Here is a 56,625-nt window from a genome sequence, read left to right as displayed (position 1 = left end):
TGCGACCAAACAGGGTTTAATTTTAAATAATTAAAGCTTTAAAAATATTATTAAGCTTTTAGAAAAAGTACTGTAAATATAATTTCTCCATTACTTTCATTAAAGGAAATACGCCCCCTAACTTTTCAATAAAGGACTTAGCAATTGCTAGACCTAATCCGTAACCACCTTGACTATGCTCTCTTGAACTATCCGCTCTACAGAAACTATTAAATATTTTATTTTCATCAATCATTTGACTTGGCACCGAACTATTGATAATTGTAAATTTAAGATATTTGCCAGTATCTATTAAAGCAATTTTCATTCGGTTTCCTTTTGGAGCATACTTTATTCCATTATCTAAAAGAATCATCAAGATTTGCTTAATTATTACTGAATCTCCAATTGTCGTAAGATTTTTTTCAATTCTATTTTCAAAAACAATTTGCTTTTCATAAGCAATTGCCTCCAATGAAATAAGTAACCCTTCTAAAGCCTCTGTAATATTGACTAAAGTTTTCTGAAAAATAATGTTTTCATCTTCTGATTGAGCTAAATGTAGTAAATCTTCCACTAGGAGATTCATTCTTTTAGCCTCATACTGAATATGATTAATCCATTTTTTTGATTTGCAATTGAATCCCCTTGGTTTGCTAACAAAACATCTGCATTAGCTTGAATAATTGCAATTGGTGTTTTAAACTCATGAGAAGCATCCGCAATAAATTGATTTTGTTTATTCTATGAATTAATAATAGGACTAAGATCCTTTTTTGCAAAGAAAAACTGATTCCAAAAATCGCAATTAACATACTAGCACCTACTAATAATAATGAACTTAATAAAGTTGATAATGTTAATTGTGATTCAGTAATGTCTAAAAATATGATTTGTTTGAAGGTTTTAGAATTATCTGTAGCTAAATCAGTGTAAACTATACCATAGTTACTATTATTAAAGTGTCCAGAATATTCAAAAACTTGAAGACTTTTCATAGAAAAAAGAAAAGTAGAATCTGCAATTTTAATAGTTCCATTTTCTGAGTTTAAAGTAAAGGATATCGACAAAGTCTTCTTTAAAAACAACTCATCAATCTGCTTATTTGTTAAATCTGTCTCGTTAATAATATTATTATTCTCATCTAATAATATTGAAAAAACTGTATTAGAAATGTTGGTCCCCTCAAAACCTGTATTAATAGCAACCAGGCTCGTAATTTGGCTTTTGTCAACAACTGGCAATTCCATTGAACTATAACTTAGCCATTATAGGTGAAAAATAGCTGTTAAGCTGAGCATTATTTTTGTAGCAATACTGTTGGCAGTCATAAAATAAATAACACCAAAAGTAACAACCATAAAAATCGTTATGATTGTCATATTCAAAGCTATAAATTTAAACTTTATTTTTTTGAACATAATTTACTCCACCATAGTATCCAAAATATAGCCCAAACCTCTTTTTGTTTTAATCAAAACCTTAGAATTTAAATACTGCAATTTTTTCTTAAAAATGAAATATACACTTCAACATGATTGTCCTCTGTATTGCTCTCATAACCCCAAATCCTCTCAATTAATATATTTTTTGAAACAATTTGATTTTTATTGCTAAAAAGTATTTCAAGAACTTGACTTTCTTTTAAAGTTATTGCTATTTCTTTATTATTGCAAGTAATTTTCAAAAGAAAGGGATATAATACTAAATCCTCATATACTAAATAATTTAAATTCCTAATCTGAGGTTGCCTTCGAATCAAGGCCCGAATACGGGCCATTAATTCTTCATTCCTTCTCATAGTCTGAACAACTCTAAAGCCATCTATTTTAGGAAGCATAATATCTAAAATAACCACATCATATATTTCACTTAAAGCACAGTCTAAACCGTATTCTCCATCAAATGCAAGATCCACACTATAATTATTCTTTTTTAATACTGCCTCTATTGCTTCTGCCATAAAAGGTTCATCTTCTACAATTAATACACGCATTTTTTCTCCTTAACCCATTATAACGGATAAATAATCTTCATGTATAGCCTTCTTTTTAATTACCGTTGCTTACATCAATATTAATTGTTGTACCAGTATTAATAAAGGTACTATTAACAGATGTAAAAACTACATTTCCCTCATGGGCTCCATTGCCATTTACATAATTTATAAAATAATTGATATTAGCACCTTTTTGATTCATTTCATTAATTAAATCTAATAATGTGCTAACGGGCTGACCTTTAAAATTGCCAGTAAAGGGTTTGCCAAGAGAATATGTTAAAATTAATGAATCTTGAACTTTTCCTCCTACAGCAATAGACTGGCTAATTAATTGATTTGCCAAAACTTCATTATGATAATAATGCAAAACAGTAGCATTAACTCCTTTGCTACTTGTTAAACTTTGAGCTGTAGTCTCATCTAAACCATAAAAAGAAGGGGCATATATTATCTTACCTAAAGAAATTGTGACTTTAATAGTATCTTTCTTAGCAATTTTCTCTTTGGCTGCAATATTTTGTGATATAACAACCGCCTTTATCTATATCGTCATTTGCCTGTTCTAAAAACTCGACAATAACCCCTTCTTTTTCAGCCCAATCTTTAACATCAGCCTTTGTTTTATCTTCAAAATCAGGAACTTCAATATTCTTTTCAAATACTTCTTTTCCTTTAGAAACAGATACAGTAATCTTATTTTTCCTTCTATAATCTTCTGGCACAATATCCTTATCTTTCAATTCCATTTTAATAAATTTATTTTTCTCAATATCATCATTAAATTCTTTAGAAATTGTAACATTATTGGCTTTTTTCTTTCCATTCCTCAATTTGCGTACCATTCATACTAGCAAAATCAGGCAAAGGAATTTTTTCTTCTGGATCTGCACCTTTTGATATTTTAACATCTACAGTACTGCCTTTCTGAATTTTCTTATCAGCTGGAACCGATTGCTCAAGCATATAATTTTCATCCACTTCTTTAGTATACTCAAATGTTTCATTTAAAGTAATCTTATTTTGCAACGCCCATACCCGCATATCTTCAATGGTTTTCTTTTTTTCAAATTGAGCCATCGTAATTGTATTCATTGCTACAAAAATTAAGATTATTGAGATTAGGACAACTAACGTTGCTCCAATCCCAATTCCTATTTTTAACTTCTTTTTTTACCATAAGATACATCTTTTTTCAAAATTCTCTATATTTCTTCGAGGAGGCGAAATGGATTCAGTTTTTTGATGTTCCTTTAAAGGCAAATCTTTTTTATCTTCTAACCCTTTATTCTGATTTTTATCTGAGTATTGAGTTTTAGAAAATTTATTTAAGAAGTCACTCATTGAGAGAACCATCCTTATCTGATAAATTAATAATAACATCTGCATGATTAGCTACTTCCTTAGAATGGGTAACTACAATAACACATTTTTCATGTTATTCTGCTAGATTTTTAAATATATCAATAATTGAGATTTCTGTGTCTACATCAAGATTTCCAGTAGGCTCATCGGCTAAAATCAAATTGACATTGGTTGCTAAGGCTCTAGCTATTGCAACTCTCTGTTGCTCACCCCCTGATAATTTAGTTACTAAACGATTAGCTTTTGTGCTAACAATGCCCATAAAGTCCAACAGATTATAGGCCACATTTTTTCATCATTAACCTTATCATCTGTAATAGACATGGCTGTCAATAAGTTTTCTTGAGCAGTCATATAAGGTATTAAATTAAAGCTTTGAAAAACCATTCCAGTATAATTGCGACGATACTTATTTATGCCAATTGGTTCAATGGCTTGACCCTCGTAATAGACTTCACCTTTTGTCTGGGTATCCATACCACTAAGAATAGAAAGTAATGTTGTCTTGCCAGATCCTGACTGACCTAAAATAGCATAAAATTTTCCTTTTTCAAATGTGTAATTAAAATTCTTAAAAATATGACGTCTGGTTTCACCATCTTGGTAATAATATTCTAAATCTTTTACTTTTAATAATGCTTCCATAATAACTCCTTTCTACATTAATCTTTTTGGATTAAGTCTCAATAAATATACATAATACTAAGCTTAAAATTATTACACTAGCAACAACGGTAATACCAAAAACTATATCCAATAAGCTTTACATAGATTATAATGGCTTAGCTACTTGAGCATAAGAATCCGATGCACTTTTTGCTTGTATATTATCACTAGGAATAATAGTCCTCACCATTTCAGTGAATTTTTCTAAATCCTTATAATCTTTTAATGTATAAACAGGAACTACACTATATTTCCCTTTTTCAATATCAGCATTTTTTTGAGCCCCTATTTTTTCCGATTCTACACTTTCTTTATCCAGTAAACTTTTTAAAATCGTATTGGGCAAAACGATACCATCGGCTTTTTGCTGAGCGCTAATATAATCGTTTGGATCAACATTTTTTACGTCTTTATTATCCTTAATATATTTATCAATTAAACTATAATTTAAAATTCCTGCAACTTCTATATCTTCTTCAACTTTACCAAGAACTTTTGGCATGCCACCACCTGATGACATACTTGATGCATCATAAATAGGCATATTAATTTTGATTGTGGAACCAACATCTAAATTATTTTTTCAGCTAATTCTTTTGATATCAATCCTTTTCTTGCGCTATTCTTAATATCATCATCAGTAAAACCATTTCCTTTAATTAGTTTCGCATCACCAGAATCGACTTCTAAAGGCTTATGCATTTTAGTTCCAGTTAACGGCAACATTACATTATCGCCAATACTGAAACTAAAATTACCAGATTCTGGTAAATCTGAGCCCTTTAATTCAGAAGATCCTTCTCCCATTGCTGACATGGAATAATCATAATTCTTTAACAAGTCTTTAGTTTTCTCGTAGACTTGGTTTGCCTGATCACTGCTTATAGTTTCCATAGCACCTTCTGGATTTTTCATCATCTTTTGATAATCTACATTAAACTAATAGTATAAAAATAAGGAGGCAAGAAACGAATTTTTCAAAAAGAGCATTTATTAGTGTAGTCAGAAGAAAGGCAAATAGCTTAATTTTATTGTTAATCGTATTTATTTTAGCCAATGTTTTATTAACGACACTTTCTGTTACGACTGCACTAAAGAACACACGTCAAGCAGTTTTATCACAAATAAATCCAGTTGTTTCTCTTAATGGATGGACCTTAAATGAATCTTAAAAAAAGAGTACCAAAGATGATTGATACTCTTATTTACCACGTCTATATTATAAATTAAAAAATTGAGTTATTGCACATTTAAATAGCCTCTATTTTGATTGCGCAACATTTAATTTAAGTGAATATTACCTGTTAGGAAAATGTTTTTTTACTGGCCTTGATGATTGTAGACAGATTTACAATATAACTACTGTACACATACTCAAAGCCTTACATTTTTAGCTTATTGTATATTTCTTTTAATGATTATTGGCATCTCCACTCCTTAATGCCTTCAGTAGCTCTGAATTGTATAAATATTTTAGATCCTCTCTTAGCAATCTAAATATAGAGAATAAAGTCAGATATTTTAATTTCAAGTAATCCCTTAGCTTTGATAAAATTTAAGATATTCCTGATTCTAATTTCTTATCAAAAGCGTCTTTAACAATATAGTTATGTGTATGTAGTTAAAATAAATCAAGAATTGCTTTTTCATTACGCAAGCTGAATTTCTTTACTACCTCAACACCATCATTTGTCCCTAGTATAGTATCAATAAAAAGTAAATCAAAACTTTACCAAATACTATTTAAAAAGTCATCTCCTGATTCAAATTCATAGAAAATGTAGTCATTATTATTAGCATAATTATTTTTCTCCTTATCATTATCTATAAAATAAATATGCATAGCAAAAAACATTATGGAGAAATTGGCAAATTTTCATCAAAAGTAATAGTATTAACTAAATAAAAAAAGGAGTATCAAATTTTAGTTTGATACTCCTTTTACTTGAAAATTTAATGACTACAGGTATGACCTTCTTCATGATTGTGATGATTACACAAAGTATTAGGATCATGATTTAAACATTCTCCTAAATAATCAGCTATTTGCACATCAACATCACCTTCCACACCGCAATATAATGTAATACCAGCTTCATCTAAAGCAGTTTTAGCACCACCACCAATGCCACCACAAATCAACACTGCAATATCTTGGCCAGCTAAAAAGTCTGCTAATGCACCATGTCCACTTCCATTTGAAGAAATTATTTCTTCGGAAATAATTTTATTATCTTCAATAGAATATACTTTAAATTCCTTGGTGTAACCAAAATGCTGGTAAACTTGACCATTATCATGTGTAATTGCAACTTTCATATTATATCTCTTCCTTCCAAAATAATATATTCTAGCTATATTTACATTATACGCTTTTATAGTCATATGTCAATAACCGTTTTCTATTCTATTAAGAAAATGAGCATCGGACTAAAGTCCAACGCCCATTAATTCACTAATTATCGTTTTTCAACTGCCAATAAAACAGTCTCACCATTAATATTCCATTCTTTTTCATATCCTTTTACTTCATTCAAAATAATATCTAAAGCCAGCACTTCCGATTTAATATCTTCTTTAAACTTATTAAAAATAGCTACTGCTTTTTCATTATTTGAAGCATACACATTGATTCTGTCCATAACTTCAAAACCAGCTTCTTTTCTCATAGTTTGGATTTTACTTATTAGCTCTCTTACAAAGCCTTCTTCAAGTAAATCATCTGATAAATTAATGTCTAAAACAACAGTTACGCCATTATCACTTTCAGATACATAGCCTTCTTTATTGTTAGTATCAATTATTAAACCTTCTGTTAATAAAGTAACTGTTTCCCCATCTAAATCCAATCCTAAAGAACCTTTATCTTTTATTTCAATCATTGCTTTTTCAACATCAATAGTGTCTAAAGCTTTACGAATGCTACCTAATTGTTTACCAAACTTAGGACCTAATGTCTTAAGTTGAGGTTTAATACTATAGGAAATAAATCCTTCAACATCACTTGTAAAAATAACATTTTTAACATTGAGTTCATCTTTGATAATATCAATGAAAAATAATGATAACTCAAAATCAGCCTTTATAAGCATACTGCAAATAGGTTGTCTGTTTTTAACATTAGCAGCATTTCTACAAGCGCGTCCCAAGACAACAACTTGAAGTACACTATCCATATTAACTTCCAGTGTTTCATCAATCATTGATTCTTCAGCATCTGGAAAATCACAAAGATGAATACTTTCAGGAGCAAATTCATCAATACTTCTCACAAGATTTTGATAAATATCTTCTGTCATAAATGGTACCATAGGCGCCGCTGCTTTAGCAACTGTTACAAGTGCAGTATAAAGAGTCATATAAGCATTAATTTTATCCTGAGGCATATCCTTTACCCAGAATCTTTCACGACTTCTACGGACATACCAATTACTCATTTCATCAACAAATTGTTGCAAAGCTTTAGCAGTTTTTGGAATTTTATACTCACTAAAATTCTGATCAACTGTCTTAACCATTGTATTTAATTTTGACAGTAGCCATTTATCCATTACTGACAATTTATCATATTCTAATTTGTACTCTGTTGCATTAAAGCTATCAATGTTAGCATAGAGAACAAAGAAAGCATAAGTATTCCAAAGAGTACCCATAAACTTTCGCTGACCTTCCATTACTGTTTTGCCATGAAATCTATTGGGTAACCATGGAGCACTATTAATATAGAAATACCAACGAATAGCATCTGCACCATAAGTTTCTAATGCATTAAAAGGATCCACAGCATTGCCTTTTGATTTAGACATTTTTTGCCCTTTTTCATCTTGTACATGGCCCATAACAATAACGTTCTTATAAGGTGCTTTATTAAAAATCAAGGTAGAAATTGCTAATAAAGAGTAAAACCAACCTCTAGTTTGGTCAACAGCTTCAGAAATAAAATCCGCTGGAAACTGTTCCTCGAAGATATCTTTTTTTTCAAATGGATAGTGATGTTGTGCAAAAGGCATAGCCCCTGAATCAAACCAGCAGTCAATAACTTCTGGCACTCGGCGCATTTCGTGTCCACACTTTTCACAAGTAAATGTGACAGCATCAATATAAGGTATATGTAGCTCAATATCTTCTGGGCAATTGTTCGATAATGATTTTAACTCCTCAATACTACCAATGGAATGCTGATGACCACATGGACATTCCCAAATATTTAAAGGGGTTCCCCAGTAACGGTCTCTACTGATACTCCAATCTTGGACATTTTCTAGCCAGTCTCCAAAACGACCTTTACCAATACTTTCTGGAATCCAATTGATTGTGTTATTATTTTTTATTAAATCGTCTTTGACATCAGTCATTTTAATGAACCATGATTCTCTTGCATAATAGATTAATGGTGTATCACAACGCCAACAGTGAGGATAGCTATGCTCAAAATTAGGAGCAGCAAATAAAAGGCCTCTCATTTCAAGATCCTGTAAAACCAATTTATCAGCATCCTTACAAAAAACACCAGCCCATGGGGTTTCTGCTGTCATCTCACCTTTACTGTCTACCAATTGTAAAAATGGCAAGTCGTAGATTCTGCCGACTTGGGCATCATCCTCACCAAAAGCAGGTGCAATATGTACAACACCTGTCCCATCAGATAATGTTACATAGTCTGCACAAGTTACATAATAGCCTTTTTCCCCATTGAGATCACCAAAATCAAACAATGGTTCGTATTCTTTATATTCTAAATCTTTGCCAGTATAAGAATCAATAATTCTATACATACCATCAAAAACAGTATCACAAAGAGCTTCTGCTAAATAATAAATAGTATCTTCAGCTTCTACTTTTACATAGTTCTCATTTGGATTTACACAAAGTGCTACGTTAGATGGCAATGTCCAAGGAGTTGTTGTCCATGCTAAAAGAAAAGCTTCTTCATCTTTAACTTTAAATCTTACAATAGCTGACTTTTCCTTAATATCTTTGTATCCTTGAGAAACCTCATGACTGGATAAAGGTGTTCCACAACGAGGACAGTAAGGTACAATTTTATGGCCTTTATACAATAATCCCTTTTCCCAGATTATTTTTAAAACCCACCATTCTGACTCGATAAAATCATTATCATAAGTCACATAAGGATTATCCATATCAGCCCAAAATCCAACTGTTTTTGAGAAATCTTCCCACATTTCCTTATATTTCCAAACACTTTCCTTACAATGTTTAATAAATGGTTCTAAACCATAAGCTTCAATTTGTTCTTTTCCATCTAAACCTAGTAATTTTTCAACTTCTAATTCTATAGGTAAACCATGGGTATCCCAGCCAGCCTTACGGGGCACCATTTTTCCTTTCATGGTTTGATATCTTGGTATCATATCTTTAATCACACGAGTTAAAACATGACCAATATGTGGCTTGCCGTTAGCTGTTGGTGGTCCATCATAAAAAGTATATATCTCCCCATCTTTTTTTAAATCTATACTTTTTTCAAAAATATGGTTTTCTTCCCAAAATTTTTCAATATTTTTTTCTCTTTCAACAAAATTTAAATCCGTTGACACTTTTTTATACATTATTTACCTCCCTTAAAACTATATCAATCAAGCACTAATTTTAATTCAAAAAAGACTTTCGCCCTTGTAAAAGGACAAAAGTCTACCAATACTTCCATACCACCTGTTACACATACTATCATACGCGTTCCATATAACGTTGGAAAACCGCCAAAACCTACTTATTGCTGTTCAGCCTGGAACTCAGAAGTGATTTTCATTTACTCCTACTAACTACTGACCTTTCACCATCGTCAACTCGCTTTTAGCTTTTAAAATAAACTACTGCCTTCAATCACAGTTTCTACACTATTAAAGACTATCTAAAATACAGTCTATTCACATACGATTGTAATGCTTTTGAAGCATAATGTCAATAATAGCTAAACAAATTATTACACGTGACTATAAAAAAATTTAGTTACTGCCTTGTAATCTTTTAAAAATTACTAAGAAACCACTTATTAGAATCATTATACTAATTACTATAGTGCCATAGCCTCCTGTTTGAGTTAACTTACCTTGGAAATAAGAGTATCATCATTGTCTTGCGTTGTGGTGATGCCGGCTCTTCATTTACTACCGTATCTTCCTAACATAGGTGTCGTTCCTAGTAGCCAGTTAACGCCACTACAATCCTCTAAAGTATTCCACAACCACTAAAAATAAAACCTTCTTTTGTAGGTTTATTTACAGCTACTCCTGTTTCCCCTTCTAAAACAGGTACTATCTCCCTGTCCCCCCCATTTAAATCAAAGCTTAAAGCTTATTCTACTATATTTAAGTTCAATTCAATAAATTCAATCGGCTTACTATTTTCATCTCTATAGTTTTCCAAAATATAATTTTGATCGAGGGACACACTGCTACTATCACCAAGCTCTACCATATTAAATAAATCCAAATTAAGCAAATCACTTTCCTTTTTAATTGTGAAAGCATTTAATCTGTGAAAGCATTTAATCCTGGCTTTAGCACCAACTGCCTTTGAGATAGATCGGGAATCATAATATTAAAACTTAAAGTATTTAAGGTATCGCTAAAACTACTAATATTACCTATACTTGCTGGAAGATCAGTTAGTAAATTCCCTTCAATTTGTAAAACCCAAAGATGTGTAAAAAAATCAATCCCTTTCATATCACGTATATTGCTATAATATAAATTTAAGTTAAATGTTTTTCTACCATTGATGGTGTCAATACAGCATTAACTTCTCCTCTAGAAATCTGCATTGCTACAGTTTGAGCCATATTAGAGTCAGTAAAGGTATCAGAGATTGTATCTCCAACAGCAACATTTATTGGCTAGCTTAATAGAACGACCGCCCACTACTATAGTGACTAATGTTATACTTAATATTATGATAATATTTTATCAAACATGTATAATTCTTACTAAACAGTAGATGCTTTTTCAAAGTGTTTTTTTAGCATGCGCTTTCCAAGAAGCATACTTCTTATAGTGGAAGTAATCACTACAAAAACACAACATAATAAAAATGTTTGCCAGGTAACAAGAAATAGCACACTCTCAATATGATCCATTTTCATTCCTAAACTTTCTACATAATTTAAATAATAGGATCTTGCTAAAAGCATTACACCAAAGCTACCAAAACTAAAAATCAAACCAAAAACAGTGTATCCAAAAGTATTTAACTTGAAATTTTTATAACTTCCAATTCCAGATATTATTTCAGCAGCTATACCTCCCACAAAAAGTCCCAGATCAATAAACCAAGGAGAACCACCAATAAATGTTAGTATTGCAAGTAATGTACATTGTATCAAAATCCCATATCTTTTGGGTACCTTTACACGCAAATAAGCCCAGATTACACCACATGGAATGAGTGTAATTGCTGGCACATAGGGATATAGAAAGGGAACCAGTGCCGTAAGGGATACTATTCGAAAAAGTACATAAATTAAAACAGTAAAAATCGCAATTGTAATTATATTCTTAACTTTCATTTTTTCTTATGTCATAAGACTCTCCTTTGTATTCTTATATTTTTTAGCAATATGAAAAAGGTCATAATCCTCACATATTTTTCCATTTTCCATGCGTAAAACACGGGCCAACGTGGTCTTTCCTTCCCCATTACCACCAGTCAATGCAATAACTTCCCCACTCTTTGCAGAAAAATTCAGCTCTTTTAAAGCAAGTCTATCTTTTTTATAGCCTGCAGATAAATCCGTTATTTTAAGCACTTCAGGTTTATCTATAACTGTTGCCAATTGACTAGCTCTAAATTCTATATTTTTTGGACATATACTAAAAAAGTAGACAGGAAAAAGTGAAACATGTTTTAAATAAGTAGACACATAAGAAAGGATAAAATTATGAATAATTACAAGAAATACGATGAAGAATTTAAAAAAAGTATTGTTAATTTACACCAAAACGGTAAAACTCAATCCCAACTTTCTAAAGAATATGGTGTCTCCATGTCTGCTTTACACAAGTGGATTAAACTTTATTCTCAGGTTAGAATTGATGATGATACTATTCTAACCGCTAAGCAGATTAAGGATCTTCAAAAGCGTAATGCTCGACTCTAGGAGGAAAATATCATTTTAAAAAAAGCAATTGCCATATTCACGCCTCACTCAGACAAAGATTAATGGCTGTTCATACCCTTCGTTTTCAGCACGCTATCTCTTTTCTTTGTCATGTCCTTAAAGTGAACCGCAGCTCCTATTACAAATACTTTTCGGAAAAACTTTCTCCTAGAACTATTGAGAATTAAAAACTCCGTCAGCTTATTCTCGGAGATTTGTCATCTTACTAAGAGACGTATTGGCCCATCTAAGATTAAGGCTCTTCTTTCCTATGACTATGGCATCAACATCAGTATTGGTAGAGCGAGCCGCCTGATGACTGACATGAATCTTCCTAAAATGCCTACTATCAAACTTCGGTTTATTCATCCGAGGTCTATTCCCAATTTTGATTGCCCTAACTACCTAAATCAAAATTTTAATGTTCCTCAGCCCAATCAAGTCTGGGCTAGTGACATTACCTATATTAATTTAAATGCCTCTTTTGCTTATCTCTGTGTTATTATGGATTTATTTTCTCGTAAAATTATTGCTTGGAAGCTCTCTCTTAAAATTGATACTTCTCTTGTTAAGGATACTTTTATCAAAGCCTTTTATTCTCAAAAACCTTCTACTTCTCTTATTTTTCATTCTGACAGAGGTTCCTAATATACTTCTTTTATCTTTAGAAAGCTCCTTGATTCTTTTGGTATCATTCAATCTTTTTCTAAGCTTTCTCATCCTTGGGACAATGCTGTCGTTGAGTCCTTTTTAAATATATGAAAAAAGAAGAAATTCTTCGTAGGTCTTTTTCTTCCTTTGCTCAAATTAAGCTTTCCTGCTTTGAACACATTGAGGGCTTCTACAACCCCCTATACGTCCCCACTCTGCTAATAACATTCTTTCTCCTAATTCCAAAGAAGACTATTTTTTCACTTCTATTAAAACTTAATTTCACTTTTTCTATCTACTCTATTGACATTCTTCCAAGCCTACAGCCTCAAGACGTTCTTTAGTTATTTCGCCAAGGCAACGAATCCCTAGACCAGGCCCAGGAAACGGCTGACGATAAACCATATCATGAGGAAGCCCCAAATTCTATACCACAAGCTCTTACCTCATCCTTAAATAGTTAAGATAATGGCTCTACAAGCGAAAATTCTAAATCTTCTGGTAAGCCGCCAACATTGTGATGGGATTTAATTACCTTCATTGTTTTAGTGCCACTTTCAATAATGTCTGGATAGATAGTGCCTTGAGCTAAAAAATCAATTCCTTTTAGTTTTATAGCTTCTTCTTCAAAAACACAAAAAATTCTTCACCAATAATTTTTCTTTTTTCTTCTGGATCTTCTACACCTTTTAGTTTACTTAAAAAGCGCTCACTAACATTTGCATATATAAGATTTGTATCTAACGCTTTACCAAATACTTCTACAACACTTTCCGATTCACCTTTACGCATAAGACCATGATTAACATGAACACAGACTAATTGTTTACCAATAGCTTTTATTAATAATGCTGCAACTACTTGAGCTATCAACACCTCCAGACAAAGCTAAAAGCACTTTACGGTCTCCTACCTGACGAAGGATAAGCTCTACTTGATCTGCTACAAAATTTTTCATATTCCAATTTGCAATTACTTGGCAGTCATCAAAGATAAATGATTTTAGTACATCTTTCATAACTTCAACGTCTTCTGGCCATTGACTAAAGGTTTTAAGACCAGTAGCTGATTCATAGTCTACTGCAAGTATAGGATAATTTGTTTCAAGTAACTCTGAGTTAACACTAATAGGTTGGTCATCTACAATATTATTAGGACCACCATTAATGATAACGCCTTTTACATTTCCTATTGCATTTAAAGCCTCTATGGTAGTATCGTGAGGATAAATCTCACTATAAACCCCTAGTTCTCTAATGGCTCTTGCTAAAATAGTATTTTCACAATTTCCTAAGTCTAATATTACAATAGTATCTTGTTTCATTATTTTTCTCCTCATCTTATATCTACTCATATAAGAATACCAATTTCTAACCTAGATATCAATAATAGTCGATATAGAAAATTTATTCATCATAGAAATTAAAAAATTCTGATGACTAGTAATTCACCATGATAATGAATGAGAAAAATTATTCAGCTTTACATTTTTTTTGCTCAATTTTGCTTTTTCCTCTAGTAGGCTTATAATATAATTATTTCAGAAGCATTATTTTATAGTTGAATAATAACCTTGTCATATACTATATATAATATGCATTATTAATAAAAGGAATGACAATAATGAAGAAACATGGTTGGTATAAAAAATTGCCCTGTACAACCCTATATTTCTCATGATAGAGATTTACTCGCCTAGGATAAACGCCTGAATTGTTCCCCTATTAAAATTTGATAAAAAAACAAATGATAAGACTGCCAGAAGATTTTCTACCTGACCACATAATAATACTTAGGCAAATAAGGTTTCCTAACTATACTAACGCTGTTATTATTCCTCAATACTTTGAATATAAATATGGTGTAGATGGTAAGAAAGTAATTGGCATTCTGATAGAACTTAGGTATGCAATAGAATGTAATGCAAAAGATTCACTACCTATATTAAATGTAGATCAAATAAAGAGAATCTTAAAAACTAACAAGCAAAAATAAATGTCAGTAAAAATCATTTACATTAAGGCAATATGATATTACGGCAAAAGTAATATTATTACTTGCTTAATTAAATTTATAGGTATATAATGTAGGCAGAAGTATATTAAATTATGGTGAAAGCAGGTGTTTATTGTGTATAGAAGTAATGGAAACTATGAAGCTTTTGCACGTCCTAAAAAACCGGATAATGTTGATAATAAAAAAGCTTATTTAGTTGGTTCGGGTTTAGCCTCTTTATCAGCAGCAGCCTTTCTAGTACGTGATGGGCAAATGGAAGGAAAAAATATTCATATTTTTGAAGAACTTTCAATAGCTGGAGGAAGTTTAGACGGTATTTTAAATCCTACAAGAGGATTTATTATTCGCGGTGGAAGAGAAATGGAAAATCATTTTGAATGTCTCTGGGATTTATTCCGTTCAGTACCTTCTCTAGAATTAGAAAATGCATCTGTTTTAGATGAATTTTATTGGCTTAATAAAAAAGACCCTAACTACTCAAAATGCCGCGTAATAGAACATCGGGGACAACGAATCCCAACTGATGGACAATTTACACTATCTGATGACTCAGCCCAGGAAATGGTTAAACTCTTTTTAACAGCAGAATCAGAATTACAGGACAATAAAATTACCGATGTATTTTCAAGTGAATTTTTCAAATCAAATTTTTGGACTTATTGGTCAACTATGTTTGCTTTTGAGAAGTGGCATTCTGCTATCGAAATGCGTCGCTATATTATGCGCTTTATTCATCATGTTAATGGATTGCCAGATTTATCTGCTTTAAAGTTTACAAAGTACAATCAATATGAATCTTTAGTATTGCCTCTTGTAAAATACCTTGAATCATTTGGTGTTACAATCCAATATGATACTGCAGTTAAAAATGTTATAGTTGAAAGAAATGGAAATAATTTACTGGCAAAACAAATGCTCTTAGAAGTAAAGGGGAAAGAAAAAGTATTAGATTTAAGTGAAAATGACCTTGTTTTTGTAACCAATGGTAGCATTACTGAAAGTACAACCTTTGGAGATAATAACCACTCAGCCCCTGTATCTAAGGACTTAGGCGGTAGCTGGCAATTATGGAAGAACCTAGCTAAACAAGATGATGCTCTAGGTCATCCAGAGAAATTCTGTGATAATCTGCCAGAAGAAAGTTGGTTTGTATCAGCAACATTAACAACACTTGATGATAAAGTAGCCCCATATATTGAAAAAATAAGTAAACGTGATCCATATGCTGGCAATGTTGTTACCGGTGGTATTGTAACAGTAAGAGATTCCAATTGGATGTTAAGCTATACCTTAAATCGCCAACCACACTTTAAAGCACAACCAAAAAATGAACTTACTGTTTGGATATATGGTTTGTTATCTAACAAGCCAGGTAACTATATTAAGAAAAGCATTACTGCTTGTACCGGTATTGAAATAGCTCAAGAATGGCTCTATCATATGGGAGTGCCTGAAGCTCTAATTGATGATTTAGCGACAAACTCCTGTAACACAGTGCCTTGCTATATGCCTTATGTAACATCCTATTTTATGGCGAGAAAAGATGGCGATCGTCCACTAGTTATTCCTGAAGGCTCTAAAAACCTAGCCTTTATTGGTAACTTTAGTGAAACTGAAAGAGATACTGTATTTACAATTGAATACTCTGTTCGTACCGCTATGGAAGCAGTTTACACACTCCTTAATGTAGACCGTGGCGTACCTGAAGTATTTGCTTCTGCTTTCGATATAAGAGTCCTCCTGAAATCATCTGCACGCTTATTGGATGGTAAAAAATTAAAGGATATTAAAGTACCTTGGATAGTCAAAAAAATGGAAAAACGCGGATTAGAAAAAATCAAGGGAACTCTGATTTTAGAAATGTTAAAAGATGCTGATTTAATTTAAAAACTACAGTAAAAAGCTATGATAAAATAATATTCATCATAGCTTTTTATTTTCTATAGTTTTTATTTTAAGTTTTCTACGTATACATCAATTTATTTTAGATATTTTTGCTTTTGCTCTTCGGATATCCAAGCAATTTCAAAAGAATTTTTAGCCAATTGAATAATGTCTTCTTCAGTTAGAGTATACTGTGATGCTAACGCATACATGTCATCGGATACATAGCTTTGAAAATATGCTGGATCATCTGAATTAATAGTAACTTTAGCTCCCTTATGCAGTAAATATACTATTTCATCGCCCTTCATTTTTTCTGTAACAAAACTATTAGAAACTGGGCAACATGTAAATCCTATTTTATTTTTAATCACATAATCAACTAAGCTTTCATCTTCAACAATATTGGTGCCATGATCTAATCGCTCAACCCCTATTGCCATAAGTGCATCACGAATATTCTCAATTGATCCTACCTGATCAATATCACAATGCATTTTAATATGAAATCCATCTTCTTTTGCTCTCTTAAACACTGCTTCAAACTTCAATGGAGGATTTTCCCTTTCATCAAAATCTAAGCCAATTCCAATGATTTTATCTCTGTAAGGGTAAACATTGCTTCATAGGTTTCTCCATTGCCGATTCAGCACTCATATCCCTTAAGAAACACATAATTAAGCCCTCTACACCAAAAGGCTTAATGCTTCTTTGGCAAGCCTTGTAATAGCCATTAATAACCGTTTCAAAAGCAACGCCTCTGGAAGTATGAGCTTGAGGATCAAAAAACATTTCAGTATATCTTACATTATTTTCTTTTGCTTTTTTTAGATAAGCTAATCCTAACTCATAAAAATCACTTTCATCCTGTAAAACATTCATAGCTGGATAATAAACTTGCAAAAAAGAGGTTAATGAATCAAATTGATAGCTCTTTTTTACTTCCTCAATAGTGGTTTGACCAATATTAATTTTATTCTTATTTGCCAAAGCTAATTTTAACTCTGGCTCCAAAGTTCCTTCTAAATGCAAATGCAATTCAGCTTTTGGTATTCCATAAATAAATTTTTACTTACTTGTGCCATTTTATTTCTCCCTTAATACTAATTTACACTCATTATAATATAAAAGTATCCAGATTAATATGTAGCTTACCTTTTATTCTTCTGTAAAAGAAAAAACTATAAAAGGCGTAGTAAATAAATACTACACCTTTTATATACAACAAATATCTTTACTATTAAATTAATCTTTAGTTAATTTAAACAATATAATTATACACTCCATTGACGTGCCTTTTCCTGTTCTTCAATCATTTTAGCATATCAGCCCACTTTCTTAATTAATTCATTATGGTTGCCCTCTTCCTTAATCCCTCCCTTTATCAAGTACAAGTATGTTATCAGCGCCTTTAATTGTGTTAAGTCTATGGGGCAATTACAATTACAGTTTTATCTTTCATTGAAATATCTAAGGCTTTATTTATTTCCAATTCATTATCAGCATCTAAACTAGAGGTGGTCTCATCTAACAAAACAATTGGTGCATTTTTTATTAATGCTCTTGCAATTGAAATACGCTGCTTTTCTCCACCGGATAATGTACTGCCACTTTCACCAACTAAGGCATCATACCCATCTGGGAGCGCCATTATAAAATCATGACATTGAGCAGATTTAGCAGCTGAAATAACTTCTTCCATTGTAGCATTCGGTTTTCCTACTTTGATATTTTCTCCAATACTGTTATTTAATAAATATACATCTTGAAAAACAACTGACATTTGAATGGTTAGTCCATCTGGAGAAATATCTTTTATATTCTGACCATCAATTGTAATGGAGCCTTTTGTAACACATCCCAAAAACGGGAAATCAAACTAATTATAGTTGTTTTTCCACTACCAGATGGATCCAATCAATGCAGTTGTAGTTTTTGGCTTCGCTTCAAAATTTATATTATGAAGCACTTCTACCTCATCATTATAGCTAAAATGAACGTTATCAAAATGGATATCTCCATTAGTAAGATTAGGAATTTCTGTTTTAAATTTCAAAGGGGTTTCATCTTGGACTTCAATTATGTTATCTGCTGCTTTATTTAGATAATTTATTTCAGGGTAAAAACTCCCTAAAGTAGTCATCATATTTGAAATTGCAACACCAATCATAATAATAGCTAAAAAGCTTGAGGACTTAAGTCACTATTTTGAATCATTACAGTTCCCACAGTTAAAGCAATTGGAATTATCAGGGATGTAGCTATAGAAAACAATATAGAAAATGGAGCTATGGAAAGTTCTAAACGAATTGACTCCTTTTTTAAATTAATGAAACTATCGCTTAGTATTTTAAATTTCACACCTGTTAAATTATATAATTTAAATGTTTTAATCCCATTAATATACTCCACTATTCTTGATATTACACCATGAATACTTACCTATATTATGCCTCCTCTTTTCTTAGCCATTCTGCCTCCAATGCCCATTAAAGGTAGTGGACAACAAAATTACCACTACAATTACTAGAGCATAGGTTGCATTAATTGAAAAGGCAAAACAAATAGCTAATAAACTAAAAAATATAACTTTAAAAAAGTTGGATAATGAATGAGTAAGTACATTTTCAAAATCAGCAATATCTGTTGTCAATGTTGAATTTAACCTACCAATACTATTTTTATTAAAATAACCTAAATTTAAGCTTCGAATATGATTCCCCAGGGAAATTCTTAAATCTGCAGTAATATCTGCCCCTCTATATTGAGTCTGAGTATAGTTAATAGAAGACACTATGGCTCTTATTATAAATAAACCTAATAGTATTAAAGAATACATTATCAATAAATCTTTTGAAAAAGTACCCTCAACAAGATTAATAATAGAGGCAATCATAATTCCAAACATAGACATGTTAAAGATTGCATCTACACAGGATAATAGTATAGGTAAAATTAATCTGCGAGAACCTATCCCTGCTATTTTTCTAATATTTTTTATTAATCCAGTCATGCTCTCGCCTCCTCTTGTTCCTCGCACTGAATATAAGTTTGCCACATTTTAGTATATAATCCATTCCTATCTACTAATTCAGTGTGACTTCCTCTTTCAACTATTTCGCCCTTATCAAAAACACAGATTTGATTAGCGTTTACAATCGTATGTAATCTATGTGCAATCATAATAGTGGTTTTGTCTTTCAGAAGATTCTGTAATGCAAGCTGAATCTTATGTTCATTTTCAATATCCGTATAGCTTGTAGCTTCATCAAATACGATAATTGGTGCATTTTTTATTAATGCTCTTGCAATTGAAATACGCTGCATTCCACCACCACTCATTTTCGCACCATCTTCACCTAATTTTGTATTGTAACCATTAGGTAATGATGCTATAAAATCATGAATCTGAGCTGCTTGGGCAGCAGCTTCTACCTGAGAGCTAGTTGCTTGACAGTTTCCAATAGCTATATTTTCATAAATACTATCATTAAGCACAAATGTTTCCTGAAAAACAAATGAAACTAAATCCATTAGATTTTCTGTCTTTAATGCATTAATATTACCTTCTTTTGTTTCAGGCAATGCCATGATTTTTTGAATTCTTTTAGTACCGCTAATAATCTGATTAAACATTTGAGCAAAATTCATAAGATTCAGAAGACTGGATAAAAATACCATACCCATAATCATAAAGAATAAATAGTCACCTACTGCTAAAGTACCTTCTAAAAATAAATAATACTAAAATAACTTGCAGTATAATTAAAGGTAATGTAATTACCAATCTATTTGATAATAATCCTATAAATTTCTTCATTTTTTCTCCTTTATTTAAATTATTAGTCTATAAACCTAGAAGTTGTTTCTTCTTAAGATTGGTTAGCTGTTTAAAAACAAAATTACTAAACAATTTAAAGCTCCTAATCTTTATCAGTGTCAAGAATATAGATTTTCATCATTCCTTGAAATTATTATAGCATGAGCACTATGTCGATTAAATGCGTTATTGTAAAATAAATTATTATCATCTAAAAAATTATTATAATACAATTTTATTTTAATTACTTTAGTGGTTTTCTATACTATCAATTACCCTAGTTCATGACCTGTCCTTGCGCAGTTGTTAGAAACAGTAAATAGAGCTAATAGTCTTATCCCTAACTTTTTAACATTCTCACAGGTCTAACATACTTCCAAAACCGTTCTGGGTCATGATAAAAATAGATTATTCCGCCCAGGGTAGTGTCATAACAATATCCAGAATCCGTAAAATCAAAAAATGCCATAACCTTTTCAATTTTATCCTCTATACTATGATTCTCCTGTTCATAATTAAAGGAGCCATGTTCAAAAACTAAATACTCTCCTTCAGGAACATAAATCATATCCATTTATGTTGGCACTTTCCCTTCATAATCAAAAGAAAGGCGTACACCATAACATTCTATTCTTGGAATACCTCAATCACAAAATCTAACATTTGGATCATTCATATAGGCCATAATTTGACCACTACTACTATTAGTTTCATTTCTATTATAATCATCTAATTTACCCTTAATACTATCTAGTAAACCACAAATTGTTTCACAATCCTGACCTGGTATTAGACTTTGCTTTTGCTAAAAATCCCAATATCCATTGCTTTCATAATTTTTAATATGTAAAAATTTATGAGCTTGAATAGTCACAAAATAAATTTTAATCTCATCTGCTGATTTAACTATACCAATTTCTCTTAACCCTAGAAAGTAGGGATCGAAAGAGGTTATTTTTGTACGCAGCAACACTGGTCTCGGATTTTTCCTATATTCCCTTGATACCATAAGCTTTCTTGAAAGACCTAGTAAAAGCTTCGCGGGATGAAAAACCATAATTTAATGCAATTTCTAGAAAACTCTTATTACTGTCTCTCACCTCTTTTAAAGCAAACGCTAATTTTCGATTACAAAGATAATCCCTAAATTGCATTCCTGATATTTCTTTAAATTTTCTTGTTGTATAAAGTTCAGAATACCCTAATCTACTAGAAAGAAAACTTAATGTTAATGCCTCATCATTATAGTTTTTAATAGATTTATCAATTTCGTCAATAATCATCTGTATTTGCTTTTGCCACTCATACATTCACTACTCACCTCATTTCAACCACTCTACATTTATTATAAAGGAAATATGTATACCTTCGCTTGATTTCACTTGTTCTTATTCTTTATTATAACCTATAACTGGTAATTATATTTAATTATTAACACAGTTACTCGACTATTTAGCTAAATAAAACTCTAATAATCTCTCTTTTTTCAAATGTTCTAACTCATTAAATTATTTTTTTAAGGTCAAGCCTAGCTAATCTATGAATAAAATGGCTTGTTCTAGGCGTTTGATGATTTTGTAAAAAATTAATCACCCTAATTTCATCTCTCCTTTTTCTCCCAATAGAGTTTCAGTGCTTCAAAATCTCTATATGTGCCTCTATATTATATCGTCTGGAGGATTTTGCCCTTGCCCGTTTAATAATTGTTCTAATGCCTCGTCTATTAATTCTGTGTATATTTTAATTATTATACTTATAACTCAATATATTAATCATATTATTAATTAAATATGTGATATAATCCCCCCTAAAAAAGAGGTGATTATATATGGATATAAAAATATGGCTTATATTTATGCTTCTATTGCTGTTACAGTGTACTTAATCACAACCAAATCAGAAAATCTAGGTAAAAAGGTAGTTATATGCTTACTTTTAGTACTGGCGAAAAGCTAAGTAAAGGTACTTACTATTGTTTAAACTTTGGTCAGGCGGTTAAACTAGACGATAACTCTGATACATTGCCACCATGTCCTGACTGTAATGGCTCTAAATATAGAAGCTGATTTCCTAGGGGTGCATTAATTGCACCATTCTTTTAAATTAATGCCATTTTCCTATTGTTAAAACAAAAGCACTTCTTTAAATCTAGAGCTCTTTGCTTTCATTTAAATTAAAGCAAATAATAAATCCTAAATTTAACTGCATCCAGCTCTTAGGATATTGATTTTCTTCTGTTCTTAACTTTGTAATCTAATGTCTAATCATTGTTTTATACTGCTTTCTTTATTGACTTTTATTTATTCCAATCTGCTTTCAGCCCATTCTTTTAGTATTTCTAATGCCGGAATAAGTCTCTTTCCATGTTTAGTTAGTTGATATTCAACTTTTGGCGGAACTTCATTATATTGCTTTCTGATTACTAAACCATTACATTCTAAATCGTGTAACGTCCTTGTTAACATGATATTAGTAATTCCTTTTACTTGTCTTTTCAACTCATTATATCTAGCTATTCGAAAAGATAATCTCCGTAACACTGGTAATTTCCATTTGCCACTAATACTATTAAGCATATTAACAACACCGCATGTACCATCATATAAATTATTCATTTACTTTCTCCTTTTAGGGCACAAAATGGTAGCCCTCAAAAAAAGGGTAATACTAATCAATTATTATATAACGCTTTAGAGGGAGTGAAATCAGAAGGCGCTGTAACAGAATTTATTAATTTATGTGGTTTAAACTATAAAGGATGTAGCAGTTGTTTTGCATGTAAACATAAAAATAATAGATATATTGGAAAGTGTTCGATGGTAGACAACTTAACCATTACTTTAGAAAAAATTATAAATAGCGATGCTCTTATTATTGGTTCGCCAATATATATTGGTGATATAACAAGTTTAACAAGAGCTTTTTAGAGAGACTTATTTTCAGTAACTTATCTTATGAAAAAGATAAAACTACAACCTTCCAAAAGAAAATATCAATTGGTTTTATTTACACTATGGGTATAGATAAAGAAAGATTTGACTTAGTAAAATATGATTACAATTTCAAAATGCATATGTATTATTTGAAGCTATTTAATGGATATACTAATTATATGGTGTCCCTTGATAATTAACAATTTGATAATTATCAAAAATATAATGCTTCAAAATTTAACCAGAAACATAAAGAAACAGTAAAAGCAATACAATTTCCTAAAGATTGTGAAAACGCTTTTCATCTTGGAAAAAGCCTTATTTTAAATGTGTAGTTCATTAAAGGCTTAATTCTAAACGGAAAATATGAATTAGGTCCCAATTTAAGTGCAATTAAGAAATAAAAAATCCTAGAGTCCCTCTATAAAAGGATTCTAGGATTTTTATATTTATTCCCATTCAATAGTCCCAGGTGGCTTACTTGTAATATCATAAGCAACCCTGTTAACATGAGGAACTTCATTAACGATTCTTAAGGATATTTTTTCTAATGTCCCATAAGGTAATCGAGACCAATCTGCTGTCATACCATCAGCACTGCCTACAGCTCTAACAACAACAGTATAAGCATAGGTTCTCATATCGCCCATTACACCAACACTGCGAATATTAGGAAGTACTGCAAAATACTGCCATACTTCACGATTCGTATTAATTGCATCAACTTCTTCCCTCACAATAGCATCTGCTTCACGAAGAATAGATAATTTTTCTGGAGTTACCTCTTCTAAGACACGGATACCAAGGCCTGGGCCAGGAAAAGGTTGTCTCTGGACAATTTCATCTGGCATGCCAAGGGTTGTTCCAACCTTGCGAACTTCATCTTTAAATAGCCATTTTAAAGGTTCTATTAATGAAAACTTCATGTGCTCTGGTAAGCCGCCAACATTGTGATGGCTTTTTATGGTTTCAGCTGTGTCTGTACCACTTTCAATAACATCAGAATAAAGAGTCCCTTGTACTAAATAATCAAAGTCACCATTTTTTTGTGATTCCTCTTCAAATACTCTAATGAACTCTCCACCAATAATTTTTCTTTTTTCCTCTGGGTCCCCTACACCTATTAGTTTAGAAATAAATCTCTCAGCTGCATCAATCGTTATTAATTTCAAACCATATTGATTTTTAAATGTTTTTTCAACAGACTCTCGTTCCCCTTTACGAAGAAGCCCATGGTCTACAAACATACAGGTTAATTGATCCCCAATTGCGGCATGAATTAAAATAGCTGCAACAGCAGAGTCTACCCCTCCACTTAAGGCACAAAGGACTTTCTTATTGCCAACTTCTTTTCTAACTCTCACAATTTCTTCTTTAATAAAAGAATCCATTGTCCAATTTTTAGAGCAATGACAAACATTAAAAAGAAAATTCTCTAAAAAAACTTGTCCAAACTCCGTATGTTTCACTTCAGGGTGAAATTGGATACCATAAAATCCTTTATCTAAATTACCAATAATAGCATAGGGAGTAGTCTCAGTTTTACCAAGTTCAGTAAAGTTTTCAGGCAAAGCATGAATTTGATCAGTATGACTCATCCAACAATTACTTTCTTTTTTAACAGAATCCGTTAATGGCGATTCATTACTTAGAATAACCTTGCGCTTGCCATATTCCTTTAAGGTTGATGTTTTTACTTCTCCACCTAACATATGAGCCATTAATTGCATCCCATAACAAATTCCCAAAACCGGAATTCCTAATTCAAATAATTTTTCATTAATTCTTGGGGCATCCTCAGTATAAACACTATTAGGACCTCCAGATAAAATAATGCCTTTAATATTTTTTTCTTTTAAAACTTCTAATGGAGTAGAATAGGAGAGCATTTCACAATAGACTCCTGCCTCTCTCACTCGTCTTGCAATCAATTGATTATATTGACCACCAAAATCTAAAACAATTACTACTTCTTTTGACATTTCCTAACCCCTTAATATTTTCTTCTTTTAAACGACCTAAATGAGGATAATTTCTGTATTTTTGATTATAGTCTAAACCATACCCTACTACAAAATAATCTTCAATATCAAAACCTATATAATCAATGTCTACTGCTGTTTTCCTTCTGCTTGGCTTACTTAAAAAACTGCATATTTTTATAGACTTTGCCCCTCTAACTTTAAGCATTTCCAAAAGAAACTTCAGTGTAATTCCTGTATCTACAATATCTTCAACAATCAGTACATTTTTCCCAGTAATACTGCTTTCTAAATCTTTATTGATTTTTACTTTACCACTCGTCTCGGTGCCATCATAATAACTTGAAACTGCCATGGTATCCATAATAACAGGTAAATCCATTTTTCTTACTAAGTCAGCTACAAAAAGCATTGAGCCTCTTAAAATTGAAACAACAAATACTTCTTCACCATTATAGTCAGCAGTAATCTGAACACCCAATTCATTTATTCTTTCTTTGATTTCATCTCTGTTAAAAAGAATTTCTGCAATGTCATTATCATATACTTTCATCAATTGATTTCTCCTTCCAGCAGACATATTAAATCTACACTTAAGTATAGCATATTCTTAATGATGGCGGAACTATTTAAAAGCCTAAAATTTTTCAAAAAAATACCCTGAGGTATTCTAAAAATACTGCAGGGTATTTAAATCCATATCTTAGCTAATTTCTTTATTTTCTGAATTATCTTTTTCTAAGCATTTTTCACAAATACCTATATAAAAAACAACTTTATCCAAAATTTTATGTTTAGATAACTTTTCTTCTTCACTTTCCAAAGTTTCTATTGCAAAATCATAAACCTCATTGCATTTAATACATTTAAAATGACTATGTCTATCTGTCCAAGCGTCATAGCGAATATCATTACTACCGATGTGTATTCTTCTAATAAGTCCACTTGCTTCAAATAAGTCTAAGGAATTATAAACGGTTGCTTTTGATAAGGTTGGTATCTTTTTATATAATCCTTGATAAATGGTATCCACAGTAGGATGTTTATGATTTATTTTTACTAAATACTGAAAAATCTTAACCCTTTGAAGTGTTGGTTTTATATCTTTTTCTTCTAAAGCTTTAACAAAATCGATTTTCCCCGAGCAGTTTTTTCCCATTTTTTCACCTTTTTCTTTAAATAAAAATTAGCCTACACAAAGTTTTTCAGCCATACGTGTATTAAACTTTGGATAATGTAATTTTTTTAGTGTCATCACTATTATACCATTTGTACTAGAATACTTCCACTGTATTGTGCATAATATTTATGGCATTACATTTAAAATATCATTGTCAATTAGTACTGAATATAAATGTGGCTTCAATTCTCATATGATACTAGCCAATATATAATATAATCTTAAACTGTTCTCTTCCAGTATATTAACGTAGTTATTCAATTTTTAAAAGACTATTTATAAAGTTTTCATATTTAGCGCTGTAAATAACTATACTACTATAATTCATTATGAATTATATACTTGCAATAATCAATAGATATTTTAAAATTTCTGAAATATTTTTTCATAAAAAAGGGATACTGTAAAAAACAGTATCCCTTTATTCTAAATTAATTAGAATATTCTTACATCATTGGCATGCCACCCATGCCACCCATGCCGCCCATAGCAGCCATAGGATCAGCTTTGTCATCTGGACTATCAGCAATTAATGTTTCAGTTGTAAGTAATAATGCTGCAATACTTCCAGCATTCTGTAATGCAGAACGCGTTACTTTAGCAGGGTCAACAATACCACTGTCAAACATATCAACATACTTACCAGTTAATACATCATAACCTGTTCCTTTTTTAGCTTCCATTACTTTTTCAATAATTACAGAACCTTCTGCTCCAGAATTCTCAGCAATTAATCTTACAGGTGCTTCTAATGCTTTTCTCACAATAGCTAAGCCAGTAGCTTCATCGCCAGTTAAGGTATCATCTTCAATAGATTTAATAATGTCTGCTAAGCAAACACCACCACCAGGTACAATACCTTCTTCAACAGCTGCTTTAGTTGCTGCTAATGCATCTTCAATTCTTAGCTTTTTCTCTTTCATTTCAGTTTCAGTTGCTGCACCAACTTTAATAACAGCAACACCGCCAGCTAATTTTGCAAGACGCTCTTCAAGTTTTTCTCTATCGAAATCAGACGTAACTTCATCTAACTCTCTTCTAATAGTGTCAACACGATGGGTGATTGCTTTCGGTTCACCTTTACCATCAACAATAGTTGTTGTTTCTTTATTGATAATAACTTGCTTTGCACTACCTAACTGATCTAACTCTGTTTGGTCTAGTTTTAAGCCTAACTCTTCGGAAATAACTTGTGCCCCTGTTAAGAAAGCAATATCCTCTAATATGGCTTTTCTTCTGTCTCCAAAGCCAGGCGCTTTAACAGCCACACAGTTAAATGTTCCTCTAATTTTATTGACAATCAATGTAGATAAAGCTTCAGCCTCTACATCTTCAGCTATTAATACTAACGGCTTACCTGTTTTCACAATCTCTTCAAGAATTGGAAGTAAATCTTGAATGACTGTAATCTTCTTATCTGTAATTAAAATATACGGGTCTTCTAACTCAGCTACCATCTTCTCCGCATCAGTAATCATATAAGGTGAAAGGTAGCCTCTATCAAATTGCATGCCTTCTACAACAGCTAAATCAGTAATAAACCCTTGGTTTTCTTCAACAGTAATAACTCCATCTTTACCAACTTTATTCATAGCTTCAGCAATAAGGCTACCAATTTGAATATCGTTAGCTGAAATTGAAGCAACTTGGGCAATAGCATCTTGGCTATCAACAACTTTACTAATTCTGCTAATTTCTCTAACGCCGATTTCAACAGCTCTTTCAATACCTTTTTTAACAATCATCGGATTTGCACCAGCAGCTACATTTTTCAAGCCTTCTTTAATAATTGCTTGAGCCAATACAGTAGCTGTAGTTGTGCCATCACCAGCAATATCGTTAGTTTTAGTAGCGACTTCTTTTACTAATTTTGCTCCCATATTTTCAAATGGATCTGGTAGATCAATTTCTTTTGCAATTGTTACACCATCATTTGTAATCAATGGTGAACCATATTTTTTTTCTAAAACAACATTTTTGCCTTTAGGTCCTAATGTTACTTTAACAGCATCAGCTAGTGCATCAACACCTGCTTCTAAAGCAGCTCTAGCATCTGCGCCAAATTTTAATTCTTTAGCCATTTATTGTTCCTCCTACTTCTCTAATATAATTAAGATATCATCTTGACGAAGCACTAAATAATTTTCGCCATCTACTTTTACTTCAATACCACCGAATTTAGAGAAAATTACTCTATCTCCAGCCTTTACTTGTAAGTCTTCTCTATCTCCATTTTCTAAAACTCTTCCTGGACCTACAGCAATAACCTCACCTTCGAATGGTTTCTCTTTTGCAGAATCCGGTAATACTATACCGCTTGCAGTTTTTTCTTCTGCGTCTAATTGTTTGATTACAACACGATTTCCAATTACTTTAAAGTTCACGTGAATCCCTCCTTATATTTTAGCAGTCTCTAGTCTCATTTGCTAACTATTAAAATCATAACAAAATCTATTTTTAAAATCAATACCTAGAGATGAATTAAGTTCTTTTTTTTGTATTTTTTGGACATATACTAAAAAAGTAGACAGGAAAAAGTGAAACATGTTTTAAATAAGTAGACACATAAGAAAGGATAAAATTATGAATAATTACAAGAAATACGATGAAGAATTTAAAAAAAGTATTGTTAATTTACACCAAAACGGTAAAACTCAATCCCAACTTTCTAAAGAATATGGTGTCTCCATGTCTGCTTTACACAAGTGGATTAAACTTTATTCTCAGGTTAGAATTGATGATGATACTATTCTAACCGCTAAGCAGATTAAGGATCTTCAAAAGCGTAATGCTCGACTCTAGGAGGAAAATATCATTTTAAAAAAAGCAATTGCCATATTCACGCCTCACTCAGACAAAGATTAATGGCTGTTCATACCCTTCGTTTTCAGCACGCTATCTCTTTTCTTTGTCATGTCCTTAAAGTGAACCGCAGCTCCTATTACAAATACTTTTCGGAAAAACTTTCTCCTAGAACTATTGAGAATTAAAAACTCCGTCAGCTTATTCTCGGAGATTTGTCATCTTACTAAGAGACGTATTGGCCCATCTAAGATTAAGGCTCTTCTTTCCTATGACTATGGCATCAACATCAGTATTGGTAGAGCGAGCCGCCTGATGACTGACATGAATCTTCCTAAAATGCCTACTATCAAACTTCGGTTTATTCATCCGAGGTCTATTCCCAATTTTGATTGCCCTAACTACCTAAATCAAAATTTTAATGTTCCTCAGCCCAATCAAGTCTGGGCTAGTGACATTACCTATATTAATTTAAATGCCTCTTTTGCTTATCTCTGTGTTATTATGGATTTATTTTCTCGTAAAATTATTGCTTGGAAGCTCTCTCTTAAAATTGATACTTCTCTTGTTAAGGATACTTTTATCAAAGCCTTTTATTCTCAAAAACCTTCTACTTCTCTTATTTTTCATTCTGACAGAGGTTCCTAATATACTTCTTTTATCTTTAGAAAGCTCCTTGATTCTTTTGGTATCATTCAATCTTTTTCTAAGCTTTCTCATCCTTGGGACAATGCTGTCGTTGAGTCCTTTTTAAATATATGAAAAAAGAAGAAATTCTTCGTAGGTCTTTTTCTTCCTTTGCTCAAATTAAGCTTTCCTGCTTTGAACACATTGAGGGCTTCTACAACCCCCTATACGTCCCCACTCTGCTAATAACATTCTTTCTCCTAATTCCAAAGAAGACTATTTTTTCACTTCTATTAAAACTTAATTTCACTTTTTCTATCTACTCTATTGACATTCTTCCAGTTTGTAAAAAGGTCCAATTTACTTTAACTTATTTAGAAAAGCAAAATAAAAAAGAAGAGTAAAGACAATTTCCTTACTCTTCTCCGACAAATTACCCTAAAACAAATTGCCATTTAATGACCTAATCAAACTTCCCTATTAATTTAAAAACCCAAATAGCATGCCGTTCAAATTTAGTTGAAAATCGACTAGTTAAATATGCTATTTATGATTTTTAAGAAAACCCGTAATTATTGGCGCATCCAGTCAAGGAATTCAAAAATTGTAACACTTTTATCATTCTCAGGCACTAATTCATACTTTAATTTGTATTTCCATCTATGAGATAAGTCGTCATGCTCATCACCATACCACATAACACCAATTCTAACTTTTACCCAATCCTTCTTTATTTCAAATAACTGTCCTTTTGCATATTCCTCTGCTATCACACCTCTAAAGTTAAACTCATAGCGACTTAACAATTCTGTAAATTCTGCTGATGGGTTAGCAATCTTATCTTGACTTAACCCTTCAATGAGTTGTGCATCTTCTTTTGAGAAAATACATTCTAAACACATGTTAGGATAGACACACCCATGTGAGTTTTCATCTGTTCTTGGAAGAAAAATAGAATCATTTGGCTCTTGGAGGACCATTGGATTATCAATATTTTTAGTCGATATTAACTCATTACCCTCATCAATTGTGAACAACTGGTTGGTAGCTGGAGAATCCACTACCGCAGAAACTTGCACTTCCTCAAAAGCTTCTTTATTTTCTTCAATCTAGTTTAGGTTCCTTCATAGATGTCGTCGCTGTAGCTACTGGCGTAGATATAGATATTTCAGATAATTTATTTTCCGGACTTGCTGTTAAACCATTAAAAATCAAGATAGAAATCGTAATTACTGTCGCTCCCACTGCTACAATACCAGATGCATGTAATATACTCTGTTTCATACCTTTTTCTATTATACTAGCGCTTGTTGCTGATAGAGATAGTGCGCCACCAATTAACATATCATCTTGGTCATTTTGAAAAAGCAGAATAAATGGAACCATCACTCCTAAATTCACTCTTTCTCCAAAAGCATTCTCGATATATTTCTTTAAATTCCTTTTTCCTTGATAGATAGTAGCATAAATAGTGCCTTCTTGCACAGCCTGAATCTCTGCAATTTCCTTTGTAGATTTATCTGCAAAATAGTAAAAATATAAAACAACCTTCTGTTTTTCAGGTAATTGATCAATCATTTCTACTACAGCTCTTCGTTTTTCAGCATCTTCCACAATAACTTCTGGAATTTCTTTTTGCTCAACCCAATCTTTATCCGAGTCATTTAAAATCATATCCAGGTTTTCAACGTTAACTTTTCTTTGTGTTTTCTTTAATAAACGCCAACTTTTTCTTGCAACAATAGTGCTAAGCCAACTATAAATTGCTTCCGAGCTTTTAAGTCGTCCTATTTTCTTATAAGCTTCAAGAAAAGTTTCTTGAGTTATGTCCTCTGCATCTTCCTTAGTCTTAGATATTTTTAAAGCCAAGTAAAACACATAGTTTTTAAAATGATTATAAAATGCAGAGAAAGCTTCTGGTTCTTTCGCCTTAACACTTTCTATAAGTCAGTTTACAACATCTCTTTCAGCTGGTTTTTCTTGATACGCCATTCTTTGCCTCCATATAATAAGTGTCTACTCTCTAGTATATCCTTTAGTCATATTATAAAAATTTCTATATTTTATCCTTATTATAACAAAATACCAGCTTTTTCGACACTAAAATAATTATATATTATGCAAAAGCATCAAAAAAGCTACTCATATGAGTAGCTTTTTAAAATAATTTCCCTATCTAGCACAATTACTTGAATTGCCCATTAGAATATCTAAACCATGTTTAAGGGGCTTTAAAATAACCTCTAAACACTCTCTACAGGCTTTTGGGCTGCCTGGTAAATTAATAATTAATGTTTCACCTCTAATACCTGCCGTAGCTCGAGACAACATGGCCGTTTGCGTTACATTCAGACTTTCCTGACGCATAGCTTCTGGAATACCTGGCACTAAACGCTGGACTACATCTAAAGTTGCCTCTGGTGTAATATCTCTTTTAGAAAAACCAGTACCTCCAGTAGTTAATATTAAATTCAAATGTTTTTCATCGCTCCATTGAATTAAAGTTTCACTTATAATTCTCCTATTATCAGGTACAATTTTATAAGCTGAAACAATTCCAATATCTGCTACCATTTCCTTAATAGCTGGACCGCTACCATCCTCACGCTCACCTTTTGATCCTGTGTCACTAGAAGTTAAAATACCAATAGTATACATTACATCACCTCAATATTATCTCCCTTTTTTACAAGACCAGGTTCAACAACAATTGCAAAAATACCTTCTGTTGGCATTACGCACTTTCCAGCTTTTTGTTGAATAACACAGCCTGAATGACATTCTTTACCAATCTGAGTAACTTCAAGAATAAGATTTCCACCAATTTTCAACCTAGTTCCAATAGGTAAATCTTTTAAAACAATACCTTCAGTAATAATATTTTCAGCAAAATCACCATTGATTAATTCAATACCAGTGGCTCTCATTGTATCAACACTTTCTTTAGCTAAAAGGCTAATTTGCCTATGCCAATTTCCGCCATGGGCATCATTTTTAATTCCAAAATCTACAATACATTCTCCAAAAGGAATCTCTTTTTTTTGCTCTCCCTTTTTCTCACTAATACATACTCCAATTACTTTAGGCATTTTTATTCCTCTCTTTCATAAACCCCTGATTTTCCGCCAGTTTTTTTAATCAGTCTTACATCGCCAATAAGCATATTCTTATCAACTGCTTTACACATATCATAAATAACTAACAAGGCAACTGTAACCCCTGTTAAAGCTTCCATTTCCACACCCGTTTTTCCTGATACCTTCACTTCACAAGTTGCTTCAACATAGCCTTTGTCTTTGATAATTTCAAATGTTACTGAACTACCTTCAATTAATAATGGATGACACATAGGAATTAAATGACTAGTCTCTTTAGCGGCCATAATTCCTGCAATTCTGCCAACACTTAAAACATCACCTTTAGGCACTTTATGATTAGTAATTAAATTTAGAAGCTCAGGACTTAAATAAATTTTACCTTTGGCAAGTGCTACTCGCTTAGTAGCTTTCTTTTCATCAATTGAAACCATTCGAGCATCCCCTTGTTCATTTAAATGGGATAATTTCATTACTAACCTCCTATTTGAGACATTTTTCTTTTTTGATTGCCCCAACCTTCTTCTGTCATAGAATGTCCCTTAGGCTTTAAGGGAATAATAGATTCAAAAAAAGCCCTGATTTCTGCCTCACTTTTTCCTTCTCTCAATAAAGCTAAAACATCAAATTCTACATCTTTATGTAAACACAACCTAACTTTACCATCAGCTGTTACTCTCAATCGATTACAACGACCACAAAAATGATTTGAAAGAGAACCAATAAAACCAACACTACTGCCAGGATGTCCCTCAATAAAATAATTAGAAGCCGGACCATCTGTAACAATATCATCTGTAGAAATCAGCTTATATTTTTCTTCAATAATTGCCTTAATTGCATCAATTGAAATATGCTCAATTCGAGCTTTTTCATCGCTTTCGCCAATGGGCATTAACTCAATAAATCTAACCTGTACCCTTTTTTTAATTGCCAACTCAACAAAATCTATAATCTCATCATCATTAAAGCCCTTCATCGCAACTACATTTATTTTAACCGGCGTTAAGCCAAACTTTAAAGAGGCATCAATACCAGCTAGAACATCATTTAAGTCTCCCCAACGAGTAATTGCTTTAAATTTATCAGCCTTTAAAGTATCTAGACTAATGTTAACTCTATTAAGACCCGATACCTTAAGGGCTTTAGCCATGGATCCAAGAAGAATGCCATTTGTAGTCATTGTAATATGTTCAACACCTTCCACTGAAGCAATTTTTTTCACTAAAATTTCAATATTTTTTCTAACTAAAGGCTCCCCTCCAGTCAGTCTAATTTTCTTAATCCCCATAGGCGCAACTGATTTTACTAGTTTCTCAACTTCCTCAATTGATAGCATTTCATCATGGGATTTTAAATCAACACCTTCTTCTGGCATACAATAGACACAACGGAGGTTACAGCGGTCTGTTACCGCAATTCGCAAGTAATCAATGGTGTTCATATTATCACCTTAAAACCTTTCCACTTTCTCTTAAATCATATCCTCCATATTGTTCAATTTTCTCTCTAAAAGAAGATTCTTTAAGACATTTAATAAATAATTCATAAAGATAGCTTTCCATGAAACTATCTAGACAACAAAGATCATAGGATTCTTCTGTAATAGGAATAAAATCCAAATCATATAAGGCTGCTGCACTATAGATACCCATACCCACATCAGCCTGTCCACTAGCTATTCTTGCGCCTACTTCTAAGTGAGTGTAAACAATCTGATTATAGCCTTCAATACGCTTTTTATCCAAAGCTTCTTTTTTAAGCAAGTAATCTAACAGAACACGTGTACCTGCTCCTAATTGTCGATTTACATAAACCCCTTCTTTATCAATAACATCTTTTAAGGAATGTATGTTTTGAGGATTGCCCTTAGGTAAAATAAGGCCTTGTTGTCTTTTTGCGATATGAATGAGGTGCCCCTCTTTCCCTAAGTATTTATCAATGTATGAAAAATTATAGGTATGGGTTTCTTCATTTAATAAATGAATACCTGCACCATGAGCCTCTTTATTTTTAACAGCTAATATTCCTGTTAGGCTACCTACATTAGTAGTAATTAATTCATATTGAGGATTCATTATTTTCACTGTATTTTTTAATACGTCTAATGTAAAATCATGACTGCCTTGAAAAACCAAGCGCTTTGCTAATTGACTTCTCTTCGATAAAAGCTCTACCTTAACGGATTCTCCTTTTTCATAGCCTTGAGATAAAGGAGGAATCTTAATTAATCCATCTGCTTTTGAAAGAGATGAAAGACTACTTGAACCTCTAGGTAAAGGCAGCACTTTATATTGCTCTTCAATTTTTCCAACTAAAACCCGAACTAATTCTAAAGCACCAAATTGAGACGGCACTTGTGTAGCCAATGTACCTTCGAGAATTTCCACATCTGGCAATTGTCTTTTTAAGAGACGAGCTATAAGGGGTTTTACAAAAGTTTCAAGAGAAAAAGCAGCAGATACTGGGAAACCTGGAATACCTAATACAGGCGTTTTAGCAATACCCCCCAGTACAGTAGGTTTTCCTGGACACATAGCAATGCCGTGACAGAATACTTCTCCTAATTCCCGAATTATATGTACTGTGTAATCATCTCTACCAGCTGATGAACCAGCATTTATCACTACAATATCCCCTATATTCACAGCATCCATAATAGCTTTTTTTAACAAGAATTTATCATCTGCAACTATAGGAAATGTTGTTACTTTGCCACCTATTTCCTCTAGAATACCTTTAAATACAGTAGAGTTGCAATCAATTAGTTTTCCTTCTTTATAGAGTTTATAAGGGCTAATCATTTCATCGCCTGTTGGAATCAAAACAATATGAGGCTTCTTTAAAACTTCAATTTCAGTCCAACCTCCATTTAAAACAACGCCTGTATCATAGGGGGTTAAAGTATGGTAAATAGGTACAATTAACTCATTATCACCTATGTCTTCACCAACAGGCCTTACATGACTCCAAGGCGTAACACTCTTAATTAATTCAACCTTCCCATTCTCTAAATAAGTAACCTCTTCAGCAGGCACTACGCAATTAAAAGGGGGCCTGACTTTATCACCTGTATCAATTTCTTCAAATTGATTGGTTTCCAATATAATGGGATTAGTTTCTTTAGCCTCTTTTAAATAAGTATGAATGGTGGCAATGCCATCCATTGCTGAGGAGAGAAAAAGCGGATTAGATTTCTTAGCATAGATTGGAATACCAGTTACTCTTCCTACTGCATCAGCTACAGGTACTGTTTCTATCCCCAACTCTATTTTTTCTTTTTCTAAATAAGCCACCATATAACCAAGAGCTTCTGCTACTGGTATATTACTTAAATATAAATTTCTTTTTCCCATATTATCTCCTAAAATAAATAAACGTCAACATCGCTATCAGCAAGTAAACCTTCTTTTAAAAATGGAATCTCAATATATCCATTGCCTTTTCCCAAAGGACTTAAAAGACCTGATTTGCCAAAAATAGGTGTGACTTTTCCATTATCATAATTAACTGGCGCAAAATCCAAACGACCGCTTACAGAGGCAATATTTCTTTGTAATGTACCTTTAACAGAAGCCTTAACAATATATTCTCCACATATAAAAAGAGGTGCTAACATTTTTTCATAAACAAAATAACAGGATAAAGGCTGTCCAGGTAATCCCATGACTAATTTACCATCAATAATGCCACCAATAGTTGGTTTGCCAGGTCTCATAGGCAAACCATGAAAAAGTGAATGGCCTAAGGATTCAATAATACCTAAAGCATAATCTTTAGCGCCAATAGAACTGCCACCGCTCATAAGAAGTACATCCGTCTTCCTTAAACTCTCTATTACCCCTTGCTCTAAAGCATTTTTGTTATCCTTTATGATGCCCAAATCAACTGCTTCAACACCTCTAATTGCTCTTAATCTATTCAGTATTAAAGGTCCATTAATATCTCTAATTTCACCAATTTTAAGCTTTTTTTTAGAAACAGGAACAATTTCATCTCCTGTAGAAATAATGCCCACTCTCAATGAACTTTCCACTTGAATAAAATCCATCCCTAAAGCTCCTAATAAAGCAATATCTTGAAAACGTAGCCTATGACCTTTTTTAAAAAGAAGCTCATTTACTCTTACATCTTCTCCTTTTAAAATTAAGTTTTCATATTCGTGTAAACCTCGATAGACTAAAATTTCATCACCACTGAGTTTCTCAGTATGTTCCACCATAACGACACTGTCAGAACCTTCAGGAAGCATGCTTCCCGTTACCACCTCAAAACATTCCTGATTCTTTAAAACTGCTTTTGATTCAACCCCAATAGGAATTTCACCTGCAATTTTTAATGGAATTCCCAAAGAACTGCTTCCTCCATAAGTATTTTCACTCAGAACAGCATAACCATCAACTGTAGAGCGAGAAAACTGTGGCAGAGATTCTCTGGCAAAGATATCTTCAGCTAGCACAAAACCTAAAGCCTCATTTATTTTACGTAGCTCTACTTTTCTTTTTATATTGTCATAACTTTCTTTTAGAAGTTTCTGTCCCTCTTCAATATTCGTTAATGTGTACAAATCCATTTTTATTCCTCACTATTTTTTATAGGTAATGCATTCATTACACCAATTATCTGTTGAACATCCAAATGCGCCATAAAAGTACCAACGGAATCACCCTGAGCATTACAAACAATAACACTAGGTAAACTAACGACCTTATAAGTATCTATAAAATAATCCCCTTCTTTTATTTTTTCCTTACCACGATCCACAAAAAATACACTTAATCCTTTAGGAGCTCCTTTACGAATCCCTTCAATATTTTTCTCTTCATTGTGGGCTACTTGTGAATTACTATCTGTTAGAATAATAACAAAAGGTTTTTTTTCTTCACGTAACAATTCAATTTCTTTAAATAAATTTACAGCTTTCATCTCATTCCCATTAAAAAGAAAAAGTCCTACAATAACAACTATAATAATTGGTATCAGCAACCATTTTTTCGACCGTTTTTTTCTTTTCTCTTTTTTAGCTTTATCTACATTCTTATCAGCCTTCACTGCATTGTTCCCCCTACTTTTCCACAGTATCCACAGACTATTACTATTTTTTATGTGTATTCTGTGGATAACTTTTTATATTTATTCAATAATTGCCGTTGGAAAGGCATTTAATGTATAGTCAGCCTGCACCCCAAGTTCATTTAAATAGTAGGCTGCTGCTCCAATCATGGCACCATTATCCGTACATAAAATAGAACCGGGATAAACAAAAGAAACCCCTTCTTTTTGACCCCTTCTCTCTAAATAGGCAATCATTGTTTCATTTGCAACAACACCACCAGCTAAGACAACTGTCTTTATACCATACTGTATCACTCCTAGAAAAATCTTCTCTTCTAGAGCCTTAAAAACGGCCCTCTGAAAGGAGGCGGCCACATCTGACTTATTTACCTTCAAACCCTTCATTGCTTGCTGATTCAGGTAATTTAAAACACTTGATTTTAGACCACTAAAACTAAAATCAAAGCTTTCTTTGCCTAACTGAGCTACAGGAAATGAAATAGCCTCAGAATTGCCTTCTAAGGCAAGCATTTCAATAACAGGACCACCTGGATATCCTAAACCTAGTGCTCTGGCCACTTTATCAAAAACTTCTCCAGCGGCATCATCTAGTGTTTGACCAATCACTTCAATTGATTCATGATTGTGCCAAATTGCTAGGGAAGTATGCCCCCCAGAAATAATTAAACATAAATAAGGAAAATCATCTAATGAACGCTCCAATGTATTAGCATAAATATGGCCTCTTAAATGATGGACTGGTATTAAAGGTATCCCTAAACTATAGCTTAAGGCTTTAGCCCCTGTAATGCCAACTAAAAGAGCCCCTATTAAACCAGGTCTGTTCGTAACACCAATTCCAGTTAATTGTTCTTTCTTGATACCTGCTTTTGCTAAGGCTTCATCAACCACAATTAAAATATTTTCCAAATGCTTTCTTGAAGCTACCTCAGGAACTACCCCTCCAAACTTCTTATGAACTTCAATTTGAGAAGAAATTATATTGGATAAAACTTCTTTTCCATTTTTTATAACAGCTGCTGATGTTTCATCGCAACTTGATTCTAAGCCTAGTATATATGTATCCAAAACATTCCGCCTATCCTTCACTTCATTATATCAAATTATCTTTTATATAGGCAGTTAAAACATACCCAATCCCATGGATTAAATCTTCTTTCTCAAAAGTAACTAAGCGATTTTCAGCTTCAGCTGCAATCACAAAATGACAGAAAGCAATTCCCATATCCACATCATTAAGATTCTCTAAAAATATTTTCTTGAAAATATTACTTTTCTTCTTAAACCATCTAATTTTATCATTTGAAACTTGACAAATCCATGGCTGATTGTTCATAGCTGAAGGCGCAATTCTAACACATTCTAATAATAAAGAATAGAAAGATGCAGTTTCGCCACTGGCCCAGCTGCTTATTTCTTTTCTATTAATGCCTTCTAAATTTTCTCGCTCAATGGATTCACGGCCATAACCAAAAGCAATTGCTATTGTATAAGGTAAAGTGTAGTTAATGTCTTTTTGCTCTCTTGCTCCTCCCAACCAACAACTGCCAATGCCTAACTTTGTTAAATGCAGAACAGCTTGCTCTCCCATATAGCCAGCATTAAGGTAGGAACCTTCCTTTTCCTCAGAAGTAATTACTATATAGTGAGGTGCTGAAACAATAAACTTGCCTTTGGCGATTTTATTGAAAAGCGTCCTATCTACTATGGTCATTTTCACTTCGATGCCTGGAATAAGTGGCTCAATTGTTTCAATATATTTTTTAATAGTTTGAAGCACATCCTCCTCAACAGGTCTATCTTCATATTTTCTAATAGATTGTCTTTTAAAAATACTATCGAATTCAGTCATCAAATTATCCTCCTTATTGGTCTCTATTTAATTAAGTCTTTAATAACTTCTCCTGCAATAATTAAGCCTTCTACAGAAGGAACAAAAGCAACACTCCCAGGTACTGTTCTTTTCGCTGTAATCTCATCCGTTGAGAAAGGAACCACTGGTGCCTCCATTGAATAAACTACTTTTAAAGACTTAATCCCTCTTTTTTTTAATTCTCTACGCATTACTTTAGCTAGAGGATCTGTATGGGTTTCATAAATATCGCCTACTCTAAATTGGGTAGGATTCAATTTATTACCAGCCCCCATTGCACTAATTAAAGGTATTTTCTTATCTTGGCTCGCAACGGCTAAGTCAATTTTAGCTGTTACGGTATCTATTGCATCAACAATATAGTCATAATGACTACTTTCATTAAAGAAATAATCCCTAGTTTCTGGTAAATATAGCTTTTCAATAGCCCTAACATCTACCTCGGGATTAATTGACAAAACCCGTTGTGCCATCACCTCAACTTTACTTTCACCAATAGTATCAACTGTAGTATGGAGTTGTCTATTTAAATTAGTTGTAGCAATTGTATCATTATCCGCTAACGTTAATGAACCGATACCGGAACGAACCAAAGCTTCTACTGTAAACGATCCTACACCACCAACTCCAAATACAATAACATGAGCTTTATTTAACTTTTCCATAGCTACCGTCCCTAAGAGCATGGCCGTTCTATCAAAAGGTTGTCTCATTTTCTTCCTCTCTTCACTTTTAAAGAGAAAGCACCATTAAGTGCTTTCTCTCAACTCATCCATTAAATTTACTAATTGAACAACTGTTTGAATCTGCTGTTCTTCTTCAGTAATACCCGTATTTTCATTTTGATAATTACCAAAATAACTATGATTACCATTTTCAATAACCGTATAGACTGTATTTTTAGGTAAGGAGGATTTCCTTGTTGTTAAATTACTTTTAGCAAACGTATTATCCTTACTGCCATAAATTGCAGTTGCCTTTAATCCTGAATCCACAAGATTAACTGTCTCGTCTGGGTAAGAAGCTAAGAAAAAAGCCCCTTTTATTTTATCATTGCCTAAAAGCGCTTTTGAGGCAATGATACCGCCTTCTCCATGACCACCAACAGCCCATAAGTCAACAATAGCATTTTCTGAAATAATACTATTTACTTTATTAACATCAATAGTTGGATTATTAAATAGAAACTTAGGAATTACTACTCGATATCCTTTTTCCGCTAATTTTGTCGCCAAAGGAATATAAGCTTCTGAAGCTACTTCAGTTTCAGGATACAATATTAGTCCTTTTCTAGGTTCCCCATCTGCAGGTGTTACAATTAAATCCTTTTGATTATCTACTTTGACCTTACCTGACACTGCTGTAACAATTTCATTAACTATAAGATTAGCTTGGTTGATTTGAGCCTCCATTTTAGGTTCATTATGCTTTAACAAGAAAAAGCTCACACCTAAAACTATACCAAGACCTAGTAAAATTTTTGTCTTAAAAAAAGATTTCCTTTTCTTTTTCTTCTTGGTCTTCCTATAATAATCTGTTCTCTTTCCCATGTTTAACTCCTATTATCTGTGCTAAAATTGCAATTGCAATTTCCTCAGGTGTTTCAGCCCCAATATCAAAACCAATTGGCGCATAAATACTTGCCATTTTTGCTTTTGAAAAACCTTCTTCTAAAAGGCCATTTTTTACTGTTTCTATTTTTCGTCGACTTCCAATACACCCTAAATAAGCATGGGGCCTGTTTAATGTATTTCGTAAACAATTGACATCACAAAGATGGCCTCTAGTTGTAATGACAACATAAGTAGCATCATTAAATGGATACTTCTTCAGTAGCTCCTCATAATTACCTGCTTTAACACTTCCAGCTTTCGGAAAACGTTCTTGATTTGCAAAAGCTTCTCTATCATCATAAACTGTAATATTAAAGTCCATAAAAGATGCCACTTTATAAACAGCCTGTCCAACATAGCCTCCCCCTAAAATCAATAAATTATCCAGAGGAAAAACCACATCATAAAATTTAGTTTTGTCTGTATTTAGAAAACTTTTTTTTGCTAATTCGCTAGCCTTAAAAACTTCATTATTTTCATTTTCAACTATTTCTGTTTCACCTGTTTTTAAATCTGTTACTAAATAAGCCGGTTTCCCCTTTTCTAAATCAAGACAAGCTTTTTTATAAACAGTCTTGTCAGCATCAATGTATTGAAACATCATATAACTTCTGCCACCACAAATCATGTCTTTATCATAAATATCTTCTCCAAGCATTTCAACTTCTAAACAACTAAATATTTTTGATTTAAGAATAGACATTGCTTTTTCAATAGCTAATGCTTCTCCACGTCCACCACCAACAGTACCATTAATTACGCCTTTTTCTGACAATAGCATTTTACTTCCAGCATGTCTCGGCGCAGAACCCTTAACCTTTAATATGGTAATCAATACCATTGGTTCATTTTCATTTATTAATTGTTCTATTACAGTTTTATACATTTTTTGTCACTCCGAAATAGCCATTATCTTTGCCCAGTTTAAGAGCCCCTTCTAAGACTGCTCTTCCTAATGCCCTAGATTTATCTGATAATGTTGTACAGTAATTTGGATCCCTTCGAGGATCAATATCACCAATTTTCATGCCTTTATGAACAGACAACCCTTCCATTAACAAACCTCGTAAACAGCCTGTAAAAGCAGCTCTAACAATAGTATCATCTACTTTTAATACAGGTTCGGCTTCTGCTACAATATCCCCAAGCTTACGAATCCAAGTAATCCTTCCATCAACCGGTGCCTTAATGACCCGTTCTTCTTTTCGACCTCCAATTTCACCTGGAATGCCTGTATTAGCAATGGTTGAACCCTGGTAAATGAGTTTGCCTAGATAATGACCTCTTTTCGTTTCGATAGCCAAATGACAATCCTTAGCTGCCTCAAATCCCGGTCCTAAAGCAATTACAATTGGAGCGTCATTGATTGTGGTTCCTATATTTTTTTTTGCTAAAATTGCATCTACAACTACATCAGGCTTGTAAGATTTTATTATAGTTGCCTCAGGGTCAATTATAACACCGACTTTACCATTAGAAATAATCTGCTCATAATTATTAGAATCTACTAATTGAGCCTCAACACCTTCAACTGATACAGTCTTATTATAAATAGCGGTTGCAAAAGAAACACTTCTCCTAATTACAGTAGGTTGTTCAATATCAGTCATCAAAACCTTAAAACCACTATTATTAAGTGCAATAGCAACGCCTGTAGCTAAATCACCTGCACCTTTTATTAATACTTTAATCATTTTCTCCTCCAAGCTGATAATAAGCTTCTGGCGTATCAATGTCAGTAATAACACCTTCATCCTCAACATTAACAAATATAGTATTATTAGCTGTTAATGTTTTTTTTGCTCCTAAGTCTCCCTTGAGTTTAGCAAAATCTGCTCTCATTTTTCTGGGAAATAAAACTGGATGTCCTTTTTTTCCATGATAAACCGGAACCACAGCTTTTTGATTTTCAGAAGCAACTTTTAAAAGTTTTCTCAGTGTTTCTTTCTGCACTAAAGGCAAATCACAAAGTGTTACAAAAAAGAAATCACAATAATTTAAGTTTAGTATGGCTTCTCTCAAAGTGCCACCCATACCCTCTTCATAGATTTTGCTGTCAAAAAACTCAAAGCCAAATCCTTTAATCTTATCCTTGATCTGTTGGCTGTGATAACCAACAGGAATCACTATATCCTGACAATAATTACCATATAGTTCTATAGCCCTTTCTAGAAAAGTCTTTCCCTTATAATCCAAAAGGCATTTGACGGTACCCATTCGACTGCTTTTTCCAGCAGCTAAAATAATAGCAATTATGTGACTACCCGTTTTAAAAAATACCTCTTTTTCTTGAACTGAAAAAGCAACTCCAGCCACATTATGCTTTAGCCATAGAGCTTCAACAATTTCTCTAGCGGCAGTAGCTTTTCCTTCAAGGTCACACTGATTAAAAAGAAAGACAGTTGGAATTGAAGCCTCTCGAGACAACCACCCTGTTTCTATTAAATAGCGTGTATTATCTATACTAAATATTTTTTCTCTATCTCCTAAGAGTTCCAAAACTCTATCTATATTATAACAGTTTTGTCCAGTAATTTCCTCATTAATTATCGATGCACCAATAACAACAAATAAAGTAGCAGAATTTTTTGGCAAAACAGGTTCATGACTTTTAGGTATTTTAAATGGTTTTCTCTTAGCACCATCACCTTCAACTAAAACAACTGTATCAAGGGGAATAGTAGCAGCATCAAAAAAACTATTTTCCACTCCAAAATACTTGCCCTTTTCCTGCCAAACCCCTTTGACTAAAAGAAGGCCTTCTCTTACATCTAAAATTGCTTTTTGCATTGCTGATTCACTCTCTATAAAACAAGTTTCATAATTAGAAAACTCTTTTAAATCTACTTTAGTAGTTGTCGAAATCCTAACTTTATAGCCTATTTCTCTTAAGCAATTGCCAATAGCCCAAATAGAAGAGGATTTACCACCGCCACCGACAAAAGTATACAGATGCCCGCCTTTAAATGAGTCTTTAACAAATGATTTAAAATCCATAATCTACTCCTTCATTTTTGATAACAAAAAAGCACTCTAAAAAAGTGCTCTTTTTATTCAGCCCCTTTAAAGACCAATAATCTACTAAAAACATAATTTAAAATAACTACAACTATATTCACAAAAATCTTACTGACCAATGAATCTAAATTAAGAAAACTTACTAAAACAAACATGCCTACCATATCAAATATTAAGGTGCCTGTTCGAGCGCCAATAAAAGTTATAAATTCCCGAATCAATTCTTTTCTAGTTTCTGTCTTTGATTTAAAAACATACCATTTATTAGTTATATAAGCAAACAGTATGGAAACGACAATAGCAAGTAAGTTACTAATAAGATATTGAACATGAAGCACATCTGCCAATAACCAAAACAAGAAAATATTAACAGCTGTAGTTAAGACACCAAAAACCACATATAATAAAAGTCTTTTCATTTTATTACTTTTTAATTTATCAAGCACAAAGAAACTCTCCTTATTAATCATATGCCTATAATTATATCATCTTTCTTCTAATCTTGACAACAATATCACTATTTTTTATATAACTTGATAAATCTCAAACAATTGTTATACTGGTAATAAACCCTTTTTAAATATGTATGATAGTATTAATAGAATTATCCTATCATTCGCATAAATTAGGTTACATAAAGAATAAAGGATGATACTTATGAATATAAAAAAAATACTAACCCAACTGCTGATTATTCTAAGTAGTTGTGTACTGGGTATGGCAACCCACTTTCTATTTATGAAAAATATTTTAACGGGGCCTTTCAGCTACTTATTTAAAAATCCTGATATTGTACTCTGGCTAGCTTTAGGTGTAGAAATCGTTATTTTCTATATTATAATAAGCAGTCTTTTAGGAACTAGAATTCCAAGACCAATCTATTTGCTTTCTGTAGCTATCTATAGTGGTTTTCTAGGTATGTTGCTTTTCAATCGTTCCGGTATTTATGATAATAGAATTGACTTAAAAATAGATAATATAGTTCCCCATAGCCCTTACGAAGTTTTTACATTTATAATTAATATTTTTATGTTTGTTCCTATTGGCTATTTTTTCAGAAGAAAATCCTTTGTTTTCTTTGTTATTGCAGCCATTCTCATTGCCTTAGGAATTGAATCTATTCAACTTGTTTTTAAAATAGGTGTTTTTGATATTAATGACATGATTTTAAATCTTTCAGGAATGCTCTTAGGTTATATTGTTGGTAGACGGAGAAAATAAAAAAATTCCTTGTAGTACACCTACAAGGAATTTTTTTTTATTTAATAACTTCTGAGGAACTACTTGCAGCCCAGCTATAAAATGAATCATCATAATTAAGAGAATCACTATACCCAAGCATTTCTAAAACAATTGTCATGTAAGCTGAACGAATACCAGCAGTACAATAGGAGACAACTTTCTTATCTTTAGTAATACCTGCTTCCGTCAAAATAGTTTCAATATCACTATTGGATTTCAAAGTACCATTATCATTAAATAAGGTTGAAAAAGGAATATTAATAGCCTCAGGTATATGTCCACCTATTTTTTCACCATATTTAACAGCACCATCATACTCGTCTTTTTCTCTAGTATCAATAATTTGAACTTCTTTTAAGTCTCTTTTCAAGTGTAACAGTATCAATTGTTTTCAGTTTATCTAAATTATCAACCTTAACGTCTACAGCTTCTGACTTTTTAATCTCTGAAGTAGTTTCTCCACCTTGAGCTTTCCAGTAACTATAGCCACCATCAAGAATCTTAATATTAGTATAGCCAGAGCCTTGAAGCATCCAGAAAATACGACCATCTTCTCCCCATTCTTTCTGCCCATCTGAATATAAAACAATAGTCTTATCCTTACTGAGCCCCGCATCAGATAAAGCCTTACTTAGTTTATCAGCTGGTAATACAACACCAAAGCCTGAATCACTGCTAGTCCCCGCCATATTAAAGAATTGTTGCCAAGAAACTACACTGGCATTCTTAATAACACCAGCTGTTGCTTTTTTCTCCTCTTGCATCCACTATCATAACATTATCATCTTCAAGATGCTTTTTCAAATAATCAATATCTACAACATTATCATTTTTAAATGGTACAGCCTGATTAGCATTGCTTGTTGTAGCTTGTCCTCCACAAGCAACTAGAAACAATACAGAAAAAACCTAAAAGACTTAAAAAACACTTTTTTCTTCATTTAAATTCCTCCTTAAAAACATAGCATCCTCTATAATATAGAGGATGCTATAACAAGATGAAAGATTTATAAATTCTTTCTATTTTCTTTTTGTAAATATAAATTTTTGTTATAGAGGTTTAGTTATTCGTCCACCACCAAGGACTGTTTCTTTATCTAAATCATACAATACTGCTGACTGTCCAATAGTAACCCCTTCTACTGGTTCAGTAAATTTTATTTTAAACCCACTGCCTGCAGTCCAGTAAATACCTTTTTTTGGTGGACTTTTGTAGCGAACTTTAACTAATACTTCCCGTTCTTCCTCTAAAGGTCTTTCAGAAATAAAGAAAACATCATCACATAGTAAGCCCTTATTAATAAAATCCTCTTTTTCACCTAAAGTAACTCTGTTATTTAAACTATCTATTCCTATAACATAAACCGGATTACCGAAAGCAATCCCTAAGCCTTTTCGCTGTCCAATAGTATAGTTATAAATAGGTTTACCCCTACCTAAAAAAACGCCATCCTTATAGTAAATAGAGGCAGGCGGTTTTTCCTTTCCTGTGTAAGTTTCAATAAAATCACCGTATGTACCTTCGAGAACAAAGCAAATATCCTGGCTATCTTTTTTTTCTGCAACTTCAAAATTATGTTTTCTAGCAATTTCTCGAATATAGCTTTTTTCAAAATCCCCTAGAGGAAAAAGCATGTGAGATAATTGCTCTTGATTCATTTGGTACAAAAAATAGCTTTGGTCTTTTTTCTGATCAAACCCTGTCTTTAAAACATACTCCTGAGTTTCTTCATTATATAAACGACGAACATAATGACCAGTAGCCATATAATCAAACCCCATTCCAAGAGCCTTTGAAAGTAAATCTTGTGAACGAATATAGCGATTGCAATCCATACAGGGGTTAGGTGTTTTACCTTCTAAATAGCTATTGCAAAAAGGCTTAATAACTTTATCTTCAAATAGCTCTCGGTAATTAAATACATAATGCTTTATTCCTAGTTGATGGGCTGTTTGTCTTGCATCTTCAATTGCATCATTACTACAACAGGATTTTCCAGATGTTACCGAACATAAATCATCTAGCCAAATTTGACAGGTTACGCCTGCTACTTCATACCCCGCTTCTAATAATAAGGCTGTCGCCACACTGCTGTCAACACCACCGCTCATAGCACATAATACTTTCTTTTTCATTACTGCTCCTTATGAGTTAAAAAATAGTTCTGTACATTAAAACCATTTTCTTTCTTTTCTTTTACATACGTTCCATCAGGTCTTAGATAATAGCTCTTCTCAGTATCTTCCCATGATTTTTCTAAAATATCAATAATTTTTCTCTTAGCATCTGTTTCAACAATTGGTGTTAAAAGTTCAACTCTTTTATTGAAGTTTCTTTCCATCCAATCTAAACTACTAATAAATGTTTTTCTAAGCCTCCTTGATAGAAATAATAAAGTCTACTATGTTCTAAAAAGCGACCTACACTACTTTTAATAACTATATTGTCTTAGGTATTAATGTACAAATACCACGTACAACTAACTCTATTTTAACACCAACAGAAGCAGCTTCATAGAGCAAATCCATCATGATTGGTCAACAAAAGAATTCATTTTAGCCCTAATATGGCTTTTATTGCCTTTTAAAGCCTCTGCCATTTCAAAGCGAATGAGCTTTCTCAAAATAGTCTCTTGCTTGATAAGGACTAATTATTAAAGTATTTAAATCGTTAACAGGTATCTGAGAAGCTAGAAAATTAAAAATTTCTATGCCATCTGCACCTATTTTTTGATCAGCAGTAAACAAGCCAACATCTTCATAAACTGTTGCCGTCCTTTCATTATAATTACTTGTGGCTAAGTGACAATAGGTACGAATACCTCCTTCTTTTTCTTTTCGCAAAACTAAAAGCATTTTTGAATGAGTCTTAAGTTTACGAGGTCCATGGATAACATGAACGCCTGCTTTTTCTAAGCGTTTATTCCAATGTATATTGTTTTCTTCATCAAAAACGGGCCTTTAACTCTAATAAAACAGTCACATTTTTACCATTTTTCGCCGCTAACTCTAAGGCATCAATAATGGGACTATTCTTACTTACCCGATAAAGAGTTTGCTTAATAGCCAGAACTTTTTCGTCTCTAGCAGCTAAATTAATAAATGCTAAAATAGCTGAAAAATCATCATAAGGTAAATGATAAACCAGATCTTTTTCACTAATCCATTTAAAAAACATCGCTATTTACTGTCTCAACTACTTTATTAGGTGTAAAAGATTTAAAACGATTTTTAGCAAACCATTTTTTCTTCATAAAATAAGTCAAAAAGGTTAAATCCAGAACATCATTAAGAATGTACAATTCTCTATCTGATACCAAAAACTTTATTTTTTAAAATTTCTAAAACAGGATTACTAGGACTCTCTTCAAGTTCTATTCTAACTGCCTTACCCCATTTTCTTTTCTGAATAGAATTCTCAATTTTAACTAATAAATCTTGTGCCTCTTCTTCATCATAGTCCAAATCAGCATTTCTGGTGAGTCGATAAATAGATACTTTCTTAATTTCATAAGTAGGATAAAGATTAACCAACTGATGCCTTAACAGTGATTCTATAGTAATAAATTTCCTTAAACCATTTTCCTTTATTTCCACTAACGATTAACTTGATAGGGAACTTGCACATTCCCATATCTGGTTTTTCCATCTTTTTCCAACAGCAAAAACAAATTAATAGTTTTATTAGCAATTAGAGGAAAAGATCCATTTTTATCAATTATAGTAGGTGTTACTAATGGATAAATATTCTCCCTATAAAATATATCAGCTTTCTTCTTTTCGCCTTGAGTTAATTGATCATAGGATAGAATTAGAACTTTTTGCTTTTTCATCTCTAACTTAAGTTCTTTATAACGATCATATTGGGTAACTATCATTTTTTTAGTAACTTCATTGATTAATTCAATCTGTTCCTCAGCTGTATAACCAGAAATATCCTTAATCATCTCTCCTGAGCGCAATTGATCCTATAGAGACCCAACTCTAACCATAAAAAATTCATCTAAATTAGAGCTGAAAATACTTAAAAAATTCAGCTGTTCAGCTAGCGGATTTTCTTTTTCAAAGCTTTCACCTAGTACTCTTCTATTAAATTCTAACCAGCTTAATTCTCTGTTAAAATATGAATTCATTTTTATCATTCCTCAATTGTTATTTGAAAGGTTTTTCTAAACGAACTCCTCTTAGATAACGTTCTTTTATGGCTTTTTGATTGCCAATGTAAATAAATTTCTGCAACCGTTCAAGTGGATTCCTTACTTCTCCTTTAGTCAATATTTTATCAGTGTCTACTACCAGAAAGTCTCCTTCATAGCCTGGTTCAAAACTACCGACTTTACCAAAAAAAGAACCGCCGCTTTTTGTTGCCATATAAAAAGCTTCAGAAAATGTTAAAACTTTTGATAAATCATCTTCCATTCTAGCTCTCATTTTTGAAAGCTGAATAGCTAAAACAATTTGAAATGGCATGTAAAGATGGTGACCTCCACTAATGTCTGAACCTAAAGATACAGGCAACCCTCTTTCTAATAAACGTTTTGCATCCATAATACCACTCATTATATTCGCATTCGATTCAGGACAATGAACTGGATAAATCTGTCTGTCGTCCATAAGCTCTAGTTCAGCCTCTTCATTAAAAATCACATGGGCCATAATGGTTTTTGTAGGTGAACCAAATAAGCCATACTCATCATAAACATGACTATAGGCTTTTGACTCTGGGTGAAGTTCCTTTACCCACTCAATTTCACTTAAACTTTCATTAATATGACTTTGTACAGGTACCCCATACTTTTCAGCTAACTGACCCTGTCCAGCCATAGACTCCGCTGTACAATGAGGCACAAATCGCGGCGTAATAATTGGTTTTACTAAATCTGATTTCCCCTCATATTTAATAATAAATGCCTCTGTATCTTCAAGAGATTCTAAAGTAGTCTCTCTATAACTATCAGGACAGTTTCTATCCATATTTACTTTGCCAACATAAGCACTTAAGCCAGATTCTATTAACATATCCATTAAATCTTCAGTAGCCTCTCTATAGAGACTGCCAAAAATAACAGAACGCAGAGAACCACCTTTCCAAAGATTTCTGATAAGCTCCTTATAAATAGCTTTTCTGTAAACTTCATCTTTGAATTTTTCTTCTTCCGGATAAGTATACTTCTCTAACCATACTAATAACTCCACATCTGTTCCCAATCCACAATTGGCATACTGAGGTGCATGTAAATGCAAATCAACAAAAGATGGAATAATCAACTTACCCTCATAATCAACTATTTTTCCCCCTTCATGTTTTGGTGCCAACTTATTATAAACACCTTGTACTATCCCATCTTCAATTATGAGATAACCTTTTTCTACTACTTCAATTTGATCTTTGTTTTTTGAATACAATATGTCGCCTTTTACAATCATTCTATTTTTCCCCTTTTTATTTGATTTAATAAATAAAATAAAATATATCTAACGGTTCTCTTTTTAATACTTTCACGACTCCCTGAAAATTGTTTTTTAATAATAATAATACTGCCATCAAAAGAAAAACCAATATAGACTAAACCAACAGGCTTCTCAATACTGCCACCATCTGGGCCTGCTATTCCAGTTGTTGCCATACAGATATCTGATTTAGTATGTTTATAAACACCCGCTACCATTTCACTAGCAGCCTCTTCACTAACAGCACCATAGGTTTCTAAAGTCTCTTTAGAAACACCTAATAAATCCATTTTAGCATCATTGGAATATGTAACATAGCCTCTATTAAAATAAGCTGAACTACCTGGTACATTAGTTAATATATGGCTTAAGTACCCTCCCGTGCAAGATTCAGCAACAGAAATAGATTTCTTTTCAACCAATAAAAGATTGCCTAAAACACTTTCAAGAGTATCTGAATTCTCACCGAATATATAGTCACCTAAAACAGCCTCTATCTTTTTTTTCATTGTATTAATTAAATTTTCCAAGGCAATCATATTATCACCTTTAGCCGTAATTCTAAAATGAATTTCTCCCTCTTTTACAGTAGGAGCCAAAGTAGGATTATTACTTTTTATAAGATCCTTTAATAAATTCTCTGCATCGGATTCCCCAATACCCATAATTTTGATTGTCTTTGAGAGAATCGTTTCAGTTAAATTAAATTCCTTAACTAAATATGGCAAAATTTCATTTTCAAAAAGCCATTCTAATTCATTAGGAGGCCCTGGCGTTAAAAAGAAATAACGATTATCTTTTTTGATTACTGAACCAGGAGCAGCCCCTTCTTCATTAAAAAAAACAGTAGCGCCGTCTAATACATTCGCTACTTTTTTATTTCCTGAAAGGCAGGCTTTATTCCTTTTTCTACAAAATTCTTCATTTTATCTAAAGTTCTTTGGTGCACAATTTCTGGGACACCTAAAAACTCACTTAAAGCCTCTCTTGTAACGTCATCCTCTGTTGGACCTAAGCCACCATTTAAAAAAATCAGCTGGCTTTTAGTTCTTTTTAGAGCCTCAACTAAACGAACTTTATTATCGCCATAAGTGCTCACTTCATATACATCAATTCCCCATTTAGCAAATTGACGTCCTAAATATTGGCTGTTAGTATTTAAAGTCTCACCTAAAAGCAATTCAGTTCCTGTACAAATAATCTGACATTCCATATTATTCTTCCTTCTCATCTTCCATACACCCCTTTTCCTTTTCACGCTCTGTTTTACTAAACAAACCCATTTGTGCAAATAAAAGCAGAATAATTAAAACAACAGCAACGACTACAATAACCATGTTAATAGTACTAATACCACTAACTAAAACAGCTGTTACCCCTAGAATAGCACTGATACAATAAATAAATAGTACCGTTTGCCGATGGCTGAACCCCCTATTGAGAAGCCGATGATGAAGGTGATTTTTATCTGCATTCATAATAGGTTTTCCTGACAGTGCTCTTCTAAGAATGGACCACACTGTATCTAAAATAGGAATACCTAAAATTAGAATAGGTAACATAAAACTAATGAAAGTCGCTCCTTTAAGAGCGCCTAATATAGCCAACTCTCCTAAAATAAAACCTAAGAATAAGGCACCTGTATCTCCCATAAAAATACTAGCTGGATAAAAATTATACTTAAGAAAACCCAGTATACTGGCAGCTAAAATAAAGGTTACAATACCATAAGTATTATTGCCAATTAAAATACATAAAAGCCCTAAAGATAAACTGGAAATAAGAGATACCCCACCAGCTAAACCATCTAAGCCATCAATTAAATTAACAGCATTTGAGGCGCCAATTAACCATAGCACTGTAATAACCAAAGATAATTCATTTAAAGGTAATGGCTGTCCTTCAACCATAAAAAAACTAATTATATGATTGCCTCCAAAACTTACAAATACTAGGGCACCCATAAACTGTAAAAAAAGTTTTAGTTTTGGGCTAATAGTAAAAATATCATCTAAGACACCTGCAAGTACTACAAAAATTGATGGGAAAATAATTGAAACAGCTGTTTGAATAAAGCCGAATACAATAAATATTCCAACATAAAAGGAAACAACAATGCCAATCCCTCCTAATCGAGGTGTTGGCATTGTATGTACTTTCCTATTATTTGGATAATCTAAGGCATCAACTTTAAATGCTATCTTCTTAACAAGTGGCACAAGGGCAAAACTTAAAATAAGTGTTATGCCTATTGCCACAAGTGTAATTATCATCTTAAAAGTCATTGTTACTCCATGTAATCAATATTATTCTTGTGTGTCATCCACAAACACTCTCGTTGCTAACTCTTTATCCATTTGATATAGGCCATTGCTATTGTCGCCAATTAATCTTAATTTCTTAATAATAGCATCTGCATTGCTCTCTTCTTCAACTTGCTCATCAATGAACCAGTTTAGAAAACTAATTACAGAGTAATCTCTTTCCTCTTGAGCAATATCCATTAATAAATTAATTCTTTTGGTAACCCATTGTTCATGTTCTAAAGTTTCTTCAAAAATTTCAAGAATATCATTGCCTTTAACGACAGGAGTTTCAAATCCTAAGATTTCAATGTCGCCACCTTTTTCTGCAATAAAATCAAATATTTTCATAGCATGAGATTTTTCCTCTTCAGCTTGTACTTTCATATAGTTTGAAGCACCTGCAAAATCTAAGCTCTCAAATTTAGCAGCCATTGCTAAATAAAGATGGGCTGAAAAAAACTCATACATAATTTGATTATTTAATTCTTCATTTAAATGTTTTGATAACATGACTTCGCTCCCTTTTCTTTTTAACCTATTATACCATATTTTCACTGTCTGGAGAATATAGGCATAAACTTTTTAAGCAGAATTACAAGAACAAATATAATAAGCATTTCTGGAATCACATACGTGAAATTATAAATCAAGGAATAGATAATTGGATTACTGTCACCTGCATAACTGGCAAACACAAGAACACCTGATAAAAAATTACTAACAAAGCGAACTAGAGTCGCTAATAAAAAACCAAGATTATGCTTACCTAGAGCCACTAGGCCTAATGCCGCACCTGGCACAATGTAATCCAATACTATTGAAAGTGGATGAAAACTAAACTTAGTGGTTAAAACAAAATGTAAGATTCCATAGAGAATACCTAAAAAAACACCTTGCTTAACCCCTCGTCTCATAGCGAATATAATAATAGATAAAGGCGCTAAAGTAATAGCCCCTCCATAAGGCATAGTTAATAAAACAAAGTAATTTAAGGCTTCAGCTATTCCCAGTAAAACCCCGCCCTCAACCAGTATTGATAATTTTTTCCGTTCCATTTCCAATCTCCTTTCCACATAAAAAAACAGCTTTATCCGTCAGGATAAAGCTGTTAAATGCTTTTTCTCCCTACGCTGGCATTATCCAGATCAGGTTAAAGGGTCTTAAGTCACGCTTAACTCTCAGCTGGTTTACCAGCTCCCCTGTATCTCACTGTATTGTATCAGAAAAAACATCTAAATAAAAGGTTTATTCTTCAACTACTTCAATTATTTCTTCTATATCATCATCTCCAGCATTGGTTACAATTACTCTTTCATTCTTATAATTAAGAATTGCTTTTTCCCCTTCTTCAATAGTGCTACTTAAGATTGCATCTGCTAATGGGTCTTCAACAAAGCTTTGAACTGAACGCTTAAGCGGTCTTGCGCCATACTCTGGATCGAAACCATCATCTAACAATTTTTTCTTCAAGGTATCTTTAATTTCCAATGAAGGAATACCTAGTTCCATTACTCTTTTTTCAACATCTCTAAAATATCATCTAAACGATTAATGAATTCTGGTCTAAATGTATTTTTGACTTCACTCATTATTTTTTCTCTATTTTGTTTTTCTTCAGACTCACTATCAACATCATTATTAAACCCTAATTTATTAATATAGCGAATTTTATCAACGCCAACGTTAGAAGTCATAATAATAACTGTATTTCTAAAGTTTACGGTTCTACCTTATCCGTCTGTAAGTCTACCATCATTAAATAATTAGAGCATAATGTTAAATACATCTGGGTGGGCTTTCTCAACTTCATCAAATAGAATAACACTATATGGATTTCTTCTGACAGCTTCAGTTAATTGACATGCATCATCAAATCCTACATATCCTGGAGGAGCACCAATTAATTTTGAAACAGTATGTTTCTCCATAAACTCTGACATATCGAAACGAACCATATCTTCTTCTTTGCCGAATAAGTATTCTGCTAAAGCTTTAGCCGTTTCAGTTTTTCCGACACCAGTAGGTCCAAGGAATAAGAAAGAACCTGATGGTCTCTTAGGATTTTAAGTCCAGATCTTGCTCTTCTAACTGCTTTTGAAAGTACAGTAATGGCTTCATCTTGACCAATTACTCTCTGATGTAAAGTAGACTCTAAATTCATTAGTTTATCAGTTTCAGATTTTTCCATATTTTCAACTGGAATGCCAGTCCATTCAGAAACAATCTTGGCAATATCTGGACATATACTAAAAAAGTAGACAGGAAAAAGTGAAACATGTTTTAAATAAGTAGACACATAAGAAAGGATAAAATTATGAATAATTACAAGAAATACGATGAAGAATTTAAAAAAAGTATTGTTAATTTACACCAAAACGGTAAAACTCAATCCCAACTTTCTAAAGAATATGGTGTCTCCATGTCTGCTTTACACAAGTGGATTAAACTTTATTCTCAGGTTAGAATTGATGATGATACTATTCTAACCGCTAAGCAGATTAAGGATCTTCAAAAGCGTAATGCTCGACTCTAGGAGGAAAATATCATTTTAAAAAAAGCAATTGCCATATTCACGCCTCACTCAGACAAAGATTAATGGCTGTTCATACCCTTCGTTTTCAGCACGCTATCTCTTTTCTTTGTCATGTCCTTAAAGTGAACCGCAGCTCCTATTACAAATACTTTTCGGAAAAACTTTCTCCTAGAACTATTGAGAATTAAAAACTCCGTCAGCTTATTCTCGGAGATTTGTCATCTTACTAAGAGACGTATTGGCCCATCTAAGATTAAGGCTCTTCTTTCCTATGACTATGGCATCAACATCAGTATTGGTAGAGCGAGCCGCCTGATGACTGACATGAATCTTCCTAAAATGCCTACTATCAAACTTCGGTTTATTCATCCGAGGTCTATTCCCAATTTTGATTG

68 protein-coding genes, 1 other RNA gene, 9 pseudogenes and 1 riboswitch (2 of these 79 cut by a window edge) are annotated in these 56,625 nt (G+C 32.6%); of the genes and pseudogenes, 10 read left to right on the top strand and 68 right to left on the bottom strand.

Features of this window, described 5'->3' with window-relative positions:
• A non-coding RNA gene (gene ssrS, locus AZF37_RS02205) (6S RNA) lies at positions 1-20 on the top strand; it begins 164 nt to the left of the window's first position.
• Positions 21-58: 38 nt separating this feature from the next.
• Here ssrS and AZF37_RS02200 read toward each other — a convergent pair.
• From AZF37_RS02200 to AZF37_RS02150, 12 genes and pseudogenes are all read right to left on the bottom strand, one after another.
• Positions 59-568: a sensor histidine kinase gene (locus AZF37_RS02200; protein ID WP_088369384.1), complete on the bottom strand. Its 510-nt coding sequence runs from the start codon at positions 566-568 to the stop codon at positions 59-61.
• On the bottom strand, positions 565-705 hold the full coding sequence (locus AZF37_RS13075) for a hypothetical protein (protein WP_088370639.1): 141 nt from the start codon (positions 703-705) through the stop codon (positions 565-567). Before AZF37_RS13075 ends, AZF37_RS02200 begins: the two co-directional genes overlap by 4 nt.
• Positions 636-1,229: a hypothetical protein gene (locus AZF37_RS02190; RefSeq protein ID WP_088369383.1), complete on the bottom strand. Its 594-nt coding sequence runs from the start codon at positions 1,227-1,229 to the stop codon at positions 636-638. The genes AZF37_RS13075 and AZF37_RS02190 overlap by 70 nt, the downstream gene beginning before the upstream one ends.
• An 18-nt stretch (positions 1,230-1,247) precedes the next feature.
• A complete protein-coding gene (locus AZF37_RS10270; protein ID WP_162473830.1) occupies positions 1,248-1,400 on the bottom strand; it encodes a hypothetical protein in 153 nt (50 codons plus the stop codon).
• A gap of 68 nt (positions 1,401-1,468) precedes the next feature.
• Positions 1,469-1,975: a response regulator transcription factor gene (locus tag AZF37_RS02185; protein ID WP_342668678.1), complete on the bottom strand. Its 507-nt coding sequence runs from the start codon at positions 1,973-1,975 to the stop codon at positions 1,469-1,471.
• Between the two features lie 55 nt (positions 1,976-2,030).
• Positions 2,031-2,348: a hypothetical protein gene (locus tag AZF37_RS02180; RefSeq protein ID WP_088369382.1), complete on the bottom strand. Its 318-nt coding sequence runs from the start codon at positions 2,346-2,348 to the stop codon at positions 2,031-2,033.
• A gap of 121 nt (positions 2,349-2,469) precedes the next feature.
• A complete protein-coding gene (locus AZF37_RS02175) occupies positions 2,470-2,823 on the bottom strand; it encodes a hypothetical protein (RefSeq protein ID WP_162473829.1) in 354 nt (117 codons plus the stop codon).
• Positions 2,783-3,073 carry a PASTA domain-containing protein gene (locus AZF37_RS02170; protein ID WP_088369380.1) on the bottom strand — a complete coding sequence of 97 codons (291 nt, stop codon included), beginning with the start codon at positions 3,071-3,073 and terminating at the stop codon, positions 2,783-2,785. Before AZF37_RS02170 ends, AZF37_RS02175 begins: the two co-directional genes overlap by 41 nt.
• 78 nt (positions 3,074-3,151) lie before the next feature.
• Positions 3,152-3,361 (bottom strand): hypothetical protein, encoded by a 210-nt coding sequence (locus AZF37_RS02165; protein ID WP_172793064.1) that lies wholly within the window; start codon positions 3,359-3,361, stop codon positions 3,152-3,154.
• A pseudogene (locus AZF37_RS02160) lies at positions 3,315-3,988 on the bottom strand (ABC transporter ATP-binding protein). Before AZF37_RS02160 ends, AZF37_RS02165 begins: the two are co-directional and overlap by 47 nt.
• Positions 3,989-4,115: 127 nt before the next feature.
• Complete coding sequence (locus AZF37_RS02155) at positions 4,116-4,553, bottom strand: hypothetical protein (protein ID WP_088369378.1); 438 nt, start codon at positions 4,551-4,553, stop codon at positions 4,116-4,118.
• Between the two features lie 26 nt (positions 4,554-4,579).
• Positions 4,580-4,927, bottom strand: coding sequence for a hypothetical protein (locus AZF37_RS02150; RefSeq protein WP_088369377.1), 348 nt, complete (start codon positions 4,925-4,927; stop codon positions 4,580-4,582).
• A 113-nt stretch (positions 4,928-5,040) separates the two neighbouring features.
• Here AZF37_RS02150 and AZF37_RS10265 point away from each other — a divergent pair, with 113 nt between their 5' ends.
• Entirely contained in the window at positions 5,041-5,181 is a 141-nt protein-coding gene (locus AZF37_RS10265) for a hypothetical protein (RefSeq protein ID WP_162473827.1), read from the top strand.
• A gap of 781 nt (positions 5,182-5,962) precedes the next feature.
• On the opposite strand, the gene AZF37_RS02145 is transcribed toward AZF37_RS10265, so the two are convergent.
• The 5 genes from AZF37_RS02145 to AZF37_RS02125 form a co-directional block, all read right to left on the bottom strand.
• Complete coding sequence (locus AZF37_RS02145; protein ID WP_088369376.1) at positions 5,963-6,328, bottom strand: NifB/NifX family molybdenum-iron cluster-binding protein; 366 nt, start codon at positions 6,326-6,328, stop codon at positions 5,963-5,965.
• 140 nt (positions 6,329-6,468) lie between these two features.
• A complete protein-coding gene (ileS, locus tag AZF37_RS02140; protein WP_088369375.1) occupies positions 6,469-9,582 on the bottom strand; it encodes an isoleucine--tRNA ligase in 3,114 nt (1,037 codons plus the stop codon).
• Between the two features lie 921 nt (positions 9,583-10,503).
• Positions 10,504-10,701: a hypothetical protein gene (locus tag AZF37_RS02135; protein WP_088369374.1), complete on the bottom strand. Its 198-nt coding sequence runs from the start codon at positions 10,699-10,701 to the stop codon at positions 10,504-10,506.
• Between the two features lie 257 nt (positions 10,702-10,958).
• Entirely contained in the window at positions 10,959-11,537 is a 579-nt protein-coding gene (locus AZF37_RS02130; protein ID WP_088369373.1) for an MptD family putative ECF transporter S component, read from the bottom strand.
• Positions 11,538-11,543: 6 nt separating this feature from the next.
• Entirely contained in the window at positions 11,544-11,891 is a 348-nt protein-coding gene (locus AZF37_RS02125; protein WP_162473826.1) for an ATP-binding cassette domain-containing protein, read from the bottom strand.
• 18 nt (positions 11,892-11,909) lie between these two features.
• Here AZF37_RS02125 and AZF37_RS02120 point away from each other — a divergent pair.
• Positions 11,910-13,059 (top strand): annotated as a pseudogene (locus AZF37_RS02120) (IS3 family transposase).
• Between the two features lie 41 nt (positions 13,060-13,100).
• Here the strand turns inward: AZF37_RS02120 and AZF37_RS02115 are convergent.
• Positions 13,101-14,103: pseudogene (locus AZF37_RS02115) on the bottom strand (glutamine amidotransferase-related protein); the annotation flags it as partial.
• 422 nt (positions 14,104-14,525) lie between these two features.
• Between AZF37_RS02115 and AZF37_RS02110 the strand changes: the two are divergent.
• Positions 14,526-14,774 carry a hypothetical protein gene (locus AZF37_RS02110; protein ID WP_162473825.1) on the top strand — a complete coding sequence of 83 codons (249 nt, stop codon included), beginning with the start codon at positions 14,526-14,528 and terminating at the stop codon, positions 14,772-14,774.
• A 135-nt stretch (positions 14,775-14,909) separates the two neighbouring features.
• Positions 14,910-16,682, top strand: coding sequence for an oleate hydratase (locus AZF37_RS02105; RefSeq protein ID WP_088369370.1), 1,773 nt, complete (start codon positions 14,910-14,912; stop codon positions 16,680-16,682).
• Positions 16,683-16,774: 92 nt separating this feature from the next.
• On the opposite strand, the pseudogene add reads toward AZF37_RS02105, so the two are convergent.
• The 7 genes and pseudogenes from add to AZF37_RS02085 form a co-directional block, all read right to left on the bottom strand.
• Positions 16,775-17,741, bottom strand: a pseudogene (add, locus tag AZF37_RS02100) (adenosine deaminase).
• Positions 17,742-18,105: 364 nt separating this feature from the next.
• Positions 18,106-18,543, bottom strand: coding sequence for an ATP-binding cassette domain-containing protein (locus AZF37_RS11340; RefSeq protein WP_245612014.1), 438 nt, complete (start codon positions 18,541-18,543; stop codon positions 18,106-18,108).
• Between the two features lie 36 nt (positions 18,544-18,579).
• Positions 18,580-18,849, bottom strand: coding sequence for a hypothetical protein (locus AZF37_RS11335; protein ID WP_245612013.1), 270 nt, complete (start codon positions 18,847-18,849; stop codon positions 18,580-18,582).
• A gap of 8 nt (positions 18,850-18,857) precedes the next feature.
• The gene (locus AZF37_RS11330; protein WP_245612012.1) at positions 18,858-19,091 is read right to left on the bottom strand and encodes a hypothetical protein; all 234 of its coding nucleotides are present in this window, start codon (positions 19,089-19,091) and stop codon (positions 18,858-18,860) included.
• A 52-nt stretch (positions 19,092-19,143) separates the two neighbouring features.
• Positions 19,144-19,692: an ABC transporter transmembrane domain-containing protein gene (locus AZF37_RS11325; RefSeq protein ID WP_245612011.1), complete on the bottom strand. Its 549-nt coding sequence runs from the start codon at positions 19,690-19,692 to the stop codon at positions 19,144-19,146.
• Positions 19,689-20,315 (bottom strand): ATP-binding cassette domain-containing protein, encoded by a 627-nt coding sequence (locus AZF37_RS02090; protein ID WP_425425453.1) that lies wholly within the window; start codon positions 20,313-20,315, stop codon positions 19,689-19,691. The genes AZF37_RS11325 and AZF37_RS02090 overlap by 4 nt, the downstream gene beginning before the upstream one ends.
• Before the next feature lie 524 nt (positions 20,316-20,839).
• A pseudogene (locus AZF37_RS02085) lies at positions 20,840-21,809 on the bottom strand (helix-turn-helix transcriptional regulator).
• Between the two features lie 615 nt (positions 21,810-22,424).
• Here AZF37_RS02085 and AZF37_RS13070 point away from each other — a divergent pair.
• Positions 22,425-22,565: a zinc ribbon-containing protein gene (locus tag AZF37_RS13070; protein WP_088369368.1), complete on the top strand. Its 141-nt coding sequence runs from the start codon at positions 22,425-22,427 to the stop codon at positions 22,563-22,565.
• Positions 22,566-22,799: 234 nt separating this feature from the next.
• Here the strand turns inward: AZF37_RS13070 and AZF37_RS02075 are convergent, their stop codons facing one another.
• Positions 22,800-23,114 carry a winged helix-turn-helix transcriptional regulator gene (locus AZF37_RS02075; protein WP_088369367.1) on the bottom strand — a complete coding sequence of 105 codons (315 nt, stop codon included), beginning with the start codon at positions 23,112-23,114 and terminating at the stop codon, positions 22,800-22,802.
• An 84-nt stretch (positions 23,115-23,198) separates the two neighbouring features.
• Between AZF37_RS02075 and AZF37_RS11320 the strand changes: the two genes are divergently transcribed.
• Positions 23,199-23,426, top strand: a complete 228-nt coding sequence (locus tag AZF37_RS11320; RefSeq protein ID WP_245612010.1) for a flavodoxin family protein — start codon at positions 23,199-23,201, stop codon at positions 23,424-23,426.
• A gap of 455 nt (positions 23,427-23,881) precedes the next feature.
• On the opposite strand, the gene guaA is transcribed toward AZF37_RS11320, so the two are convergent.
• From guaA to groES, 5 genes are all read right to left on the bottom strand, one after another.
• Positions 23,882-25,414: a glutamine-hydrolyzing GMP synthase gene (guaA, locus tag AZF37_RS02065; protein ID WP_088369366.1), complete on the bottom strand. Its 1,533-nt coding sequence runs from the start codon at positions 25,412-25,414 to the stop codon at positions 23,882-23,884.
• On the bottom strand, positions 25,368-25,967 hold the full coding sequence (gene hpt, locus AZF37_RS02060) for a hypoxanthine phosphoribosyltransferase (RefSeq protein WP_088369365.1): 600 nt from the start codon (positions 25,965-25,967) through the stop codon (positions 25,368-25,370). The genes guaA and hpt overlap by 47 nt, the downstream gene beginning before the upstream one ends.
• A gap of 150 nt (positions 25,968-26,117) precedes the next feature.
• A complete protein-coding gene (locus AZF37_RS02055) occupies positions 26,118-26,573 on the bottom strand; it encodes a Fur family transcriptional regulator (RefSeq protein WP_088369364.1) in 456 nt (151 codons plus the stop codon).
• A gap of 467 nt (positions 26,574-27,040) precedes the next feature.
• The gene (groL, locus tag AZF37_RS02050) at positions 27,041-28,675 is read right to left on the bottom strand and encodes a chaperonin GroEL (RefSeq protein WP_088369363.1); all 1,635 of its coding nucleotides are present in this window, start codon (positions 28,673-28,675) and stop codon (positions 27,041-27,043) included.
• A gap of 12 nt (positions 28,676-28,687) precedes the next feature.
• Positions 28,688-28,978: a co-chaperone GroES gene (groES, locus tag AZF37_RS02045; RefSeq protein ID WP_088369362.1), complete on the bottom strand. Its 291-nt coding sequence runs from the start codon at positions 28,976-28,978 to the stop codon at positions 28,688-28,690.
• 199 nt (positions 28,979-29,177) lie between these two features.
• Between groES and AZF37_RS02040 the strand changes: the two are divergent.
• Positions 29,178-30,327: pseudogene (locus AZF37_RS02040) on the top strand (IS3 family transposase).
• Between the two features lie 268 nt (positions 30,328-30,595).
• Here the strand turns inward: AZF37_RS02040 and AZF37_RS02035 are convergent.
• The 17 genes from AZF37_RS02035 to AZF37_RS01955 all read right to left on the bottom strand — a co-directional run bounded on the left by AZF37_RS02035 (position 30,596) and on the right by AZF37_RS01955 (position 45,144).
• Positions 30,596-31,102 carry a hypothetical protein gene (locus AZF37_RS02035; protein WP_162473824.1) on the bottom strand — a complete coding sequence of 169 codons (507 nt, stop codon included), beginning with the start codon at positions 31,100-31,102 and terminating at the stop codon, positions 30,596-30,598.
• A gap of 25 nt (positions 31,103-31,127) precedes the next feature.
• Positions 31,128-31,967 (bottom strand): RNA polymerase sigma factor, encoded by an 840-nt coding sequence (locus tag AZF37_RS02030; RefSeq protein WP_088369360.1) that lies wholly within the window; start codon positions 31,965-31,967, stop codon positions 31,128-31,130.
• 228 nt (positions 31,968-32,195) lie between these two features.
• The gene (locus AZF37_RS02025) at positions 32,196-32,681 is read right to left on the bottom strand and encodes a MogA/MoaB family molybdenum cofactor biosynthesis protein (RefSeq protein ID WP_088369359.1); all 486 of its coding nucleotides are present in this window, start codon (positions 32,679-32,681) and stop codon (positions 32,196-32,198) included.
• Complete coding sequence (locus tag AZF37_RS02020) at positions 32,681-33,112, bottom strand: MOSC domain-containing protein (protein ID WP_088369358.1); 432 nt, start codon at positions 33,110-33,112, stop codon at positions 32,681-32,683. Before AZF37_RS02020 ends, AZF37_RS02025 begins: the two co-directional genes overlap by 1 nt.
• A gap of 2 nt (positions 33,113-33,114) precedes the next feature.
• Complete coding sequence (moaC, locus tag AZF37_RS02015; RefSeq protein ID WP_088369357.1) at positions 33,115-33,591, bottom strand: cyclic pyranopterin monophosphate synthase MoaC; 477 nt, start codon at positions 33,589-33,591, stop codon at positions 33,115-33,117.
• Positions 33,592-33,593: 2 nt separating this feature from the next.
• Positions 33,594-34,562 carry a GTP 3',8-cyclase MoaA gene (gene moaA / locus AZF37_RS02010; protein ID WP_088369356.1) on the bottom strand — a complete coding sequence of 323 codons (969 nt, stop codon included), beginning with the start codon at positions 34,560-34,562 and terminating at the stop codon, positions 33,594-33,596.
• A 4-nt stretch (positions 34,563-34,566) separates the two neighbouring features.
• Positions 34,567-36,474: a molybdopterin biosynthesis protein gene (locus tag AZF37_RS02005; protein WP_088369355.1), complete on the bottom strand. Its 1,908-nt coding sequence runs from the start codon at positions 36,472-36,474 to the stop codon at positions 34,567-34,569.
• Between the two features lie 8 nt (positions 36,475-36,482).
• Entirely contained in the window at positions 36,483-37,691 is a 1,209-nt protein-coding gene (locus tag AZF37_RS02000) for a molybdopterin molybdotransferase MoeA (protein ID WP_088369354.1), read from the bottom strand.
• A gap of 2 nt (positions 37,692-37,693) precedes the next feature.
• Positions 37,694-38,170 carry a hypothetical protein gene (locus tag AZF37_RS01995; protein WP_088369353.1) on the bottom strand — a complete coding sequence of 159 codons (477 nt, stop codon included), beginning with the start codon at positions 38,168-38,170 and terminating at the stop codon, positions 37,694-37,696.
• Positions 38,171-38,251: 81 nt separating this feature from the next.
• Complete coding sequence (gene tsaD / locus AZF37_RS01990) at positions 38,252-39,262, bottom strand: tRNA (adenosine(37)-N6)-threonylcarbamoyltransferase complex transferase subunit TsaD (protein ID WP_088369352.1); 1,011 nt, start codon at positions 39,260-39,262, stop codon at positions 38,252-38,254.
• A gap of 25 nt (positions 39,263-39,287) precedes the next feature.
• Positions 39,288-40,046, bottom strand: a complete 759-nt coding sequence (locus AZF37_RS01985) for a nitroreductase family protein (RefSeq protein ID WP_088369351.1) — start codon at positions 40,044-40,046, stop codon at positions 39,288-39,290.
• A 23-nt stretch (positions 40,047-40,069) separates the two neighbouring features.
• Positions 40,070-40,780, bottom strand: coding sequence for a tRNA threonylcarbamoyladenosine dehydratase (locus tag AZF37_RS01980; protein ID WP_088369350.1), 711 nt, complete (start codon positions 40,778-40,780; stop codon positions 40,070-40,072).
• A gap of 36 nt (positions 40,781-40,816) precedes the next feature.
• Positions 40,817-41,617 carry an alpha/beta hydrolase gene (locus AZF37_RS01975; protein ID WP_088369349.1) on the bottom strand — a complete coding sequence of 267 codons (801 nt, stop codon included), beginning with the start codon at positions 41,615-41,617 and terminating at the stop codon, positions 40,817-40,819.
• Positions 41,592-42,566 (bottom strand): XdhC family protein, encoded by a 975-nt coding sequence (locus tag AZF37_RS01970; protein WP_088369348.1) that lies wholly within the window; start codon positions 42,564-42,566, stop codon positions 41,592-41,594. The genes AZF37_RS01975 and AZF37_RS01970 overlap by 26 nt, the downstream gene beginning before the upstream one ends.
• On the bottom strand, positions 42,559-43,374 hold the full coding sequence (gene yqeB / locus AZF37_RS01965) for a selenium-dependent molybdenum cofactor biosynthesis protein YqeB (protein ID WP_088369347.1): 816 nt from the start codon (positions 43,372-43,374) through the stop codon (positions 42,559-42,561). The genes AZF37_RS01970 and yqeB overlap by 8 nt, the downstream gene beginning before the upstream one ends.
• Positions 43,367-44,677 carry a selenium cofactor biosynthesis protein YqeC gene (gene yqeC / locus AZF37_RS01960; RefSeq protein ID WP_088369346.1) on the bottom strand — a complete coding sequence of 437 codons (1,311 nt, stop codon included), beginning with the start codon at positions 44,675-44,677 and terminating at the stop codon, positions 43,367-43,369. Before yqeC ends, yqeB begins: the two co-directional genes overlap by 8 nt.
• Before the next feature lie 53 nt (positions 44,678-44,730).
• On the bottom strand, positions 44,731-45,144 hold the full coding sequence (locus tag AZF37_RS01955) for a GtrA family protein (RefSeq protein WP_245612008.1): 414 nt from the start codon (positions 45,142-45,144) through the stop codon (positions 44,731-44,733).
• Positions 45,145-45,355: 211 nt separating this feature from the next.
• Between AZF37_RS01955 and AZF37_RS01950 the strand changes: the two genes are divergently transcribed.
• Positions 45,356-45,919: a VanZ family protein gene (locus AZF37_RS01950; protein ID WP_162473822.1), complete on the top strand. Its 564-nt coding sequence runs from the start codon at positions 45,356-45,358 to the stop codon at positions 45,917-45,919.
• A gap of 37 nt (positions 45,920-45,956) precedes the next feature.
• Here the strand turns inward: AZF37_RS01950 and AZF37_RS01945 are convergent, their stop codons facing one another.
• The 20 genes and pseudogenes from AZF37_RS01945 to AZF37_RS01855 form a co-directional block, all read right to left on the bottom strand.
• The gene (locus AZF37_RS01945; RefSeq protein WP_162473821.1) at positions 45,957-46,310 is read right to left on the bottom strand and encodes a sulfurtransferase; all 354 of its coding nucleotides are present in this window, start codon (positions 46,308-46,310) and stop codon (positions 45,957-45,959) included.
• Complete coding sequence (locus AZF37_RS01940) at positions 46,276-46,704, bottom strand: rhodanese-like domain-containing protein (RefSeq protein WP_088369343.1); 429 nt, start codon at positions 46,702-46,704, stop codon at positions 46,276-46,278. Before AZF37_RS01940 ends, AZF37_RS01945 begins: the two co-directional genes overlap by 35 nt.
• Entirely contained in the window at positions 46,667-46,837 is a 171-nt protein-coding gene (locus AZF37_RS10260; RefSeq protein ID WP_162473820.1) for a hypothetical protein, read from the bottom strand. Before AZF37_RS10260 ends, AZF37_RS01940 begins: the two co-directional genes overlap by 38 nt.
• Positions 46,838-46,990: 153 nt before the next feature.
• Positions 46,991-48,076 (bottom strand): tRNA 2-thiouridine(34) synthase MnmA, encoded by a 1,086-nt coding sequence (gene mnmA, locus AZF37_RS01935; protein WP_088369342.1) that lies wholly within the window; start codon positions 48,074-48,076, stop codon positions 46,991-46,993.
• Positions 48,076-48,469 (bottom strand): annotated as a pseudogene (locus tag AZF37_RS11315) (hypothetical protein). Before AZF37_RS11315 ends, mnmA begins: the two are co-directional and overlap by 1 nt.
• A 72-nt stretch (positions 48,470-48,541) precedes the next feature.
• On the bottom strand, positions 48,542-48,832 hold the full coding sequence (locus AZF37_RS12100; RefSeq protein ID WP_281178933.1) for a hypothetical protein: 291 nt from the start codon (positions 48,830-48,832) through the stop codon (positions 48,542-48,544).
• Between the two features lie 55 nt (positions 48,833-48,887).
• Entirely contained in the window at positions 48,888-49,118 is a 231-nt protein-coding gene (locus AZF37_RS12095; protein ID WP_088369339.1) for a hypothetical protein, read from the bottom strand.
• Entirely contained in the window at positions 49,108-49,260 is a 153-nt protein-coding gene (locus AZF37_RS10845) for a hypothetical protein (protein ID WP_172793063.1), read from the bottom strand. The genes AZF37_RS12095 and AZF37_RS10845 overlap by 11 nt, the downstream gene beginning before the upstream one ends.
• Positions 49,247-49,537 carry a hypothetical protein gene (locus AZF37_RS12090; protein WP_088369338.1) on the bottom strand — a complete coding sequence of 97 codons (291 nt, stop codon included), beginning with the start codon at positions 49,535-49,537 and terminating at the stop codon, positions 49,247-49,249. The genes AZF37_RS10845 and AZF37_RS12090 overlap by 14 nt, the downstream gene beginning before the upstream one ends.
• A complete protein-coding gene (locus tag AZF37_RS12085) occupies positions 49,537-49,887 on the bottom strand; it encodes a hypothetical protein (RefSeq protein ID WP_088369337.1) in 351 nt (116 codons plus the stop codon). Before AZF37_RS12085 ends, AZF37_RS12090 begins: the two co-directional genes overlap by 1 nt.
• Positions 49,888-49,908: 21 nt before the next feature.
• Positions 49,909-50,073 (bottom strand): hypothetical protein, encoded by a 165-nt coding sequence (locus AZF37_RS01905; protein ID WP_245612007.1) that lies wholly within the window; start codon positions 50,071-50,073, stop codon positions 49,909-49,911.
• A gap of 19 nt (positions 50,074-50,092) precedes the next feature.
• Positions 50,093-51,367, bottom strand: a complete 1,275-nt coding sequence (locus tag AZF37_RS01900; protein WP_088369335.1) for an amidohydrolase family protein — start codon at positions 51,365-51,367, stop codon at positions 50,093-50,095.
• A complete protein-coding gene (locus tag AZF37_RS01895) occupies positions 51,364-52,119 on the bottom strand; it encodes a nicotinamide-nucleotide amidohydrolase family protein (protein WP_088369334.1) in 756 nt (251 codons plus the stop codon). The genes AZF37_RS01900 and AZF37_RS01895 overlap by 4 nt, the downstream gene beginning before the upstream one ends.
• A 140-nt stretch (positions 52,120-52,259) precedes the next feature.
• Complete coding sequence (locus AZF37_RS01890) at positions 52,260-52,604, bottom strand: molybdopterin-binding protein (RefSeq protein ID WP_172793062.1); 345 nt, start codon at positions 52,602-52,604, stop codon at positions 52,260-52,262.
• A gap of 1 nt (position 52,605) precedes the next feature.
• Entirely contained in the window at positions 52,606-53,676 is a 1,071-nt protein-coding gene (locus tag AZF37_RS01885; protein ID WP_088369332.1) for a glycosyltransferase family 4 protein, read from the bottom strand.
• A 21-nt stretch (positions 53,677-53,697) separates the two neighbouring features.
• Positions 53,698-54,207 carry a ferritin gene (locus tag AZF37_RS01880; protein WP_088369331.1) on the bottom strand — a complete coding sequence of 170 codons (510 nt, stop codon included), beginning with the start codon at positions 54,205-54,207 and terminating at the stop codon, positions 53,698-53,700.
• Positions 54,208-54,248: 41 nt separating this feature from the next.
• Positions 54,249-54,752, bottom strand: a complete 504-nt coding sequence (locus AZF37_RS01875) for an energy-coupled thiamine transporter ThiT (protein WP_088369330.1) — start codon at positions 54,750-54,752, stop codon at positions 54,249-54,251.
• 50 nt (positions 54,753-54,802) lie between these two features.
• A riboswitch (TPP riboswitch) is annotated at positions 54,803-54,908 on the bottom strand.
• Between the two features lie 34 nt (positions 54,909-54,942).
• Positions 54,943-55,206: a hypothetical protein gene (locus AZF37_RS01870; RefSeq protein WP_088369329.1), complete on the bottom strand. Its 264-nt coding sequence runs from the start codon at positions 55,204-55,206 to the stop codon at positions 54,943-54,945.
• Positions 55,206-55,691 (bottom strand): annotated as a pseudogene (locus AZF37_RS11300) (AAA family ATPase); the annotation flags it as partial. The gene AZF37_RS01870 and the pseudogene AZF37_RS11300, both read right to left, overlap by 1 nt.
• Positions 55,682-55,993, bottom strand: coding sequence for a hypothetical protein (locus AZF37_RS01855; RefSeq protein ID WP_162473818.1), 312 nt, complete (start codon positions 55,991-55,993; stop codon positions 55,682-55,684). The gene AZF37_RS01855 and the pseudogene AZF37_RS11300, both read right to left, overlap by 10 nt.
• A gap of 18 nt (positions 55,994-56,011) precedes the next feature.
• On the opposite strand from AZF37_RS01855, the pseudogene AZF37_RS01850 reads away from it, so the two are divergent.
• Positions 56,012-56,625, top strand: a pseudogene (locus AZF37_RS01850) (IS3 family transposase); it runs 536 nt beyond the window's last position.

The organism is endosymbiont 'TC1' of Trimyema compressum (genome assembly GCF_001584725.1).
GTDB lineage: Bacteria > Bacillota > TC1 > TC1 > TC1 > TC1.
The sequence above is the reverse complement of the archived record's forward strand: the minus strand, read 5'-3'. Positions and strand labels throughout refer to the sequence as shown.

Excerpts from the sequence above, each read along its gene's own strand:
- AZF37_RS02200 (WP_088369384.1), bottom strand. The coding sequence starts at position 568 with ATGAATCTCCTAGTGGAAGATTTACTACATTTAGCTCAATCAGAAGAT.
- AZF37_RS02190 (WP_088369383.1), bottom strand. The coding sequence starts at position 1,229 with ATGGAATTGCCAGTTGTTGACAAAAGCCAAATTACGAGCCTGGTTGCT.
- AZF37_RS10270 (WP_162473830.1), bottom strand. The coding sequence starts at position 1,400 with ATGTTCAAAAAAATAAAGTTTAAATTTATAGCTTTGAATATGACAATC.
- AZF37_RS02185 (WP_342668678.1), bottom strand. The coding sequence starts at position 1,975 with ATGCGTGTATTAATTGTAGAAGATGAACCTTTTATGGCAGAAGCAATA.
- AZF37_RS02175 (WP_162473829.1), bottom strand. The coding sequence starts at position 2,823 with ATGGTACGCAAATTGAGGAATGGAAAGAAAAAAGCCAATAATGTTACA.
- AZF37_RS02170 (WP_088369380.1), bottom strand. The coding sequence starts at position 3,073 with ATGAATACAATTACGATGGCTCAATTTGAAAAAAAGAAAACCATTGAA.
- AZF37_RS02165 (WP_172793064.1), bottom strand. The coding sequence starts at position 3,361 with ATGTTATTATTAATTTATCAGATAAGGATGGTTCTCTCAATGAGTGAC.
- AZF37_RS02155 (WP_088369378.1), bottom strand. The coding sequence starts at position 4,553 with ATGCCTATTTATGATGCATCAAGTATGTCATCAGGTGGTGGCATGCCA.
- AZF37_RS02150 (WP_088369377.1), bottom strand. The coding sequence starts at position 4,927 with ATGATGAAAAATCCAGAAGGTGCTATGGAAACTATAAGCAGTGATCAG.
- AZF37_RS02145 (WP_088369376.1), bottom strand. The coding sequence starts at position 6,328 with ATGAAAGTTGCAATTACACATGATAATGGTCAAGTTTACCAGCATTTT.
- ileS (WP_088369375.1), bottom strand. The coding sequence starts at position 9,582 with ATGTATAAAAAAGTGTCAACGGATTTAAATTTTGTTGAAAGAGAAAAA.
- AZF37_RS02135 (WP_088369374.1), bottom strand. The coding sequence starts at position 10,701 with ATGAAAGGGATTGATTTTTTTACACATCTTTGGGTTTTACAAATTGAA.
- AZF37_RS02130 (WP_088369373.1), bottom strand. The coding sequence starts at position 11,537 with ATGAAAGTTAAGAATATAATTACAATTGCGATTTTTACTGTTTTAATT.
- AZF37_RS02110 (WP_162473825.1), top strand. The coding sequence starts at position 14,526 with ATGATAAGACTGCCAGAAGATTTTCTACCTGACCACATAATAATACTT.
- AZF37_RS11335 (WP_245612013.1), bottom strand. The coding sequence starts at position 18,849 with ATGATTGGTGTTGCAATTTCAAATATGATGACTACTTTAGGGAGTTTT.
- AZF37_RS11325 (WP_245612011.1), bottom strand. The coding sequence starts at position 19,692 with ATGACTGGATTAATAAAAAATATTAGAAAAATAGCAGGGATAGGTTCT.
- AZF37_RS02090 (WP_425425453.1), bottom strand. The coding sequence starts at position 20,315 with ATGTTTAATCAGATTATTAGCGGTACTAAAAGAATTCAAAAAATCATG.
- AZF37_RS13070 (WP_088369368.1), top strand. The coding sequence starts at position 22,425 with ATGCTTACTTTTAGTACTGGCGAAAAGCTAAGTAAAGGTACTTACTAT.
- AZF37_RS02075 (WP_088369367.1), bottom strand. The coding sequence starts at position 23,114 with ATGAATAATTTATATGATGGTACATGCGGTGTTGTTAATATGCTTAAT.
- guaA (WP_088369366.1), bottom strand. The coding sequence starts at position 25,414 with ATGTCAAAAGAAGTAGTAATTGTTTTAGATTTTGGTGGTCAATATAAT.
- hpt (WP_088369365.1), bottom strand. The coding sequence starts at position 25,967 with ATGAAAGTATATGATAATGACATTGCAGAAATTCTTTTTAACAGAGAT.
- AZF37_RS02055 (WP_088369364.1), bottom strand. The coding sequence starts at position 26,573 with ATGGGAAAAAACTGCTCGGGGAAAATCGATTTTGTTAAAGCTTTAGAA.
- groL (WP_088369363.1), bottom strand. The coding sequence starts at position 28,675 with ATGGCTAAAGAATTAAAATTTGGCGCAGATGCTAGAGCTGCTTTAGAA.
- AZF37_RS02025 (WP_088369359.1), bottom strand. The coding sequence starts at position 32,681 with ATGTATACTATTGGTATTTTAACTTCTAGTGACACAGGATCAAAAGGT.
- AZF37_RS02020 (WP_088369358.1), bottom strand. The coding sequence starts at position 33,112 with ATGCCTAAAGTAATTGGAGTATGTATTAGTGAGAAAAAGGGAGAGCAA.
- moaC (WP_088369357.1), bottom strand. The coding sequence starts at position 33,591 with ATGAAATTATCCCATTTAAATGAACAAGGGGATGCTCGAATGGTTTCA.
- moaA (WP_088369356.1), bottom strand. The coding sequence starts at position 34,562 with ATGAACACCATTGATTACTTGCGAATTGCGGTAACAGACCGCTGTAAC.
- AZF37_RS02005 (WP_088369355.1), bottom strand. The coding sequence starts at position 36,474 with ATGGGAAAAAGAAATTTATATTTAAGTAATATACCAGTAGCAGAAGCT.
- AZF37_RS02000 (WP_088369354.1), bottom strand. The coding sequence starts at position 37,691 with ATGGATTTGTACACATTAACGAATATTGAAGAGGGACAGAAACTTCTA.
- AZF37_RS01985 (WP_088369351.1), bottom strand. The coding sequence starts at position 40,046 with ATGACTGAATTCGATAGTATTTTTAAAAGACAATCTATTAGAAAATAT.
- AZF37_RS01980 (WP_088369350.1), bottom strand. The coding sequence starts at position 40,780 with ATGAGACAACCTTTTGATAGAACGGCCATGCTCTTAGGGACGGTAGCT.
- AZF37_RS01975 (WP_088369349.1), bottom strand. The coding sequence starts at position 41,617 with ATGGGAAAGAGAACAGATTATTATAGGAAGACCAAGAAGAAAAAGAAA.
- AZF37_RS01970 (WP_088369348.1), bottom strand. The coding sequence starts at position 42,566 with ATGTATAAAACTGTAATAGAACAATTAATAAATGAAAATGAACCAATG.
- yqeB (WP_088369347.1), bottom strand. The coding sequence starts at position 43,374 with ATGATTAAAGTATTAATAAAAGGTGCAGGTGATTTAGCTACAGGCGTT.
- yqeC (WP_088369346.1), bottom strand. The coding sequence starts at position 44,677 with ATGGATTTTAAATCATTTGTTAAAGACTCATTTAAAGGCGGGCATCTG.
- AZF37_RS01950 (WP_162473822.1), top strand. The coding sequence starts at position 45,356 with ATGAATATAAAAAAAATACTAACCCAACTGCTGATTATTCTAAGTAGT.
- AZF37_RS01940 (WP_088369343.1), bottom strand. The coding sequence starts at position 46,704 with ATGCAAGAGGAGAAAAAAGCAACAGCTGGTGTTATTAAGAATGCCAGT.
- mnmA (WP_088369342.1), bottom strand. The coding sequence starts at position 48,076 with ATGAAAAAGAAAGTATTATGTGCTATGAGCGGTGGTGTTGACAGCAGT.
- AZF37_RS12095 (WP_088369339.1), bottom strand. The coding sequence starts at position 49,118 with ATGTTTTTTAAATGGATTAGTGAAAAAGATCTGGTTTATCATTTACCT.
- AZF37_RS12085 (WP_088369337.1), bottom strand. The coding sequence starts at position 49,887 with ATGATTAAGGATATTTCTGGTTATACAGCTGAGGAACAGATTGAATTA.
- AZF37_RS01905 (WP_245612007.1), bottom strand. The coding sequence starts at position 50,073 with ATGAATTCATATTTTAACAGAGAATTAAGCTGGTTAGAATTTAATAGA.
- AZF37_RS01900 (WP_088369335.1), bottom strand. The coding sequence starts at position 51,367 with ATGATTGTAAAAGGCGACATATTGTATTCAAAAAACAAAGATCAAATT.
- AZF37_RS01890 (WP_172793062.1), bottom strand. The coding sequence starts at position 52,604 with ATGGAATGTCAGATTATTTGTACAGGAACTGAATTGCTTTTAGGTGAG.
- AZF37_RS01885 (WP_088369332.1), bottom strand. The coding sequence starts at position 53,676 with ATGACTTTTAAGATGATAATTACACTTGTGGCAATAGGCATAACACTT.
- AZF37_RS01880 (WP_088369331.1), bottom strand. The coding sequence starts at position 54,207 with ATGTTATCAAAACATTTAAATGAAGAATTAAATAATCAAATTATGTAT.
- AZF37_RS01875 (WP_088369330.1), bottom strand. The coding sequence starts at position 54,752 with ATGGAACGGAAAAAATTATCAATACTGGTTGAGGGCGGGGTTTTACTG.
- AZF37_RS01870 (WP_088369329.1), bottom strand. The coding sequence starts at position 55,206 with ATGGAACTAGGTATTCCTTCATTGGAAATTAAAGATACCTTGAAGAAA.